The organism is Demequina sp. B12 (genome assembly GCF_028823635.1).
Classification (GTDB): domain Bacteria; phylum Actinomycetota; class Actinomycetes; order Actinomycetales; family Demequinaceae; genus Demequina.
Genome location: NZ_JAPEHU010000003.1, coordinates 56,871 through 114,541, shown reverse-complemented (window position 1 = coordinate 114,541; position 57,671 = coordinate 56,871). Strand labels below are relative to the sequence as shown.

The window sequence follows — 57,671 nt, the reverse complement described above, 5'->3', positions numbered from 1 at the left end:
CGACTGACATCATCGTGGGCTTTCCGGGTGAAACCGAAGAGGACTTCAACGAGACTTTGAGGGTTGTCGAGGAGTCGCGTTTCGCGAGTGCTTTCACCTTCCAGTACTCGCCCCGCCCCGGAACGCCGTCATTCGAGCTGCCGGAACTGCCCAAGGACGTCGTCCAGTCCCGCTTTGAACGTCTGCTCGCACTGCAGAACCGCATCAGCGCGGAAGAGAACAGCGCGCTGGTGGGCCGGACCGTGGAGGTCCTGGTGCTCGACAGCGACAGTAAGGCGGTGGGCGGACGTAAGGATGCGGCACACGACCGTATGTCTGGTCGTAGCCCGGACAACAGGCTCGTGCACTTTGCGCTTCCCGACGGTGTCGACCGGCCCAGGCCTGGAGACCTCGTCACTGTAGCGATCACGCATGCCGCGCCGTACCATCTCATCGCGGACTCCGGGCGCGAAGGCGGCATTTTTGAGGTGCGCACCACTCGGGCGGGGGACGTCTGGGCGCAGGTGAAGGACGGCGGGCACGACCACGATGGTGGTGGTTGCGGCAGCGCATGCGGTACCGGCGAAGCGCCGTCTGGACCGGTGGGTCTGGGGATTCCGAGCATCCGACGTGTCGGTGCTGACGGCGCATAGGTTGACGTCTGATGTCCCCGCCTGACCGCGACCAGGATTCCGCGCGCACCATGAATCGGGGTGACGACGGACCCCCGATCATCGCGATCGTGGGCTCCACCGCTACGGGCAAGTCCGCGGTCTCGCTTGAAGTTGCGCGTGCCTGGGGTGCGGAGATCGTCAATGCCGATTCCATGCAGTTCTACCGTGGCATGGACATCGGCACGGCGAAACTGCCGATGGCGCAGCGGCTCGGAATCCCTCATCACCAGCTCGACACGCTCGACGTGTGGGAAGACGCGTCTGTGGCGCAGTTTCAAGAGAGCGCCCGTGCAGACATCGCCAGAATCCGCGCGCAAGGCAAGCCTGTCGTGGTGGTAGGTGGATCGGGCCTGTACCACCGTGCACTGTTGGATCGCTTCGAGTTTCCTCCCACGGATCCCCAGGTGCGGGCGGCGTTAGAGGAACGAGCAGCGGCCGAGGGGCCGGGCCTGTTGTACCGAGAGTTGGCCTCCGCGGATCCGGTGAGCGCGGCTCGCATCGACGCACGCAATACCAAGCGCATCGTGCGGGCGCTCGAAGTCATCACGCTCACAGGCAAACCCTTCTCTTCTACGTTGCCTACTCACCAATACGAGATCCCCGCGGTTCAGGTGGGCCTTGACCTCGATTACGCGACGCTCGATGCTCGCATCGATTCACGAGTAGCGGAGATGTGGGACCAGGGGCTTGTGGCAGAAGTCGAGCGCTTGGTCGATGCTGGGCTGCGCCGTGCCACGACTGCGCAGAGGGGAGTGGGCTATGCGGAGACGCTGCGGCACTTGGATGGTGAGCTTGACGCTGCACAGACTCGGGCGTTGATTGCGCAGCACACCCGTCGGCTCGCGCGTAAGCAGCGCAAGTGGTTTGGCCCCGATGCTCGGGTGACCTGGGTGAAGGCGCCATCGGACGCGGGCGACGTGGCACGGGTTGCAGAAGACGTGTCCCGCATCGCCGGTAGCCTTGAGGGATGACTGGCGATCTCACCTTTGTTAAGGGGCACGGCACCCGCAACGACTTTGTGCTGTTCCTCGACGAGGACGCCTCCATCGACCTGACTCCTGAGCTCGTTCGTCACCTCGCTGACCGTCGTGGAGGTGTTGGTGGCGATGGCGTGATCCGGGCCGTGAAGGCGGGGCGGATCGCCGCCGGGTCTGAGATTGATCCAGACCTGTGGTTCATGGACTACTGGAACGCCGATGGTACGACGTCCGAGATGTGCGGCAATGGCGCCAGGGTCTTCGGTGCGTTCCTTGAGGCCTATGCGGGCGTCGATCTCTCTGGGGGTGTGGACTTTGGTACGCGTGGGGGCTTGCGCCACGTATCGAAGTCCATCGATGGCCGGTTCGCCATTGGTATGGGTGAGTACACCGTCGGCGGTGGAACGTCCGGATTCGACGCGGAAGTTGAGGCACATGGCTTGTCGGTAGCCCGCCCCGCACTGTCCGTCGACATGGGCAACCCGCACCATGTCGTCGCGTTGGCCTCCACCGAAGAACTTGATGGATTGGACCTGTCTGTTGCCCCGGCAGTCTCCCCAACCCCTCCTCACGGCACCAACGTGGAGTTTGTGGTGGCGCTGGGGGAACGTGACGTTGACGGAGAAGTGCGGGGACGCGTGCGCATGCGAGTCCACGAGCGTGGTTCCGGCGAGACCCAGTCTTGTGGCACGGGAGCATGTGCGGTGGCGTTGGCAGTAGCAACCTGGGCCGGCCCCGGATCGCCTCGCGTCTGGGACGTTGAGGTGCCCGGCGGGGAAGTGACGGTACGAATCACGGGCAGTTCCACCACTTTGGAGGGACCCGCTGTTCTGGTCGCGGAGGGCGTTGCGAAGCTGTCGGCGTGAGGCCCCGTCAGGTGGTCGCGGGACGTGTCACCGTGATCACTCGAAAGCCTTTGGCAGAGCCGAGTTTTGCGACAGCTCCCCACGGTGAACCGTCCGGGCCTGTCTGCTGCGACATCCATGTCATCAGCGAGTCTGCCCCCAGGTTCTTTTGCACCACCAGGTAGGCAGTTCCGCCCGGCGCAAGGCGGGGAAGCCATGTGGCGAGCAGCTCGTGGAGTGCTTTCTTCCCGATGCGAATGGGCGGGTTGGACCAGATCGCGTCAAACTGTTGATCCGCGTCGACGTCGCTCGGTTCCGCGATGGTGATGGAGCCAGCGACACCTAGGCGTGCGGCGTTGCGTCCCAGCAGGTCGAGAGCACGTCGATTGACGTCCACGGCGGTGATGCGTGCCTCCGGGCGCTGTAGCGCTGCGGTGAGTGCGAGCGGTCCCCATCCGCATCCGAGGTCTAACACGGTGTCGGCAGGGGGTGGGAGGTGGCGGAGGAGAACCTGGGTTCCGAGGTCGATGTGGTCAGGGGAGAAGATCCCGCCTGCAGTTTCCACATCGACTTCCCGTCCTGCGATCGCGACGTGGATCAGCCGGCGCTCGTCTGCCGATGCCGGTTCAGCCGTGAAGTAGTGGTCGGGCGTGCTCATTTCCACGAGGGTACATGGCGGGGTGGTGGAAGCGGGGACCCCGGTGAGACAATAGCGGGAGCATGGCAGACCAAGAACTCCAGCCCGCGGGCACAGACGACAACTCCACTGACGCGATCATTGATCGTGTCCTTTCGCGAGCCGGGACGGCCGTTGCCGAGGGCGGTACGGCGCGCACCGACTATGACGGCGACCAGTTCGAGCGTGAAGAACGCGCCGCGCTGCGCCGCATCGACAACCTCTCCACTGAGCTGGACGACATCACCGAGGTGGAGTACCGGCAACTCCGGCTGGAGAAGGTCGTGTTGGTCGGACAGTTCGCGCGCGGGCGCGCTGAAGATGCCGAGGTGGGTTTGCGCGAACTCGCTGCCTTGGCTGAGACTGCTGGCTCGCAAGTACTCGATGGTCTGCTTCAACGTCGCCCCCACCCTGATCCTGCGACGTACATCGGCAAGGGTAAGGCCGAGGAACTGAAAGAGATTGTCGCTGCCGTGGGCGCAGACACCGTCATCGTCAATGACGATCTTGCTCCCAGCCAGCGCCGTGCTTTGGAAGACGTGGTCAAAGTGAAGGTCGTCGACCGCACCGCCTTGATCCTGGACATCTTTGCGCAGCACGCGAAGTCCAAGGAGGGCAAAGCCCAGGTGGAGCTGGCGCAACTGGAGTACCTGTTGCCGCGCCTGCGAGGCTGGGGTGACTCGATGTCGCGTCAGGCGGGTGGCCAGGTCGGTGGTGCCGCCTCCGGCATGGGTTCGCGCGGACCTGGTGAGACGAAGATCGAGCTTGACCGCCGTCGCATCCATACGCGGATGGCGCAACTGCGGCGCCAGATCAAGGCGATGGCGCCCGCGCGTGACGTCCGACGTGACCGGAGACTGGCGCTACCCAACGTCGCCATCGTGGGGTACACGAATGCGGGAAAGTCGTCGATTCTCAATCGCGTGACTGGGGCGGGTGTGCTGGTCGAGAACGCCCTGTTCGCGACGCTGGATCCGACCGTGCGTCGAGCCTCGACGCCCGATGGGCGCGAGTTCACTGTCTCTGACACGGTGGGGTTTGTACGGAACCTGCCGCACCAACTCGTCGCTGCCTTCGCATCGACTCTCGAAGAGGTCGCACACGCGGACCTCATGCTTCACGTTGTCGACGCTTCCCACCCGGACCCCGAAGGACAGATCGCCGCCGTGCGGGAAGTGCTCGCAGATGTCCCTGGGGCTGACCAGGTGAATGAAGTCATCGTGCTGAACAAGGCTGACGTTGCTGACCCCGAAACGCTGATGCGTCTGCGGGCGCGCCGCGAGACCACGATTGAGGTCTCCGCCCTGACCGGTGAGGGAATCGATGCCCTCATGACGCTGATTGCGGAGCAGCTGCCCCGACCGGACGTGCGCGTGGATGTGGTCTTGCCTTACACCAGGGGTGACCTGGTCAACGAAGTTCACCTGCATGGCGAAGTTCTTGAAGAGGACCACACGCACGACGGCACACATGTCGTGGCGTTGGTGAATGAATCCTTGGCGGTGCGTGTGAAGTCGGCGAGCCTGACGGCGTGACAGAGTCCGAAACCGCTCGCGTACTGCTTGAAACTGCCGTTGCAGCACTCGGTGGGGTGCCTCGGGAAGGTCAGAGCGCCATGGCCGATGCTGTGGCAGAGGCGCTTGAGGACGGCCAGCATGTCTTAGTACAGGCGGGCACGGGTACGGGAAAGTCGCTTGGATACCTGGTGCCGGCCGTCGCCCATGCCGCGAGGCAGGAGTCGCGTGTGGTCGTGTCAACGGCGACCTTGGCGCTTCAGCGGCAGGTGTACACGAAGGACCTTCCGCTGGTACTCGACGCACTGGAGCCAGTGCTGGGGATGCGTCCACGAGTCTCGCTGTTCAAGGGGCGTAGCAACTACTTGTGTGTCCACAAGATGGCGGGCGGATATGGCGAACCGGATGACGACATGTTGCCCATCCAGGCGGGGCCAACGAGCGACCTCGGTGCTGAAGTCGCTCGCCTCCATGCGTGGTCCAATGAAACTGATACCGGAGATCGGGATGATCTCGTGCCCGGTGTGTCCCACCGGGCGTGGGCCCAGGTATCGGTGAATGGACGGGAGTGCCTGGAGTCGAAGTGTCCAATGGCTCAGCAGTGTTTCTCGCAACAGGTCCGCGAGGAGGCCGCCCAGGCGCACGTCGTCGTCACGAACCATGCCGTGCTGGGCGTGCAGGCCGCTTCTCACGACATGCTGGGCGAACACGACGCGCTGATCGTTGACGAGGCGCACGAACTGGTCTCACGCATCACTTCTGCTGCCACCCATGAACTCACTGTGAACCGCGTGGATCGTGCGGCGCGTGCGGCGAGGCGCCACGGACACACGACGGAGGATTTGGATCGCGCTGCGCGTTCGCTTGACGCAGCGCTGGGAGACCACGACCCAGGGCGCCTTCGACTGGGGTTGAATGAGCAACTTGCGGAAGCGGTGGAGTTGGTGAGGTCCGCGGCTCGGGCTTTGCTCAGTGCCGTGCAAAAGGCGTCGGCTTCGGGAGCGGAAGTAGGGTCCGCGACCGCGAAGCTTGCCACTGCAGCCTTGCAGGAGGTTCACGACGTTTGTGAAGAACTCCAAGGGGAGCACGGCCGCTACGTGATCTGGCTAGCACCGGCGGACGGCGACTATGAATCGCAGGTCGTTGAACGCATCGTCGCTGCGCCCTTGGATGTGGCGGGACTCATTCGAAGCCGGCTCATCGAGGACAAAAGTGCGGTCTTCACCTCTGCCACGCTGGCGTTGGGCGGCGACTTTGGCGCCATGGGTCGGCACTTGGGGCTCACTGATGCCGTGAGTCTCGACGTGGGTAGCCCCTTCGACTACGCAAAGCAGGGCATTCTCTACGTTGCCTCGCATCTGCCCAAGCCTGGCGCGGGTGGGATTTCCGAGGAGGCCCTTGACGAACTTGAGAGTCTGATCCGTGCGGCTGGCGGCCGCACCCTGGGCCTGTTTTCCTCACATCGGGCAGGCAAGATGGCCGCGGAAGCGATGAGAGAGCGGCTGGACCTCCCGGTGCTCTACCAACTCGACGATCAACTTCCCACCCTCGTGGAGGCGTTCAAAGCCGATCCGCGTGCATGTTTGTTTGGGTCCACGTCGTTGTGGCAGGGAATCGACGTCCCGGGTAGTACCGCACAGCTGGTGGTCATCGACCGGATTCCGTTTCCGCGTCCCGACGAACCGATCTCGCAAGCCCGTTCCGAGGCGGTCGCGCAACGCGGCGGCAACGGTTTCATGGCGGTGTCGGCTACACATGCTGCGTTGCTCATGGCGCAAGGCGCGGGTCGTTTGGTGAGATCGCACGGCGACAAGGGCGTGGTTGCGGTGCTCGACTCACGGCTGGCTACCGCACGCTACGGCGGATTTCTCGCCCGGTCGATGCCGCCGTTGTGGGGGACGAACGATCGGACGACTGTGCTCGCAGCACTGGAAAGGCTCGACGCCGCGGCAGTAGACGACTAGACCTTGCGGAGCACGGAGACGACTTTGCCCATGATGTGAGCGTGGGTTCCGTCGATGGGGGTGTACGTGGGGTTGTGCGGCATGAGCCACACCTGTCCGTCCTTGCGGCGGAAGGTCTTCACGGTGGCCTCATCGTCGAGAAGTGCCGCAACGATGTCGCCGTTGTCTGCGACGTTCTGCCGCCGCACGACGACAAAGTCTCCGTCGCAGATTGCTGCGTCGATCATCGAGTCTCCCCGTACCTTGAGCATGAATAGCTCGCCGTCACCCGTGAGTTGACGGGGGAGTGCCATGACGTCATCGACCGCTTGTTCGGCGAGGATGGGGCCACCGGCCGCAATCTGACCCACAAGGGGAACGTGCGTGGTGGGCGCGTGAGGGGCATCCTCCTGCGTGGGCATGAGAGGCAGGCCCTCTGCGGGCGTGGCTGGCGCCGGCTCGGATGGGAACACCACCTCGATCGCGCGAGGTCGATGCGGGTCGCGCCGAAGGAACCCCTTGGACTCCAAGGCGGCCAGTTGATGCTTGACCGACGAGGTCGAGCTCAAGCCGACGGTCTGCCCGATTTCACGCATCGAAGGCGGATAGCCTCGCGAGTCGACGGACTCCTTGATGCACGCGAGGATCAGCTCTTGCCGCTTGGTGAGGCCCGTTGAAGCGGCATCAGGAAACTCATGGATCGTTGCGCCGTTCTCTGGTGACTTCTCCATGGCTGCCTTTCTTGCGGCTGTCGATGTTGCGTACGGACATAGGTCTCACGGCTGGAGCCGCACGCCGATGTCAGACCCCGGTGATTCGCTGTCACTCATGACGTTAGACCAGGAAGCGCACGGAATCAAACATATGTTCGAGCGTGTCTTGTCAATGTCGCCCGTGAGTGCTACAAATAGAACAAGTGTTCGACGAACATATGTTCGAACGGAGGGTATCGTGACTGCAGTAGCAATGAACCAGGGCCTGGTTGCACCGTATGGTGTGCGCCGTACGCAGCGCTCGACCGTGACGCGGCAGCGTGGATCCGCACATCCCGTCGCTTCTGCGCGCCCCCGTATCCGTGTGATCGACACTCCGCAGATGCGTCGGCGGCGCCGCACCGTGGTGGTACTGCTGCTTGCCGCGGTCGCGGCTGTGGTGGGGCCGCAAGCCTTCGCCGGTGGTGAGTCCGCCGAGCCTGTCGTGTTCGACACCTACACCGTTGCTCAGGGCGAGACACTGTGGGACATCGCGAGTGCCTGTACCGCTGTCGGCGCCGATGTGCGCGACACGCTCGCCGAGATTTCCCAGCTGAACGCGCTGTCATCGTCGGGTCTCGCCGTCGGACAGCAGCTTCGTGTGCCCACCGCTGACTAGGGCGAGGAGTACGTACCGCTCCGCACGGAGTTCTGCGGCAGAGGTGGTTCGTGGGACAGTAGTGCCATGCACTGCCCGTTCTGCAAGAACCCGGACTCTCGTGTCGTCGACTCGCGTACCTCGGACGACGGCTTGTCGATTCGTCGCCGACGTGAGTGCCCCCAGTGCGGGAAGCGATTCTCGACAGTGGAGACCGCGAGCCTGACCGTGATGAAACGGACCGGCGTCGCTGAGCCGTTCTCGCGAGACAAGGTCGTCAGCGGCGTTCGGAAAGCCTGCCAAGGGCGTCCGGTAAGTGACGATGACCTTGCCGTGCTGGCACACAAAGTCGAGGAAGCGATCCGTGGCATGGGAGCAGCCGAGATCGATGCGACTGACATCGGACTCGCGATCCTGCCGCCACTCAAAGACCTCGACGTGATCGCATACCTGCGCTTCGCCAGTGTCTACCGAGGATTCCAAGACCTTGACGACTTCGAAGCCGCCATCAAGGAACTCCGAGACGACAAGAATCTACCTACCGCAGCCCGGCACGAAGCCCCGGAAGTGAACTAGAGCTTCTTCTTCGGGCGCGGCTTGCCACGCCGGCTTGACGTGGTCTTGGCCCGCTGCTTCTTCTTCGCAGACCCTGAGTCTTTCTTCTTGTGCCGCTTCTTGTGCGATGGGTCTGGGGTGCCGGAGGACGGTCTCTTGCGCTCGGGGCTCTCAACCCAGACGTCGTCAGACCCCTTGCGAGATGACCGTTCTGGCATGCGGTCGCGAACTCGATCGTCTCGTCGCGACTGTGACCGTTGACCGGAGGGCCGCGCACCGGCATCGCGGGATCGCTCCACCGAAGCCCGCTTCACACGGTTGTCAGGGCGGCGCTGGTCCTCGCTCGTGCGGGGGCGCCGCCGCTTGTCCTCGGGCCGGACATCACTTGAGCCTGCCGACTGTCGAGTAGGACGAGTCTTCCTACTCCCGCGTGTTCCGTCGTCATCATCTCGTCGCTGGCGCGGGGTGCGTGTGGCAGGTCGCCGTGACCCGTGACCGCTAGGTCGCCGGCTTTCGCGGTCGTCCCGAGGCGCACGTGGTTCTTTGACGGGGGACCCAGTCGGTTCTTGCGCACCCGTCAGTTCGGTCAACGTTCGCAGCGTCTCGTCGGACTCGTCGCGTAGTTTGCGGAACGTCATGTCAACATCTGCATTGTCGACGATGCGGTCCATTGCTTTGCGCTGGTGGGGGAGCACAAGCGTGACGACGAGGCCCTCGCGTCCCGCACGTGCGGTGCGTCCCGCACGGTGCGTGTAGTCCTTGAAGTCAGCGGGAGGGTCGAGCTGCAGCACTAGGTCGACGTGGTCGACATGGATGCCGCGCGCGGCCACGTCCGTGGCCACGAGAACGGGAACTCTGCCAGCACGGAAGCCCGTAATGGCGTTGTTGCGTTCCACCTGAGTTTTGTCGCCGTGGAGCGCCACAGCGGTGACGCCGGCGGCTCTCATCTCAGCGGCAATGCGGTCGCAGGCAAGCTTGGTGCGGACGAACACAATAGTGCGTCCCTTACGTGCCGCGATCCTGTGCGCAAACTGGTACTTCAAGTGCGGCGGCACGTTGAGTGCTACGTGTCGCATTGTGGATGGGGCATCGTCCCCATCAGTGACATCGTGCAGCACTGGGTCATCCATGTAACCCTGCACCAGGCGGTCGACGTCGCCATCCAGAGTGGCCGAGAACAACAGTCGTTGCCCGTCGGTGGGCACGTCGGCGAGGATCTCTTCGATCTCGTCCATGAAGCCCATCTCCGCCATGTGGTCCGCTTCATCCAGCACCACGAGCGTCACCCTGGACATGTCGGCATGACCCCGGCGGACCAAGTCAGCGAGGCGCCCTGGCGTAGCGACCACCAAGTGAACGCCACGTTCGAGCGCCGCAATCTGCTTGGTCATCGACAGTCCACCTGCGACGAGCTTGAGTGACACATCCATCGCATGCGCGAACGGCTCGAGCGCGTCGTTGACCTGCATCGCGAGCTCGCGGGTCGGGACCAGGACGATCGCGTGGGGATAGTGGGCCCGCGGTCGGGGCAGGTCAGCGAGTCTCGTAATCGCGGGGAGCCCGAACCCGAGCGTCTTTCCCGATCCGGTTCGTGCCTTGCCCAGGACGTCCCGTCCTTCCAAGGCGTCCGCGATAGTCGCGGCTTGGATGGGGAAGGGGGCCGAAAGCCCGGCCTTCGTCAACGCTCGAACGAGCGTGTCGGGAAGGCCGAGCTCGGCGAAGGAGGCGGCTGCGGTGGCGTCCGAGGCGGTTATGACAGCACCCGAAGGCGGACAGTGCCGGGCATGGCGCCGAGCGCGGCAACGGCTTCTTCTGTGAGTCCGGCAGCGATGTCCGTGACCACGTATCCGAGGTCGCCGCGTGTCGCGAGCATCTGACCGTCGATGTTGACCTTGTGCTCCGCGAACACGTGGTTGACGGCAGCCAGCACACCCGGAACGTTCTCGTGGAGGTGCGCGATGCGGTGAGTGCCACTGGGCTGTTCCAGCTGCAAGTTGGGCACATTGACGCTCAGCGACGTGGATCCCTTGGCGACATAGTCCCGGAGGCGAGTCGACACAAAAATGCCGATGTCACGCTGTGCTTCCTCGGTGGAACCGCCGACGTGCGGGGTGAGGATGACGTTCGGAATGTTCTGCAGCGGGGTGACGAAGGGATCACCCTTCTTCTTGGGCTCCTCGGGGAACACGTCGACGGCGGCGCCACCGATGGCTCCCGACTCGAGACCTTCACGCAGGGCATCGACATCGACGATGAAGCCCCGCGACAGGTTCAAGAAGTGCGCGCCGTGCTTCATCACGGCGAACTGCTCACGGCCGAAGAAACCCTTGTTGCCGGTGCGGCCGTCGACGTGAAGGGTCACGATGTCGGCTTCGCGCAGCAGCGCGTCGAGTGAGGGCATCCGCGTCGCATTGCCCAGCGCGAGCTTCTCGGCGTTGTCGTAGAAGATGACGTTCATGCCGAGAGCTTCAGCGACGACCGACAGCTGCGAACCGATGTTTCCGTAGCCCACGATGCCGAGTGTGCGCCCACGGATCTCATGTGCGCCGTCGGCGCTCTTGTTCCACACGCCCTCGTGCATCAACTTCTGGTGTACGGGAAGGCGACGGGTGAGCGAGATCATCTCGGACACGGCCATTTCGACCACGGACCGGGTGTTCGAGTAGGGGGCGTTGAATGCCGCGATGCCTTTGCGGGCAGCAGCATCAAGGTCAATCTGGTTGGTGCCAATGGAGAAGGCGCCAACGGCGATGAGCGACGGCGACGCCTCAATCACGCGCTCAGTCAGCATGGTCTTGGACCGGATGCCAAGGATTTCGACGCCCTTGAGGGCCTCGATCAGCTCATCCTCGTCCATAGCGCCGGAGTGATTCTCGACGGCGATGCCAGCGGCCTCGAAGTTCTCGGTGGCCTTGGGGTGAAGGTTTTCAAGTAGAAGTGCGCGCACGTGGCCCATCATGGCGTACCCGGCACGTTCGCACCAACTTGGGGTCAGCATCGGGCACCGTCCCGGCGACGCGCCGCAGCGCGGATTCGCCACTCGAGGGTGCCGCCGTAGCGCCGTCCCGTGGCAGGCTAAGCGCTATGCGTCTGCCTGGTCGACTCGCCATCATTGCCGCCGTCGGTGCGGGTGCCCTCGGTGTGGGCGTGTGGGCATCGGGCGGAACCTGGGAGGACATTCGTCACTGGGGACAGCCACGCAACGTCATGAGTATCGGTGGCCACGACGTGAGGGTTCCGCATTCGACCAGCGCCGGGGCGCGGCTTTCCCCGATCATTGCTGCTTCGACCACCGGCTCCCACACGTTCCTCTTTGAAGAAGCAGGGGAGCCCACACGGTATGACCCCTGTGTGCCGGTGGCGTGGGTTCACAATCCCGCTGGCATGCCCGCGGGAGCGGAGGGCCTCGTTGAAGACGCCGTCGACAACATCGCGCAGTACACGGGCCTGTTTTTTGAGTTCGAGGGCGAGGTCAATGAACCGGTGACCTTCGACCGCGACCTCATCCAGGAACGCTACGGTGAGCGGTTTGCTCCCGTGCTCGTGGGGTGGTCCGATGCGTCAGCCACGCCAGACCTGGGCGGAAGCACTGCCGGATTGGGTGGTTCCTCATCGGTGAGCGGCGCCTACGGAGATCAGCGTTTCCTCGCGGCGGGAGTCGTCATCCTGGACCGCGAAGACTTTGCCGAGCTCCTCGCGACCGAAGCAGGACAAGGTCGTGCCGCGTCCATCGTGCGCCACGAACTGGCTCACGTCGTGGGACTTGGCCACGTCGATGACACCACGGAAGTGATGCACACCGAGAACCTCGCTGCAGTGTCGTGGGGCCCGGGTGACCGGCAGGCCCTCGCCATTGCTGGCGCAGGCCCGTGCCAGTGATCTAGGAGTGCACGGACTCGGCGTCCACAGTGATGCCTCTCGGCAGCGGGGTGTCATAGACGAGTTCAAGACGTTGAGTGGGACGTGTCAAGGCCACATAGAGGTCGCCTGGACGCGTGGCGATATGCGCTGGCTCCACGACCACTGCGACGTCGAACTCCAAGCCCTTGGATTCCCAAGGAGAGCACACCGTGATGTCCGTTCCTGCCACGGCCTCGATGATCGACGCGCGCACAGTGTCCGGTGCGATGATCGCTACCAGGCCACCGTCAGCATCGGCCATAGAGTCGACGTGGCCACGGGCGATGCGCGCCGCAGCCGGCACCAAGCCCTCTTCAGGGGCGTGAGTGACCACCACGGCGTCATCGACGTCACGTGCAGCGCTCAGCTCACTCACTGGCAAGCCCGCCGCGCGGGCGAAGGCCTGAGCGGTCTGCGCGACAGCAGCTGGGATCCGGTAGGAGACCGTCAGTTCACGTAGCTGCCACGACGGACCGAACAGCGGGTCCATTGTTTCGGGCCACCATTGCGTGCCGGCCGCCGCTGACACTTGCGCCACGTCGCCCACGATCGTGAACGAGCGTGTGGGGCAGCGACGGACGAGCATGCGCCAAGCCATCGCTGACAACTCCTGCGCTTCATCGACGACAACGTGGCCATATGTCCATGTGCGATCTGACGCGGCGCGCTCTGCAAGGCTCATGCGGCCGGTGCCGCCTCGCATGCGCTCCGCGAGGTCCTCCGCGGAGACCATGCCGTCGGTGTCGAAAGTCGACAACACTTCTTGTGCGTAGGCGATCTCTTCTTCGCTCGCACCCTGTGCGGCGCGCGGAGCATCGCTGGGCATGTCTCCCAGGAGTTCAGCTGCTTCATCCAGCAGCGGAATGTCGGCATCTGTCAGCGGCGCGGTGGCGGGGCGCAGCAGCAGATCGCGCTCGGCCGCGGACAGCGACCGGGCGGCGTGGTCCAGCAGATGGGGCTTGGACCACAGGTCGCGCAAGAACTGCGACGGGGTGATGGGGAGCCAGCACAAGTTCAGTGCGATCCGGACGGTCTTGGAGTCACGTACATCTCGCTCGAGATCAAGGCGATCCTCGGCATCCAGATGGGTGTCGAGTTGCTCCATCAATTGGGTCGTGAGCTTCGCAATCATCTCTTTGGCGAAGGTGGCGCGAGCCTGGTTGTGAGGCTTGCCTTCGCGGCGTGCCCGCGCTTGAGCATCCTTGATGTCGGCTCGCCGGATGACGACGGTTCGGCCATCGATGCTGATCTCCTGGTCGCGCCGCGGGAGACGCTGGCGCTCGCGGACCGCGTTCATGATGACTCTCGCCATCTGGGTGCGTCCCTTGATGCGTGCCACTTCCGCTGACTCTGTGGCGGAGATGCGAACTCCAGGGACTAGGCCTGCCAACGTGGTGGAGACAGCTCCGGTCTCGCCCAGAGACGGCAGAACATGGTCGATGTAGCGCAGGAACTGCGAGGACGGGCCGATGAGGAGCACGCCGCGTCGTTCGAGGAGCTCGCGGTGGTGGTACAGCAGGTAGGCGGCACGATGGAGCGCTACCGCGGTCTTGCCGGTACCTGGCCCACCCTGCACCACCAGCGCGCCTTCCATGGGGGCGCGGATGACCGCGTCCTGTTCGGCTTGGATGGTGGCGACGATGTCTCCCATGCGTCCGGTGCGGCGTGCGTCCAGCGCCGCCAAGAGCGCGCCCTCGCCGGCGAGACTGTCCTCGAGTCCGGCTTCCCTCAGGGCTTCCACATCAAGGACGTCATCTTCGACCGCGGTGACCTGTCTCATTCGTGTGGTGAGATGCCGTCGGTTCACGACGCCTGCGGGTTGCGCAGCGGTTGCGGAGTAGAAGGCGCGTGCGGCTGGTGCACGCCAATCGGTCAGCAGGGGAGCGTGCTCGGCATCTGACAGGCCGATGCGGCCCACATACAGACGTTCTCCGTCCGCCATATCGAGGCGCCCGAAGCACAGGCGGTCCTCGACGGCGTCGAGTTGCATGATTCGGTCTTCGTAGAGGGTGGCGAAGGCATCGCGCTCGGACCGGTTTTGCGGGGAGCCCGAGGGGCCCGCTCGCCGGATCTCGGTGAGTCGGCGGTCTGTCTCGTCACGTAGTTCGTCGAGTCGGCCGTAGAGCACGTCAATGACGCGCTGCTCTGCATCCAGGCCGTGTGAGGTCCGGGTGCTGTCGTCGTGCATGCGTTCGCCCTTCATCCTTAGCGCCTTCCGCGTCAAGGCAGTCCTCCATTATTCAGGTCTCGGGCGGTCGACGCCACCCTCGCGTCCAGGGAATGCCGTGCGCGGCAGAAGCGTTTCGCGCAAAGCGTGGAAAGGCGGCAAGCGACGTCCTGCATGGGAGAATGGAGGAACTATGAGTTCTGCACTGGTGAACTGGGACCCTGACGGTGTCGAGGAGTGGGAGCGGGTCGCTCCTGCCGACTCCGCTGTACTCATGCACTCGCTGCGCGGCTTCATTGACGCGGGCAAGACCGGGGCGTTGGTAGCAGGACAAGTCGTGGAAGCCTCGGACCCGGTGCGTCTCGCAACATTCGACATCGACCAACTTCTCGATTACCGGTCGCGTCGTCCCGAGATGACGTTCTCGGTCAATGAGTTCACCGACTACGACGAGCCCCATCTCCAGGTGGACATCGTGCGGGATCTTGAGGACACGCCGTTCTTGTTCCTCCATGGATTTGAGCCCGACATTCGCTGGGAGGCGTACATTGCGGCCGTCCGCGAGATCGTTGACCGCACCCACGTGGGACTGACGCTCGGAGCGCATGGAATCCCCATGGCCGCTCCTCATACTCGGCCGCTGGGGGTGACCGTTCACGGTACTCCGCAGGAACTGTTGCCTGACGCGGCATCGTTCTTTGGGACTGCGGCGGTTCCTGCGAGCGCACAGAACTTGCTGGAGTACCGGTTCGGGCAGTGGGGTCTCGCGGCGATTAACGTCGCCGTGCATGTGCCGCACTACTTGGCACAGTCGTCATATCCGCAGGCTGCCAAGAGGGCGATTCGTGCTATCGAGGACATTTCGGGGCTTTTGCTCGACACGGATGGGCTTGAGGATGAGGCCGCTCGCGCTGAGGAAGAGATCGCCCGGCAAAGCGGCGAGTCCGAAGAAGTTCAGGCGTTGGTGACCGCTCTTGAAGAGCAGTACGACGCGTTCATGGAGCGCCGCGAAGACGGGATTGAGTCCGCCGGACCGCTGCCGTCGGCGGAAGAACTGGGTGCCGAGTTTGAAAGATTCCTGCAACAGCAGCGCGGAGACACTCCCCCTGGAGCCTGATCTGTGACATGCTTGTACTGGTTGCAAGAAACGTAGTGTGCAAGAACCGGTCTGTCTGGGCTCGGAACGACAACATTGCGGCGACAGTGCCGGTCAGAGTGTCCGGTACTCCCGCTCGCGGGCAAGATAGACAAAGGAAATACGCATGGCACAGGGTACTGTGAAGTGGTTCAACGCTGAAAAGGGCTTCGGCTTCATTGCTCAGGACGGCGGCACCGACGACGTCTTCGTGCACTACTCGGCAATTCAGTCCGACGGCTACAAGAGCCTCGAAGAGGCCCAGCGCGTCGAGTTCGACGTCACCGACGGCCCCAAGGGCCCCCAGGCGGCAGACGTTCGCCCCCTCTAAGCTTCTGGCTTTACTTCTGAAGGCCGCCACCGGTTTCCGGTGGCGGCCTTCAGTCGTTTCTGGGCTTATCCCTGCCAGGTCGTGGAGACGCCAGTCGGCAGTGGCGCCGATGCTGCGTAGCGTTTGAGCGCGTCTCCATCGATCGTTGCGCCGGCTGCCAGCACAACGTTGCCGCGTCGACGCCCCTTCAGCACGGCGGGTTCGCCGATCGCGACGACTGATCCCCACTCGTTCCAGGCTGCGCGAACATCGTCTCGGTGTGCAGTGTGACCGGGACGCGTTCCCACGTTGGCAATGACGAGTCCACCTGGACGCAACACGCGCCTGGTCTGTGCCCACCACTGTGCCGTCGTGAGCGCAGGGGGAGTGGTGTCGCCGCTGAAAGCGTCTCTCACAATGAGGTCAGCGCTGTCATCGTGGCGAGTGACGAGGCACTCGGCTCCGTCTTGGATCCGGATCCGTAGCCGTGGTGCTTGTGGGAGATCCCACCACTGGCGGGCGAGCGACGGTAGTTCGGGGTCCACGTCCACCGCGATGTGCCGTGAGTCGGGGTATCGGTGGGCAAGGAAGCGGGGCAGAGTGCATACCCCGGCCCCCACATGGAGCGCGAGCATCCGTTCCGGTGGGTTCCACGCAGCAATCGCCGCCGCTTCGTGGCGCATGTACTCGAAGTCCAGCACATCTTTTTCTTCTCGCATCGCGGAACTGGGAACTCCGTTGACCCATACAGTCGTTGAACCATCGGGTTCGTCGACAAGCATGATTTCGCTTCCAGTAGTGGCGATGTTCACGCCGCGTGGGACGCCTGGAGCAATACCAGGGGACTTGCGTGAACGTGTTGCCATCGTTGTCTCCTCGTGGAGTGGGCTAGTGTGTGGGCGCAACCCGAACTAGACTAGGGTCTACGCCACAACCGCCACGTAGGAGGGCATGATGCCGCTGTCAGAGTACGAGCAGCGCGTTCTTGACCAGCTCGAGCACGACCTCGGGCAGGATCAGTCGCTGCATCGCGCCATGAACCGCTCGTCGCGCACCCCCACGCGTGTCATTGTGGGGATTGCCGGTGTGGTTGCGGGACTTGGTGTCGTGATCGCTGGTGTGGCGACGCAGTTGCCGCTGGTCGGCATTGCAGGTTTCGCGCTCATGGCGGGTTTCGCGCTGTGGATTCTGCTCGGTTCGTCGAAGCCCGAAGAGTCTGCGCCGGCGGCTCCACGTACACCTCAGTCCTCGGGTCCTGCGTCAGCCCCCAAAGCCCCGCGCAATAACAAGGACTTCATGCAGCGCTTTGAAGAGCGCTTCGATCGTCGCCGCGACAACAACGAGTTCTAGCGTTCGTCTCCCGAGTGGCTGGGTCCTCGGGTAGCGGTGTCGAGACCGGTTTCCGGCGCTACTTTCACCTTGCTTGCTCGGCGCACCGCCGTCGTGATCGTGTGGCGCCAATGGCGGCACTGGGCCATCGTGGCTGACGATCCCTCAGGTGCGTAGTCGCTCTTCTCCACCGCTGTAGCAAACTGACTCAGACTGGTGTGCGTTGACGCGTCAAGCTCGACCCCACGGTCGCCCGCCACACGTTCGACGTGCGCTACCGCCTCACGGGGAGAAGCCGCACTGCTCCAAGCCCAGGGGGAGGGCAACGCACTTCGAAGCCCTTCCCACTCCTCGTGCGGAGTCCGTGCCTCGAGTTGGTGGGAACGCTTGCGCAGGTGCACCGCCACGAGCGCCAGCACCATGAGCAGCAGCATTCCCACGCCGAGCAGTGTCCACGGCAACAGCGCGGTCGCCGCCGCATCGTCCTCGTGGGACGCTTCCGACGTTGGGCTCGCTGACGGCACGGGCGTCTGTGACGGGCTCGTGGTGGGCGCAGGCGTGGGGGTAGACGAGTCGGTCTCGTCCGCTTCCACTGCAGACTGCAGTGCGGCATCGGTCGAGTATCGCGGTGGGGCGCCTGACTGAACTGACGGGGTGGGCTCAAAGCGCACCCAGCCCACACTGGGGAACCACAGTTCGGGCCAAGCATGTGCGTCCGCACCGCCCACGATGTATGTTCCCGTTCCGCGGGACTCGCCTGGGAGGTATCCGACCGCCAAGCGAGACGGGATGTCGAGAGTGCGCGCCATGGTGATCATGGTGGTCGCGAACTGGACGCAGTACCCGACCCTCGTGTCGAGGAACGTGCTGACAGCGTCCTCGGTGGCGGGCTCAACGTTCACGTCATAGACGAACTCCAGGGGGCTGCGGAGGTACGCCTGCAGTGCGATCGCCTGCTCGTAGCGTGTGCCAGCATCGGCTGTGATGCTCGCTGCGAGCGTGGAAACGCGCTCGACGTCAATCGTTGACGGCACGTTGAGGTATTCGGGACTCGTGGCGTCAAACTCTGTTCCCACGCCGGCCTCGCTCGCGAGGAGCACTTCGGGTGTGACGTAGTCCTGAGCGATCGTGACCGTGTAGGGCTGACCGAGAGTGGTTCCAGATGTCAGCGTTGCTGAGTCCTGCCCCCGGCTGTAGGTGAACGGCGCGGACGTGTCGAGGCGTCGCGGCTCCGTTGGAAGCGCGAAGTTCTCTTCATTGAGCCTGACTGGATCAATCGCGATCTCCGTCACGGACAGGTCGTCCCAGTTGGTGATCGTGGTGCTCCACAACACCTCGCCGGAGCTTGCGGGTGCGGCGTCGGAAGGAGAGGGGCTCTCATCCCACGTCACGCCGTCGAAGTCGGCGAGGCTATGTACCTTGAAAGCAGAGGGTCTGCCCCCGGTTGAGGTGTAGGACATCACAGGTGCCGTGGACTGTTCGTCAAGCGACTGGCGCAGATCAAGTTCCACACTCAAGCGAGTACTTGAGGAACCGCCACGGGATGTCTCATACAACGCAGGCAATGCACCCCAACCAGGCCCCGTGAATGCGAGCGGGGCCGCAAGGAGCCCGATCATCACCGCGGCGGTGGTGGCAGCCAATGCGGGCCCTAACGCGAGGCTCGGCATGCCGACGTGGCTGCGACTGACGAGCGCCAGCACCACCAGCCATGCTGCAACCGCACCGATCAACGGTGCAGCGTGAATGTCGTGTTCGAGGATGATGGGTGCGAGCCACGGGGAGAGCAGAAGAATGCCGCTCGTCGCGGCGAAGCGCCACGCCACCGCGATGTGATCCACGGCGAGGTACAGCAGGACGGCCGCCGTGGTGAGCACTGCGGCTAACTCTGGTGCAACGGCTGCGGGCGGCACCGTCGTTTGGGCATATCTGATGCCGTCGTTGAGGACGGCGCCAAGATCAGCCAGCGCGCTAGGAGTGGGGAGCCATGAGCGGCCGCCGGACTCATGCGGCACGAACGAGGGGACAAGCAGAAGTATCGCGACAATGAAGCCCACCAGCGTGGGAAGAACGCGGCTCCCGCTCAGCGATCGTGTCAGCGCCACGCCCACCGCGGTGATGAGAAGGATCGCTCCACAGGTGCGTATCCACGGGGAGTCAACGATGAAGAGTTGGAGAGCCCACAAGTCAAGGAACACCGCGGTGGCAATGAGCGCGGTCGCGAGCCAGTCGGTTGGGGCCAGGTGTCGCCTTGTCATGCGGCTACCGACGCTCCCACGAGTCGATCCCATGCTGGGGGGAACGGCTGCGATATCGAGGTGACGACGCACGTCCAACCGGCCCGAGTGAGGCGGTCAGCTGCAGCGGCAAGCGCGCTGGGCGTGTCGGCGCTCGTAGCGAGAACGGCCCAGGCGCGCCTGTGTTCCCCCCACGGGCACATTGTGGTCACCATCTCCTGCGTGGGGTCGCAGAGCACGGCGATCGTGACAGCGCCGGCATGGGAGGCTTCGCTGACCCGAGCCGCGCTCGCGGCAAAGCTGCGTGAGTCGGTGGAGTCCTGGGGTGGCTCGATTTCGACGGTGCTGTCAAGCATCGCTCGAGTCGCCTCTGCGCCAGTCTTCTGGCCTGGAACGTGGGCCAGGCCTCCTCCTGAGAGGGTGGCGCTGTGGCCCAGAGAGTGCAGCGTTGCAGTGACCGATGCTGCGGCACTGATGGCCCATTCTGTCGCGGCGGCGTCGGGAGACAATCCCATCACGACAGAGATGGGGCGCTGGTCTTGGCGCTCATTCATCCGGACGACCATGGAGCCACGGCGTGCTGACGAGGCCCAGTGCACTCGACGCAGGTCGTCGCCGTCGCGGTACTCGCGCAGGGAGGCGTCGTCACTCGCGGAGGACTGCGCCCCGGTGGTGTGGTGGTCCGAGCCGCCAAGAAGCGCGCGCAGCGGTGCTGACAGGGCTTGTACCCGAGGATGGACGCTCACAACGTGAGAGGTGCCGATGGCCGCTTCAGTCGCGATCAGATTCCAGGGGTCCGATGAGTGCACCATGATCGGGCCGACGTGCCAGCGGCCGCGCATGGCTGGTTCGACGATGTAACGCAGCCGTACGCCTGCGTTCGTCCGGGCCACGGTGGCGCGGTGGTGGTCGGGGCCTGTGACCTCTGATGCGGCCTGTTCGCTGATGTCGAGGTTGCGGATGACGCCGCGAGCGGTGAGTCGTCCACCCGTTGCTGCGATGAACGCGGTGATGGTTCCTTCACGTCCCACCTGCAACGTGGCGGGGGAGACCGTGCGATCCACGCGTGCCGCCCGACGGGGAATGACGATGCCGGTGATGGTGCCCCACAGTGCAGCCACGAGTGCCGCGGCAAGGACAACGAGGCCAGCAGAGGTGAGAAGCGGCGATGCGAAGCCGATCCCGGTGACGCACAGTGCGGTCGCACCTAGGCCTACGCCCAAGCCGCGTGAGGTAGGCCGCACGCGTGTGCGGGGTGCGAGGTAGGGCGCTGTCATGTTCAGCGCGAAAGGGCTCGTCCGCGGTCGGTTGGCTCGTGGCTGAGCGCCGCGCCGGCTCCAGGTAGTGGGGTGCGTTCGAGGACGTCGGCGATGAGTGCCTCAGACGTGTGTCCTGACACGCGCGCGTCGTTCGTGGGCAGGACGCGGTGAGCGAGTGTGGCGGTGGCGAGTGACTTGATGTCTTCGGGGAGTACGTGGCCGCGCCCGTTCATCGCCGCCGAGGCGCGTGCCACAGCGAGAAGTTGGAGAGCGGCGCGTGGGGAGGCTCCGAGGCGAATCGCGGAGTGCTGACGTGTCGCGCCGACGATGTCCACGATGTAGCGCTTGGCTGCGACCGATGCATGGACTCTGGAGGCAGTTGCGATCGCCGTCGCGATGTCCTCTGTAGTGGCGACCGGTGTGAGCCGGGCGAGGGGGTCGCCGTTGTCGCGCCCGTCGAGCATGGCGACCTCCGCCTCAGGGGTGGGGTATCCCACGGAGACCTGGGTCATGAAACGGTCTCGCTGTGCCTCGGGCAGGGGATAGGTGCCCTCCATGTCGATCGGGTTCTGGGTGGCGACAACGAGGAAGGGATCGGGTAGCTCGCGAGTGGTCCCGTCGACCGTGACGGATCGCTCCTGCATTGCTTCCAATAGTGCTGACTGTGTTTTTGGCGATGCGCGGTTGATTTCGTCTGCGATCACGACATTGGCGAAGACGGGGCCGGGGCGAAACTCGAAGGTGTGGTCGTTCGCGCGGTAGATACTGACGCCGGTCACGTCTGCGGGGAGGAGATCCGGGGTGAACTGGATCCGTCCAACACTGCCGTGAACGCTCGCAGCAAAGGCTCGAGCCAGCGTGGTCTTGCCCACACCAGGGACATCTTCCATGAGCAAGTGACCTTGTGCGAGCACTGTCGCAAGGGTCGCCGTGATCGCGTGATCAAGCCCTGAGACCACCGTGCCCATGGAGGTGCGAACGCGGTGCATGACTTCAGTGGCGCGTTCGAGCTCGTGGGGTGCGGGGACTGGGGCTGTCATCGGGGCTCCTTCGCTGGTGTCTCAGTGAGCCTAGGCGGTTTTCGACCCGCGCAACAGCCCCGCCACGCCGAGTGAAGGTTGTAGGTGTGCTTTTCCCTCCACTGCTCTATAGCGTGATTTACCTGCATAAATAGTCGATTTTGGCTGTGTTTTTCTTGGATTTCCACGATTTGTGGTGAGAAGTGGAGTAAAGTGGGGGCATCTGGCGAGTCGTGACGCTTGGGAGGTGATCGGGTGTCTGAAGCACTGGCACACGGTCTGGGCCCCACTGGGGTCTTCCTTGGCACGTTCACGCCCCGTCTCGATGACAAAGGTCGGCTGATTCTGCCTGCGAAGTTTCGCGGGCGTTTGGCTTCGGGACTGGTCGCTACTCGCGGACTGGACCGATGTGTGTTTCTGTTCCCGCTCGACGAGTTCGCAGTCGTTCACGACCGCCTGCGACGCGCGCCGTTGGAGAACAAGAACGCTCGCGACTACCTGCGTAACTTCCTGGGCCACGCCTCGGACGACATTCCTGACAAGCAGGGTCGAATCCTGCTCAGTGCTCCGCTACGCAAATATGCCGGGCTCGACAGGGACGTTGCCGTGGTGGGGATGGGATCACGCGTCGAGGTATGGGACGCCCAGGCCTGGGAGGAGTACCTCGAACGAGGAGAAGACGAGTACGCCGCAACCGCGGCAGAAGTTTTCGACGCGATGTAAGCACCGTGTCTCGCGGCCTCCACCCGCGCGGCTCTGGCGGACTTCCCCCCGTCAGAGAGCCGGAGGGAGACCGGGGGACACGGTGGCAGAGAGATGAGGAGAGACAGATGTCCGATGCGGCTTCGCGGCACCAGCCCGTGATGCTTCAGCGCTGCGTTGATCTCCTTGCCCCTGCGCTCCAGCATGAGGGTGCCGTCGCGATCGATGGCACTTTGGGGATGGGCGGGCACACTGAGGCGCTCCTGGAGCGATGCCCGAATGCCACTGTCGTCGGCATCGACAGGGACCCACAAGCCATCGCCTTGGCGAGCGAGCGGCTGGCTCGATTTGGCGCACGGTTTATTGCCCACCACGCCGAGTACGACGACATGACGGGAGCCGCGGCGGCAGCTGGGGTTGACAAGGTCGACGGCGTGTTGTTGGACCTGGGAGTGTCTTCCCTCCAGATCGACGAGGCAGATCGCGGCTTCTCCTACGCGCAGGATGCTCCGCTCGATATGCGCATGAACCCCCAGGACCCGGTCACTGCCGCAGACCTACTCCGTGACGCGGATCAGAAGGAACTTGCCCGCATCTTGCGGGTGTACGGGGAAGAACGTTTCGCGGGCCGCATCGCCGAATCCATCGTGAAGCGCCGTGAGAGCGACCCCATCACGCGGTCTGCTCAACTGGTGGATCTGGTGCGGGCCTGCATCCCCGCGGCGACACGCACCGCAGGCGGCAACCCTGCGAAGCGCACGTTCCAGGCGCTTCGCATCGCGGTCAACCGTGAACTCGACATTCTCGAGGAGGCGATTCCTGCTGCGGTCGAGGCCGTGGGAGTCGATGGCCGCGTCGTGGTCATGAGCTATCACTCGCTCGAGGACCGGATCGTCAAGAACATCTTCGCTGACGGTGCCACCAGCCAGGCTCCCCCTGGGCTGCCAGTGGTCCCCGAGCAGGACCAGCCCTACCTCCGTCTCCTGACCCGGGGGGCAGAGAAGGCCTCCGCTGAGGAAGCCGAAGCCAATCCCCGTTCCAAGCCTGTGCGTTTGCGCGCCATTGAACGCGTCCGGCTGACGCCGCCGTCGCGACTGAGGAGGACAGCATGAGTGCCGCACCCGTCCGTCAGGCTCGTCCTGTCCATGCTGCGCAGCCGGTCAAGAAGCGCGGCACCGAGCACGCTTCGCCCCGCCGGCACCTGCACGCCGTCTCAGCTCCTGATCAGGCCCGCTCCCTGGCGCCGTTCGCGATCACGTGCATCGTGGTGGTGCTTGCCGCCATGGCTGCGGTCCTTCTGATCAACACGCAGATGGCTAAGGGAGCGTTCGAGCGTCGCGACATTAAGATCGAAATCGCTCAGCTTCACCAGCAGCAGGCCGCTCTGGTAAGCCAGCTCGAAGGGTTCTCGTCGCCGCAGTACTTGGCCAGCGCCGCAGATGAGTTGGGCATGGTGCCCGCCTCCGCTCTGGGGTTCATCTCGATTGAAGACTCGACAGTTCTGCACCAGGGGGAGTAATGACGGATCGCCGCCACAGTCGGCCGCAGGCGCGTCCGTCGAACTCTCGTGGTGCTGGCGCGCGGAAGCCCGTCACCGCACGTCCGTCGCGACCGGGTCAGAAGCGACCTGGCCAGGGAACATCGCAGCGCGTGGGTAACCCCATGAACCGTCAACGCGGATTGACGCTCGGTTCATTGCTGATTCTTGGTGTGATTGCCTTTCAACTCATCATGATTCAGGGGGTCAACGCGGAGGAGCTGTCGGCGCAAGCGCTTGACAACCGCCTTGCTACTGCCACCTTGGATACCCAGCGGGCGGACATCGTGGACCGCAACGGTGTGGTGTTGGCGACCTCGGCAGAGCGGTATCACGTGTTTGTGGATCAGAACGATCTCAAGGAGTGGACGCGAACGCAGAACCAGGAAGTTGTCGCAGAGGGGCCGCTTGATGCCGCCCGGATTCTTGCCCCGATCTTGGGAGTCAAGGAGTCAGAACTCGCGGCGGACTTGGTGGGCGACGCAAGCTTCAAGTACATCGCGAAGTACGTCACTCCGGAAACCTGGGACTTGGTTCGCGAAGAACGCATCGCCGGGATCGACCGTGAGCCCGTGTCCGAACGCGAGTACCCGAACGGGAACGTCGCCGGCAATGTGGTGGGATTCGTTGGCGGCAAGGCGGACGCGGTCGGTGTGAACTGGGGCCTTGCTGGCGTGGAGAAGTCCTATGAGTCAGTGCTGTTGGGGGAGTCCGGTTCGCTGACGTACGAGCGTGGAGGTCAGGGCACCGCCATTCCGACTGGCGTGCTTGATGAGGATCCCGCGACCCCCGGTCAGGACGTGATGCTCACGATCGACCGCGACATTCAGTATTACGCGCAGCAGCGGCTTGAACAGGCGCTTGCTGAGACCGGAGGTCGCCAGGGCATCGTGACCGTTCAGAGCGTGAAGACCGGTGAGGTTCTGGCGTTGGCGGACTCGGGAACGGTCGATCCCAATGACCCGGGGGCGACCGATGCCAGTTCGCGTGGCGCTGCCTCCGTCGAAGATGTGTTTGAGCCGGGATCGACCGCGAAGGCGATCACGGTTGCCGCGGCGCTCGAGGAAGGCCTGGTGACGCCGACCACGCGGTTTGAGGTTCCTTACCGCTACACGACTGAGAACGGCGAGGAGTTCAAAGACTCGCATGAGCACGAGCTGCAGCAGCTCACTACCTCCGGCATCCTCGTGACGTCCTCGAACACCGGAACCGTGAAGATCGGTGAGCAGCTCACTGAAGAGCAGCGGCACCAGTACCTCACCGCGTTTGGTTTTGGCGAACGCACAGGGGTGGGCATGCCTACCGAATCCCCGGGGATCTTGCGTGAATGGCAAGACTGGGACGGCCGCACCGAGTACGCCGTGCTCTACGGCCAAGGTGTTGCGGTCACCGCATTGCAAACCAGCCAGGTGTATCAGACGCTCGCCAACGGTGGAGTGAAGCTGCAGCCCTCACTAGTCAAGGGCTTTGTCGACGCCGACGGCGTCATCACGGAAGCAGAAACCGCTGAGCCAGTCCAGGTGGTGTCGGAAGAGACTGCAGATCAGGTCATGTTGATGCTGGAGGACGTGACCGAGTCAGGCACCGGCGGTCTGGCACGGATCGACGGCTACCGCGTTGCTGGCAAGACCGGAACCGCCCAGGCGGTGGGCCTCACCGGTGAACTGGATTCGATCGTGGCGTCGTTCGTGGGTGTGGCGCCCGCCGACGACCCGGAAATCGTGGTCTCTGTCATCGTGTTCGACCCCTCCAGTTCCATCTGGGGTGGTGAAGTCGCAGCCCCCGTATTCTCTGATGTAGCGACCTTTGCGTTGCAGGCCTTACGTGTTCCGCCCTCGGGACCGGCCGACGAGTTCTACCCGACAACCTGGGAGTAACAGTGGCAGACATGGTGCTGCGTCCCTCGCGAACGGTGCCATCCACCGTCGCGCAGGTCGCCAACCTACTCGGCGTGGAGATCCCCGCCGCCGGTGCAGAAACCACCCTGACGGGTGCGACCGTCGACTCACGGGACGTGCGCCCGGGAGATCTCTTTGGTGCCTTCCCCGGGTTCACTGTCCACGGCGCTCGCTTTGCTGCCGAGGCCGTCGCAAGCGGCGCATCGGCCATCCTGACGGACGTTGAAGGCCTGCGCGTGGTGCGCGACGCTGGTGTGAATGCGCCCGTGGTGGTGGTGGACGATGCTCGGCGCGCCATGGGGGAGGCGGCTGCCCACATCTATGGCAACCCCAGCGACGACCTCACCTTTGTGGGGGTCACGGGAACCAACGGTAAGACCACCACGAGTTACTTCATCCTCAACGCACTCGAGCAGGTTCACGAGCACACCGGGATCATGGGCACGGTTGAACTCCGCATTGGTGAAGAGACCGTGGAATCGCCGCGGACCACCGTTGAGTCACCGGTCCTGCACGGGTTGCTCGCGCGTATGCGCGAGGACGGCGTGACCGCAGCGGTCACGGAAGTGAGTTCGCACGCCGCTGAACTGGAACGGATCTCCGGCGTGACCTTCTCCGTCGCAGTGTTCACGAACCTCCAGTGGGACCACTTGGATTTTCACGGGACCATGGAGAACTACCTCGAGGCGAAGGCGAAGCTCTTTGCCCCCGGACGTGCCCAGCGCGGGGTGATCAACGTCGATGACGAGTGGGGACGGCGCCTGGCTTCTCACGTGCAGATCCCCTGCGAGACGGTTTCCACTCACGTCGAGGACCCGCATGCGGCAGACTGGACTGTCGTCAGCGCCGACATCGGCCTGGATGGGGTGGGTTCGCGTTTCTCCTTTACTGATCCCGACGGCGCGGAGCATGATGCGTTTTCGCCTTTGCCGGGCCTCGTCAATGTGTCGAACTCCATGGTGGCGATCGTGGCCGCCCATGCGGCAGGCCTGACCCTTGAGCAGGCGATCGAGGGCGTCGCTACCGCGCACGGAGTTCCTGGCCGGATGGAGCGCGTCATTGAGCGTTCCGAAGTAGACCCGCTTGCCATCGTGGACTATGCCCACACACCGGATGCGCTCACCCTTGCGCTCGAAGGAGTGCGGCCGATCACCCCGGGACGGTTGGTGCTGATCTTTGGTTCTGACGGCGACCGTGACCAGGGTAAACGCCCCGTCATGGGGGAGATCGCGGCAAGGCTTGCTGACGTCATTGTGTTGACGGACGAGAACCCGCGCTCTGAGGACCCCGCCGCGGTCAGAGCCGCCATCCGTGCCGGCATCGAGAAAGTGCGACCAGACCTCGCGGATGTGCATGAAGTAGAGCCGCGTGTCCTTGCCGTGGAGACAGGGCTACGCTTGGCCGGTCCGCAGGACACCGTCATCGTGACGGGCAAGGGCCACGAGCCTACGCAAGAGATCGCTGGAGTTTTCCACCGATACAACGATCGCGATGCATACCTGCAGGCACACGCCACAATTGTCGCCGAACGGGAAGGCCGTGCATGAGGAAGCTGACAGCGCAATGGATCGCGAACGCCGTCGGTGGTGAACTTGCGGCGGACGTCGATGCCGAAGTCACCAGCGTGGAGAAAGACTCGCGTCTGGTGACGGCTGGTGCGTTGTATGTGGCGTTCGTAGGGGAGCGGGCGGACGGACACGAGTTCGCGCCGCAAGCCTTTGCAGCTGGCGCGTCACTGGCGTTGGTTTCGCAACCGGTGCCGGGGCCCCACGTGCTGGTCGACGATGTTGTGGCGGCGTTGGGTTCCTTGGCTCAGGCATATGTGGCTCTTCTTCGTACCGAGGGGTCGATCACCGTCATCGGCATCACCGGGTCCAATGGCAAGACGAGCACCAAGGACCTCCTCGCGCAGGTGTTGCCCAACGCGATCGCCCCGCAGGGAAGTTTCAACAATGAGATTGGGCTTCCGCTGACCGTATTGCGTGCGGACCCAGAGACTGAGTTCCTGGTGTTGGAGATGGGTGCTTCCGCGCCTGGTGATCTCGCGTACCTCACCGCGATCGCACCCCTCGATATCGCGGTGGTGCTCACCGTGGGGACGGCACATTTGGGTGGCTATGGCTCGCCCGAGGCACTTGCCGAGGAAAAGGCAACGCTGCTGGATGGCCTGCTGCCCGGAGGCACGGCGGTCTTGAACGGCGACGACCCGCGGGTTGCGGTAATGGCTTCACGCGCGGTGTTGCACGAGGACGCGCGCACGACGGTCACGTTCGGCGTGGGCGGTCAGGGCCGTACGTTGACGGCGCGAGATCTTCGCCTGGACGCAGGCCGCGCGTCGTTCGACGTGCAGGGAGGGCAGGAGCACTCTGGCCGGGTCACGTTGTCTCTCATCGGTGAGCATCACGCCACCAATGCGCTTGCAGCCATCGCGGTCGCCACGGTGTGTGGGCAGACGTTGGCCGATGCCGCTGACGCAGTCGCCGTAGCCATGCCGTTGAGCCCCCACCGGATGGCGCTCACCGTGCGAGGCGACGGAGTGCGGATCCTCGACGATTCCTACAACGCTTCCCCCGAGTCCATGAAGGCGGCGCTGCGTGCCCTCAAGGACGTCGCCGATGCAGGACGTTCCTTCGCGGTCGTGGGCGAGATGCTGGAGATGGGCGACAGCTCCTTGTCCGCTCACGATGAGATCGGCCTCGATGCCGTGCGCTTGCGCATCGATCACCTCCTCGTGGTGGGTGCTGGAGCGCGTGCCGCATATGTCTCGGCCGTTCGTGAAGGATCGTGGGGAGAGGAAGCGGCATTCGTCGCTACCATTGACGAGGCTCGCGAGTTCCTCGCGGGGCGCCTGACCAGCGGGGACACCGTGCTGATCAAGGGGTCCCACGGAACCGGGCTGTGGAAGCTAGCTGACGAACTGGTGGGAGAACCTGCATGAGAGCGGTCATTTTCTCTGGAGGTATCTCTCTAGTTATTGCGCTGCTGGGAACGCCGCTGTTTATTCGCTTCCTCATCAAGCACCACTACGGCCAGTTTGTGCGGCACGACGGCCCGGCTTCGCATCTGGTGAAGCGCGGCACGCCCACCATGGGTGGCGTTGTCATCATCTTCGCGTTGGTGATGGGCTGGCTCGGTGGCAACTTGCTGACCGGACGTACCCCCTATGCCTCATCAATGCTGGTGGTCTTCCTCATCGTTGGCCTGGGCCTGGTGGGTTTCCTCGATGACTTCATCAAGATCCGTCGCGAACGCTCGTTGGGCCTGCGTGCGCGGTACAAGATTCTTGGCCAAGCCGTGGTGGGGATCTCCTTCGGAGTCATGGCGTTGCAGTTCCCCAACGATGGTGGTGTGACGCCGGCATCGACGGCAGTGTCCTTCTTGCGTGACACCGCCGTTGACCTCGCGTTCTGGGGACCGGCCGTCGGCATCATCCTGTTCATCGTCTGGTCCAACTTCCTTATCACCGCTTGGTCAAATGCAGTGAACCTGACGGACGGACTCGACGGGCTTGCCACGGGTGCCTCCTTGATCTTCTTTGGCGCCTACACGCTCATCACTATCTGGCAGTACAACCAGTGGTGCGGGTTCGCCTCTGCGAGTTCCCAGTGCTACGAGGTCCGCGACCCCCGCGACCTCGCGATTCTCGCCGCGGCGATTGCCGGTGCGTGCTTTGGCTTCCTATGGTGGAATGCCAGCCCCGCCAAGATCTTCATGGGGGACACCGGCTCGCTCGCCCTTGGTGGCGCGATCGCGGGTCTGACCATCATGTCGCGCACAGAACTCTTGGGCGTCATCATTGGCGGACTGTTCGTCATCATCGTCGCGTCGTCGGTGATTCAGATCGGCTGGTTCAAGATCTCGGGCGGTAAACGCGTGTTCAAGATGGCACCGCTGCATCATCACTTCGAGCTCTTGGGTTGGGGTGAAGTGACGATCGTGATTCGTTTCTGGATCGTCGCCGCGTTGTGCGCCGCTGCCGGCGGAGCGTTGTTCTACGCAGAGTGGATCGCCACTTTGCCGTCAGGTCAGTAGCGCCGTGGCGCAGGTGAACGGCCTGGAGGGCCGTCGCGTTCTTGTGCTGGGGCATGGCGTCGCGGGAGCGTCGGCGCTGCAAGCGTGTCGTGACTTAGGGGTGGCCGCGGAATGCGTTGACCCCAGCGGGAGTGCTGACCACGTCAGTCTCGACACCGTCGATCTGTCCGCGGTGGATGTGTGCATGTCGTCGCCAGGCTTCGCGCCGCATCACCCGTGGGTGACCGCAGTGCAGGAGGCGGGTATCGAGGTCGTGTCGGAGATGGAGTTCGCGTGGCGGGTTCGCGACCCCAAAGCCGCGTGGGTACTCGTCACCGGCACGAACGGCAAGACGACCACGACGCAGATGACAGGCGCGATTCTTGGCGCCGGCGGGATTGATGTTGCGGTCTGCGGCAACATGGGGATCCCGGTGATTGCCGCCGCCCGCGAATCGCATGACGTGCTCGCCGTGGAGATCGCGAGCCTGCAGTTGCACTTCACGTCCACGCTGTCTCCCCATGCCGCCGTGTGCCTCAACGCGGATGAAGACCACCTGGATTGGCACGGATCGGTCGAGGCGTATCGCGCGGACAAAGCGAAGGTGTACGAGCGCGTTCAGGTCGCCTGCGTCTATGGGGCACACGACTCGTTGGTGGAGTCGATGGTTGCCGAGGCAGACGTGGTGGAGGGCTGCCGTGCCGTGGGTGTCACCGTCGGCTCGCCTGCCGTGTCACAGCTGGGCATCGTTGACGATGTGCTGGTTGACCGGGCCTTTCACGATGCGCGTCGTCGCGAGGCCGTAGAACTGGGAGCCGTTGACGATCTTTCCCACCTGGTCGCAGGGACGGTGCCGCCCTATCTCGCCTTCAACGCACTGTGCGCTGCTGCGCTCGCTCGCGCCGTGGGCGCAGCGCCTGAGGCAGTGCGTGACGGACTGCGAGGCTTCTCGCTTGACGCGCATCGGACCGCCTTCGTGGCCCGCGTAGGAGACGTGGACTGGGTTGACGACTCCAAGGCAACGAACGCTCATGCAGCGATCGCAGCGTTCGGCGGCCGCGCGCCTCAATCCGTGGTGTGGATTGCGGGAGGCCTTGCGAAGGGCCAGGAGTTCGACGACCTTGTGCAACGTGTCCACCCGCGGGTTCGGGCTGTTGTCCTCATCGGGGAAGACCCAGAGCCGCTGGCGACAGCGCTCCAGGGACACGCGCCGGATATCCCCGTGACTCGCATTGAGCCGGGAGACACTGTGATGGCGCGGGCCGTGCAAGCGGCCCAAGCGGCGGCGATGCCCGGTGACACTGTGTTGTTGTCACCCGCGTGTGCATCGTTCGACCAGTTCCGCAGTTACGCGGACCGAGGAGAAGCCTTCGCTACCGCGGTGGCCTCGCTAGAGGGATAGGAGGGCGCGATGACGGCAACTGCCTCACGACGCGCCGCCTCCGACACCAACCCTCCTGGTTCGCCGGTCACCACGTACTACTTGCTGGCAGTTGCGACCACGTTGCTGGTGCTGATTGGGCTCGCGGTCGTGTTGTCCGCGAGTTCGGTGACGGCGCTGAAGTTCGACAGCGCGGGTTCGCCCTTCCGGTTGTTTACGAGTCAGGCGATCGCGTTGGGGCTGGGGTTGACGGCCCTGGTCGTCGGTTCACGCGTTTCGGTCGCGCTCTGGAAGCGTGCAGCGCCGTTGGTCTTGTACGCCTCGATGGTGCTGCTTGTCCTCGTGGTTTTTATTGGTGAGGCAGTCGGCGGTAACCAGAACTGGATCATGATTGGTCCGATGAGTTTCCAGCCCTCGGAGCTGGCGAAGCTGGGACTTGCGCTGTACTTGGGTGTGGTGTTGTCGAAGTTCCGCAAGGAGCTCACGACGTTGAAGGGCATCTTGGTGCCCGGTGGGATCATGGCCGCTGCAGTCATCGCGTTGGTGATGCTCGGCCATGATTTGGGTACCACGTTGGTGATGGGACTCATGGTGGCCGCATCGTTCTGGGTTGCGGGTGCTCCCAAGCGTTTCTTTCTGGTGGCGGCTATCGCCGGAGTCGTGCTGGTTGCTTCCGCATTGACGGTGGGTGACAGTCGCGGTGCGCGTATTGACGCGTGGTTGAACCCTGACACCGCTGACCCGGCTGGCGTGGGTATGCAGGCTCTCCATGCACGGTGGGCACTGGCTTCCGGAGGTCTGTGGGGGCTGGGTCCGGGGATGAGTCGGGAGAAGTGGGGCTACCTGCCCGTGGCCGATTCCGACTTTGCTTTTGCGATCATCGGTGAGGAGTACGGACTGATTGGTGCTCTGATGGTGCTGATCGCGTTCGGCATCCTTGCCGTGGCCGTGAACCGTTTGGTGCAGCGCCATCACGACCCGTTTGTGCAAATCGCGTCTGCCGGCATCGGCGCATGGCTCGTGGGGCAGGCTTGCATCAATATTGCGGTGGTCGTGGGTCTGCTTCCGGTGACTGGTGTCCCGCTGCCGTTTATCTCGTCGGGAGGCTCGTCATTGATTGTCTCCCTGGCCGCCATCGGAGTGCTGATGGCGTTTGCCAGACATGAACCTGGTGCGGAGGCGGCGTTTGCTGCCCGTCCCAGCATGTTGCGTCGTTCCATTGCTGTCGTATCGAAGGGTCGCCGTCGTGGCTAGCATCCTCCTGGCTGGCGGCGGTTCCGCTGGTCACGTTAACCCCATGCTCGCAACTGGGCTTGAACTGCGTGAGCGCGGGCACCGTATTGCCGCTGTTGGTACTGAAGAGGGCCTTGAGGCTGATCTTGTGCCGCGTGCCGGCGTGGAGATGCATGTGGTGCCGCGCGTGCCGATGCCCCGTCGCCCTAGTGGAGACTTGGTGCGCCTGCCCGGCAACCTGAATGCCGCAGTCAAGGCTGCGCGGGCTGCCATCGATCAAGTGGGGGCCGATGCCGTCGTTGGCTTTGGTGGCTTTGTGTCGACCCCTGCGTATCTGGCGGCCAAGAAGGCTGGCATCCCGATCGTCGTCCACGAAGCGAACGCTCGCCCGGGTTTGGCGAACAAGGTGGGTGCGCGGTGGGCTGCACGGGTTGGCGCCACTTTGCCGGGTACGCCGTTGAAGGGCGCGCAGGTGACTGGCATGCCGTTGTTGCCGCATGTGCGTGAGTTGGCCGAGGCACTGGGTGACGACCGGGTGGCGTCAGCGTTGCGTGCGGCTGCCCGCGAGGAACTGGGATGGCCCGCGGACGCGCCGGTGCTGGTGGTGACTGGGGGTTCTCAGGGGGCGGCGAGCCTGAACGCGGCTACCGCTGCGGCTGCCGCGACGTTGGTGGACCATGGCGTGTACGTCTGGCACATCACTGGGCGTGGCAAGTCTGCGGAGGCGGACCGTGCCAAGGGCGACTTGGCGGCGGACAAACGAGACATGTACCGCGTTGACGAGTACTGCCACGACATGTCTGCGGTCTACTCCGCGGCCGGTGCGGTGGTGTGTCGGGCAGGTGCAGGCATGGTGGCTGAGGTCACGGCGATGCGCCTTCCGGCCATGTACGTGCCGTTGCCTCACGGTAATGGCGAGCAGGCGTTGAACGCGGTCCCTGCGGTGGAAGCCGGGGCAGGGTCCATGGTGGATGACGCGAAGTTGTCCCCTGTGGTGCTGGAGCTTGGCGCTGAACGCATGCTGCTGGAAGGTAAGGACGGCCAGCAGATGCGGGAGGCGGCTGCTGCGTTCGGGATCGTTGACGGTGCCGCTCGGGTGGCTGATCTGGTGGAGGAGACGCTGTGAGCCGAGTTCATTTCATTGGTGTGGGCGGCTCAGGTATGTCTGCCGTGGCGCGGCTGACGGCTGCTGCAGGTCATGAGGTGAGTGGCAGCGACCAGCGCGCGAGCCACTATTTTGAGGCGCTTCGTGATGCCGGTATGAACGTCACGATTGGTCATGACGCGGCAAATGTCGAGGGTGTGGACCAGGTCGTGATCTCGACCGCGGTCCGTGAGACCAACCCTGAACTGGCGCGTGCGCGTGAACTGGGTGTGGAGATTGTGCACCGGTCTGAGGCGTTGGCCCGTGCGATCGATGACCAGCGCCTGGTGGCGGTTGCGGGCTCGCATGGCAAGACCACGACCTCCGCGATGGTGGCGCATGTGCTGCACGGGAGCGGGATTGATGCGTCCTTCGCGGTGGGGGCACGGGTGTTCGGCATCGAGGGTGCGGTGGCTGGCGGCTATGCCGGCGCATCGGGCATTGCCGTCGTGGAGGCGGACGAGTCTGACGGCTCCTTCTTGCGCTACCACCCGGAGGTCGCGATCCTCCTGAATGTGGAGCCTGACCATCTCGACTACTACGGCACGGTCGAGAAACTGCATGAGGCGTTTACCGCGTTCGCCTCGGACTGCCGGGTGTTGGTGGTGTGTGCTGAGGATGACACTGCCATGGAGATTGCTGGGCGTGCGCAACGCGAGGGCGTGGAGGTCGTGACGTACGGCAGGGGTGACGCCGATGTGGTCGTGACGGAGACAGGGGTATCTCGCGACGGTGTGGACTACCCAGTCGAGGTTCCCGTTCCAGGCGAGCACATGCGGCTTAATGCTGCGGCAGCCTGGGCGGCGGCGACAGCGATGGGCGCCGATGCTGGCGATGCGGCTTCTGCGGTGGCGACGTTTGGTGGCACTGGCCGTCGTTACCAGTGGCGTGGTGAGGCCGCAGGAGTCACGGTCATTGATGACTATGCACACCACCCCACCGAGGTGGCTGCACTGTTAGCGGCCGCCCGTGCTTCCGGCGCGGGTCGCCTCGTGGTGTTGTTCCAGCCCGCATTGTTCTCTCGCACCCAGTTGCACGCCGCAAACTTTGCTCGGGCGCTGAGTGCGGATAACGCGCGCGTGGTGATTGCTGGCGTGCATGGGGACCGCGAGGATCCCATTCCCGGTGTGACGTCACAGTCGATTCTTGACGCCATGGCGGTGCCTGCGGGGTCGGCGGCGGAAGTCGTGGAAGCCCTCGAAGACGCGGCGGCACGCGTCGCGCAGATCGCTCAGCCGGGAGATGTGGTGCTCACGGTGGGATCGGGCCCGGTGACGTATGCCGCGGACTGGATTTTGGATGCACTGCGTGAGCGCGACGGCGGTGGTGAGGGGCAGCCGGTTGAGTAGCGGCCGGCGACCCACTGCTCCGGGCAAGCCCACACGGCCAGCCCGGCCGGCGTCGCCGCGGGCGAGTGAGTCCGCGTCTCAGCCCACCTCGTCTCGGCAAGGTGGAGAGAAGTCGAGCTCCCGGTCGGCGCCACGAACATCGCAGACGCGGTCCTCGTCGGCCCCTGTGGTACGCGACCGGCCCTCCACGTCGGCATCGGTGCGTAAGAAGCCTCAAGCATCGGCGCGTCCGGCTGCGTCGGCACAACCCGGCACCGGCGCGGCTCCGTCATCGCAGCGTGCTGGTGTGCCGCCGACGCCTTGGGCTCGGGTGAGTACACGGCTGTCTCCGTCGGTGGTCACGCACCGCATGGAGGAGCGCTTGCATGAGCGCCGGTCGGTGGAGCGACGGGTGGGCTTCATTAAGTGGGGTAGACGCTTGGGTGTGGTGGCCGGTATTGGGGCCGCCTTGTGGCTGGTGCTGATGTCGCCGTTCCTTGAGTTTGACCCTGCTGATGTCGAGGCGAGCGGGTTCGGGACCGTGGTGGATGAGGCCGCCGTTGAAGCGATTCTGGAGACTCACGACGGGACCGCGCTGGCGATGCTCAATACCTCGCATGTGGAGTCCCAGATTGGTGAGCTCGTGGGTGTGAGTGCCGTGCAGGTGGAGCGGGTGTGGCCGACTGGCTTGCGTGTGGCGATTACACCGTCTGAGCCAGTCGCTGCGATTCCTGCTGCCGAGGGTTTCGCGTTGGTCACTGAGACAGGTGAGCAGGTGAACGCTAGCGACGACGCTCCAACCGATTTGCCCGTCGTCGACGTTCCTGTGGGTGAGGACAACGAGCGCATTCTTTCCGGTGTGCTGGGGGTGTTGGAGCGGACTCCAGCGGATTTGCGGGGGCGCATCGAGAACGTGCAGGCGGAGACCGAGGACTCGATTCACTTTGTGCTGCGGGACGGACCACGCGTGGAGTGGGGGAGTGTGGATCAGACGCCTTTGAAGGCTGAGGTGTTGCAGACACTGTTGGACTCAGACGCTGCGGAGGGTGCGACCGTGATTGATGTGTCCGCGCCAACGTTGCCGACTGTCGTCAAGGATTGAGGCGGGTGGGCTTGCTGGCCCGGTAGGTATCGACGACGCCGGCGATCGTGGTCCCCACGAGTCCGATGAGTCCGAGCGCTATCAACGTGGCTGCGTCGATGCCGAACGCGGAGGCTGTGGCCGCTCCCATGATCATGCTGACCCACAAGGAGCTCCAGACCATCAGGCGCGTGCCAGCGTTGTACACACGCTGCGCGTTACCGGTTGTGACTGCCGTGGGGTAGTTGAACCAGTCCGGGCGTCGCGCCAAGAGCAGGAGGCCTGTAGTCAACAGCGCCCAAGTGCCCAGGAGGACGAGCAGCATCCAGGAAGGTCCCCAGCCGTCGGCTTGGCCAGCTGCGTTCCAGTGGATCGTAATGCGCGATGGCACCTGGTCGAAGAACGCTAGCCCGAGGATGACTCCGACTGCGGTTGCCGTGATGGAGACGGTAGCCGCGGTGGTGGTGAGGGGGCCGAGTTGTGGGGCGAGCCGGGGTCGTGCGGGCGTGTTCATAGGGAGCGAGTATGCCGTGGACGGATGGTTGTCGACAGTTGAACGTACGACACGCGCGCGGCGGTCCAAGAGTTATGGGGGCGTGGGCCGTACCGTCGTGCGTGGAAAGTAGTTGACATAACTATAACCCTCAAGTGGAGGGTTAAGGTTAGGAGAGGGCTCATGGCCGCACCGCAGAATTACATCACCGCCATCAAGGTCGTCGGCGTGGGCGGCGGCGGCGTGAACGCCGTCAACCGCATGATCGACGTAGGCCTCAAAGGGGCCGAGTTCATTGCCATCAACACCGACGCTCAGGCGCTGTTGATGTCCGACGCCGACGTCAAGCTCGACATTGGTCGCGAACTGACTCGAGGGCTGGGCGCCGGCGCAGACCCCGAGGTGGGACGCCAAGCCGCCGAAGACCACGATGACGAGATCGCGGAAGCGCTCAAGGGCGCCGACATGGTGTTCGTGACTGCAGGAGAGGGCGGCGGCACTGGAACGGGTGGCGCACCCGTGGTCGCCAAGATCGCGCGCTCGCTCGGCGCACTCACCGTGGGCGTCGTGACTCGTCCGTTCGGGTTCGAAGGTCGTCGCCGCGCTGACCAGGCCGATGCTGGCATCCAGCGTCTGCGCGAAGAAGTCGACACCCTCATCGTTATTCCGAACGATCGCCTGCTCGACATCTCTGACGCGGAACTCAGCATCTTGGGCGCGTTCGCTGCGGCGGACCAGGTTCTCCAGGGCGGTGTTCAGGGCATTACGGATCTCATCACCACACCCGGCCTGATCAACGTGGACTTCAACGACGTAAAGTCGGTCATGAAGGACGCCGGCACCGCTCTCATGGGGGTTTCGTCCTCGCGCGGTGAGAACCGCGCCCTCGCCGCCGCAGAAGGTGCCATCGCCTCACCGCTGCTGGAAGCCTCGATTGAGGGTGCCCACGGTGTGCTGCTGTCGATTGCCGGTGGCACCAACCTCGGTATCAAGGAAGTGGAGACCGCGGCACGCCTGGTGCGTGAAGCCGCCCACCCCGAGGCCAACATCATCTTCGGAACCGTCATCGACGACTCGCTGGGCGACGAACTGCGTATCACCGTGATCGCCGCTGGTTTTGATGGTGGAATGCCCACCGTGCGCAAGCACGAGGGTGCGCTCGGTGGCATCGAGGGCGCGACACCGGCCCCGGCTGCAGCGATCGTCGAACCCGTGGACGCACCGGTCGAGCAGTCGACCGTTCCGGAGCCGTTGGACGCTGAGGAACCAGCCCCCGTCACGGACGCCATTGACGTCAGCAAGGCCCGCGTACGCGAGGCCGATGCTCTCGACATCCCCGACTTCCTCCGGTAGAGAGTGATAGACGCGGGTCTGCCGGTCCGCGCCTTCTTCACCACGCGCACCGGCGGCGTATCTGACAAGCCATACGACAGCCTCAACGTGGCTACCCATGTGGGTGACGACCCCGAGGCCGTCGCTGCCAATCGGCAGCGGGTCAGTGACGCCGCCGGTGCGCGTGTGTCATTTCTGAATGCAGAGCACGGCATTCGGGTGGCGTGGGTGACAGAGCCTGGACAGCAACCTCCGCCGGCAGACGTGCTCATCACCACGACCCCTGGGGTGGCGTTGGGCACCATCGCCGCCGACTGCGTCCCGGTACTCCTGCATGATCAAGCCTCGGGTGCGGTCCTCGCGATCCACGCGGGCCGACCGGGGGTCTATGCCGGCGCGATCGATGCTGCGATGGCGACGCTGATCGACCTGCGCGGCCGCGGGACCGCTCGCGACGTGGTGAGTGCGGCGATTGGGCCTGCAGTGTGTGGCCGATGCTACGAAGTTCCTGAACAGATGCGTGCAGAGGTCTCGGAACGACACCGGTCCGCATTCTCCACCACCTCATGGCGCACCCCGGCGCTCGACCTGCCGCGGGCCATTGAGGCTCGCCTGGGCGAGCTGGGTGTCCGCACGATTGTGCGAGTACCAGCGTGTACTCGGGAGGATCCACGGTTCTTTTCTCACCGACGTGACGGACTTACGGGCCGTTTCGCAGGGGTAATCGTGCATCCCTAACGAAGTTTCGGCGTGACGTTGTGGGATTCCTCACTAGCGCGTTGCGCTCCGACCCCTCAGACACGCGGCGTGTCGCTCCCGATTCCGGTTCCGTCAGCGCCGTACCGTGGGGGTAACAACCTGGCAATTCAGTTAAGGAGCGGTCACATGAGCGCCATGCGCAAGGCGATCCAGTACCTGGGCTTCGACACGTCGCAGCACGAAGACTACGACTACCAAGACGAGGAACTGGCCCCCGTGACGCACCTTCACGATGTGTCCGAGGTCCGCGAGAAGTCTGAAGCCCGCGCCGTCCGTGCTGAGCGCCCCGAAGGTCGGCGTGCCGGCTCCTCGGTGTCGGCCCAGGACCTCCGCCGTATCCAGACGGTCAAGCCGCGCACGTACAACGATGCGCGCCTGATCGGTGAAGCGTTCCGTCAGGGTGTGCCCGTGATTATGAACCTCACCGAGATGTCGGACGCGGACGCCAAGCGTTTGGTCGATTTCGCCGCCGGACTGTCGTTTGGACTCCACGGTTCGATCGAGCGTGTGACCACGGCGGTCTTCCTCTTGTCGCCCGCACACGTAGAGATCGGGATCGACGAGGAGCCCCCGGCTCGTGTCGAGAGCGAGTTCTTCAACGAGCACTAGGGTCAGTTAGGCTCACTGCGTGGTTCTTGTTCTTGGCGCGCTTCGATTCGCGGTCTATCTTTTTCTCCTTGCGTTGCTTGCACGCATGATCATCAGTTGGGTCATGGTGTTTTCGCGTGACTGGAGGCCCCGTGGTGCGATGCTGGTCGTGGTGGAGTCCGTCTTCACCGTGACAGATCCACCTCTTAAAGCTCTGCGTAGCCTCGTTCCTCCGCTGCGTTTGGGCGGGGTACAACTTGACTTGGCGTTCATGCTGCTCTTCCTTGGCTGCCTCATCGTGGACGGTGTCATCGCCGCGATGATTGTCGCCTTGGGCTAACTCATGTTCTTGCCGATACGTATATAGAGTGAAGTACAAGCAGTTCGAACCTGACCCTTGCGGTTCGAGCGTGATTCAAGGTGGTCGACTATGGCTCTGCTGACTGCAGAGGACGTTCTCAACAAGGCGTTCTCGAAGACGAAGTACCGTGAAGGATTTGATCAGGACGAGGTCGACGACTTCCTCGATGAGGTCGCACAGACCATCTCCTCGCTGATTGCTGAGCGCGATGACCTGGCACAGCGCCTTGCGCAGGCGCAGGCTGGCCAGCCCGCGGCGGCTCCCGCTGCCGTTTCCGCTCCCGTCGTGGACGAGCCCGTCCGCGAGAACACGAACCTGCTCCAGGCGGCGACCGACCCGACGCCTCCCACGGCAACTGGCATGCTCGCCATGGCGCAGAAGCTCCACGATGAGTACGTTGCTGCAGGCGAGACCGAGCGTGACCGCATCATTGATGAAGCCAAGGTCAAGGCTGAGTCGATCGTGGGCCAGGCCGAAACCGATGCCAAGGCGCGGCTCGACGAACTCTCCGCTGAGCGCACCGATCTTGAGTCGAAGATCGACGACCTCCGTCGCTTCGAACGTGACTACCGTTCGCGTCTCAAGGGCTACCTCGAGAACCTGCTGGGCGACCTCGAGCACGGTGCAACCGGCGCATCGGCCGCCCCTGTGGGTGGCGATGTTGCTCCCGGCGCCTCGTTCAACGAAGCTCCCGTGGCAAGTGCGCCTGCCGCACCCGCGCGTGCTTCCTTTGGTGCGGCAGTGAGCGCAGGACAGCCGTCCTTCGGTTCTGCCGCTACTGACTCGTCCGTCGCATCGGCGGTCTCGGCGCAGTCTGCAGTGACCGACGAAGGCGACGCACCCGCACCCAGCCCGTGGGCGCAGGTACGTCCGCAGAGTGCGCCGAGCGCAGAAGCGGAAGAGACCACCACGCCCTGGGGTGCTTCGCAGTACACGCCCCGCGTAGAGCCGCGCGACCCGAACGCCTAAGAGGTTGAGGCGCTAGTCGACACACCACGACGCCGCTACAGATTCTGGGAATCTGTAGCGGCGTCGGTGCGTTGAGGGGCGTGGCGCTTTGCGCCGCGGCAAGAACCGGACTAGTCTCGCGTCACTAACCGAAACGGGGATGGAATGACCAGCACAGATTTCACGGTCGTGGTGATCGATCCGGCCGAGCTCAAGGCGGCCGACGCCAAGAAGCTCGCTGTTCGCGACGGAGACGAACCGTGGAAGCTCGCGGAACTGCGAGAGCTTGTCGCGACACTGAACGATGACGCTCAGCGGTTGGCAGCGGAGTACGAGGGTGTGGAGCACGATCTCGACGACCTCCTCCACACCTCGGAAGGTGCTGGTGACGACCAAGCCGACATCGGCTCGAGCGCGCTGGAGCGCGAGCACGAGATGTCGATCGTGAACAACACTCGCGACATGCTTGAGCAGACGTCCGATGCTTTGCGCCGTGTGCGCAAGGGCACCTACGGCACCTGCGCCAGCTGTGGCGAAGGTATCGGGAAGGCCCGTTTGCAGGCCTTCCCGCGTGCGACCCACTGCGTCACGTGTAAGCAGCGCGAGGAGCGTCGTTGACCTGGCGACCCGCATTCTGGCTCGTCGCTTTTGTCGTCGTACTGATTGACCAAGCCACTAAGCAGTGGACGCTCAACAACCTGGTTCCAGGGGAGCGCCATGAGGTCTTGGGTGACTTCTTGTCGATCCAACTAGTGTTCAACTCGGGCGCGGCATTCTCGCTTGGAGATAACTTCACGTGGGTGCTGACCATTGTCGCGCTAGCCATCACGGTGGGAATCATCGTGTATGCGCGGCGCGCGCAGACCTCACTTGCGGTGTGGTTGTTCGGTATTGGCTTGGGTGGTGCGATCGGCAACCTGATCGATCGACTCTTCCGCGACCCCGGGTTTGGCCAGGGACACGTCGTCGACATGATCAACTACAACGGTTGGTTTGTGGGCAACGTTGCGGATATCGCGATCGTCGGAGTGGCCGTGGCCTTCCTCGTGATGAGCCTGATGGGCAAGCAGATCCTGAGCACACCCGCCGTCGATTCGTCAGACGACGGTGCGACCCCTCAGAATGAGGAACGTGGCTGATACGCGATACCTCCCCGTTCCGGATGCTGTGGTAGGGGACAGGGCTGATGCTGCGCTTGCGCGCATGCTGGGTTTGAGCCGCACTAAGGCAGCCCAGCTACTTGAAGAAGGGGCCGTCTCCATGGATGGCCGTGCCCTAGCAAAATCCGACCGTGTGGCCGATGGCATCGTCGTGGTGGATTTGCCGGATGAGCGCGAAGCAACTCCGGAGCCGGAGATCCCCGGGGGCCTGGCGATCGCTTACGAGGACGACGACGTCGTGATCGTGGACAAGCCTGTGGGGGTGGCTGCACATCCGTCACCGGGCTGGAGCGGTCCCACTGTCGTGGGCGGCTTGGTGTCCGCTGGCGTCCGTGTGTCGGAACTTGGCCCACCTGAACGTCAGGGGATTGTGCATCGACTCGATGTCGGAACCTCCGGCCTGATGGTGGTCGCGAAGTCAGATATCGCGTACTCGACGTTGAAGCGTGCCTTCAAGGAACGCACGGTCGAGAAGATCTACCACGCCGTGGCTCAGGGCCATCTGGACCCCACCGAGGGCACCATCGATGCGCCCATTGGACGTCACCCCAAGTCGGACTGGAAGTTTGCAGTCCGCCAAGACGGCAAAGCGTCGATCACACACTATGAAGTGATCGAGATGTTCCCCGCGGCGTCGCTCCTTGAGATTCATTTGGAGACTGGCCGCACGCACCAGATCCGTGTCCACATGTCTGCGATGCGGCATCCGCTCGCGGGCGACATCACCTACGGCGCAGACCCCACGCTTGCGGCTCGCCTGGAGCTGACACGCCAGTGGCTTCATGCACGTGAGCTGGCCTTTGCGCATCCGGCACACGGTGAGGAGGTCCGGGTGACGTCGCCCTATCCGGCCGATCTGGACGCCGCTCTGGTGGTGCTGAGGGGGTAGCGCATGCGCATCGATGTGGTGACGTCCGAGCGTCAGTTTGAGGATGCGCTCAAGGTACGGTTCGCCGTCTTCGTCGATGAACAGGGCGTGTCCGCCGAGGGCGAGCGCGACGCTTTGGACGACGATCCCCGAACAACTCACTTTGTCGCCTACAGCGAGACTGGCACACCGTTGGGCGCTGCACGTTTGCTCGCGCCCGGCACGGACTCCGTTCACGGTGCGGGCACCGGCCACGGGGCCATGGATCCTGCCCATCCGCACATCGGTCGCCTTGCAGTGACGGCCGATGCGCGTGGCACGGGGGCAGGGAAGGCACTCATGGCAGCGGTGGAATCGCAAGCGTGGCAGCAGTTCGCAGTCGAGGGGCGAGTGCGCATTGAACTGTCAGCGCAGGAACACGCGATTCCGTTCTATGAGCGACTGGGGTACGCGGTCTACGGCGAACGCTATCTGGATGAGGGAATCTGGCATCGGGACGCCTACAAGGACGTCACGGGCTGACGCTCTGAACGAACTCGACGGTCAGTGCACTGATCTCTGCCCGGGCGTCATCGTGGCTGATCGCGGGGGTGCCGTCCCGCTGCTGAGTGCCGTAGTCGCCAAAGTACGCATGGGTCGCGCCCTCGATTTCGACGAATGCGGCGTCCGCGGGAAGATTCGCGCGGGACGTCTCAATATCCGCGGGAGTAGTGAGGCCGTCTTCCGAACCCGAGAGCGACAGCACTGGCACGGCGAGCGTGTCGCTTTGATCGCCAGCGGGGTAGGAGCCGTAGAGGAAGAGTCCAGCCGCGGCAGGGGTCTCACCGTCGATGCTGGTGTCATCGCTGTCGGCTTCGATGGATGCGACGACTCCGCCAAGGGAGTGCCCACCGAGCACCCATTGGTCGATCTGCTCGTGGTTGCGGACGGCGAGATCAAAGGCACCGAGGGAGAGGAAAGCAATCCCCGCGGGCTGCTTCTGGATGACGACAGTGTGGCCAGCTTCCGCGAGGGGGCGCAGCACCGCAGCGTAGGCGCGGGCATCAACGAGGGCGCCGGGTTGGAAGAACACACCCGTTGCTGCGGCCTCGCCCGTGGGCGTCATGGTGATGGCGGTGGCGCCTTCGTCCACTGTGACGGCGGAGTCGGAAGCCATCGCAGTGAGCGCAGGCTCGTCTGCGCCCATGGGGCGCAACCATGCCAGCACGGCGACCCATGCGATGGCGACCGCGAGAACCACCACACGCATGATGATCCGCCACAGTGCACGCTCCTTCACGGACCGGAAGGTTCGCCACACGGTGAGGCCGGCGAACACTACTGTCACGGCCAGCGCAATGGGATAGAGCGGGTGTGCGTGCCACACGGCTCCCCATGCGGTCACCAGCACGAACGCGACCACGGCAAGAGCGGTCAGGGCCACAAGGCGCGCAGCGATGTCGTGCCAGGGGCGTGACGCGGGTGCGGTGGTGGGCTGGTCGTCGGTCACGACAACTCCTTCATGATGCGTTTCGCGGACACGGGCTCGGCCGTTCCGAGTTGCTGGGCAAACAGGGACACTCGTAGTTCCTCGAGTAGCCACCGCGCACGGTCCAATCCGGCGGCCTTCGCGGGGTCCGGGCGGCCGCTCTCAAGGGCGCGACGACTCTGGGCGATGGCATCGGCGACATCGCGGACTTGGCCCGCGAGCACCGCGTCGCGGTGGGGGTCGCGCGCCGCCTTGTCGAGCCTGTGCTGTGCCGCAGTCAAGTAGCGGGCCAGGTGGCCCAGGCGGTCCGGGGCCGTGTCAGCGATGAAGCCGTCGTAGATCAGCGTCCCTACCGCTTCACGGATGTCGGTTGCGGTGGCGAGCAGCGCGAAGGATGACGATGCCGAGATTCGCGATTCAAGTTCCCTGTAGGCCGCCAGCGCGGACGCGACGGTCCGTGCGATCTCGAGAACGGAATCCTCCAGTGCGCCCTTCACTCGGTCGCGAATCAAGGAATAGCTGGATTGATCGCGGACCTGGCTGAGGTCGTCGTGTGCGGTGAGTGTCGCGATCGCGGCACGCTGCAGGTCTTGGACGAGAGCATCGGTAGACCTGTAGGGGGAGGCCGCCATGTTCATGGCCTCGGACGCGTTCCAGCGGGTTGTGACGCGCTTGGTTGCGAGGCCGACCTCAGCGAGGATCAGTGCACGTATGCCGGCCGTGTGGGTGGAAGCCACGGTTTCACGGTGCGCGAGCACACGTAGCGCGACACCGTGCGTGCCTTCATCGACCAAGGCTGGGTAGCCCGTCACAGTCGCACCCGGGCCTGCCGCTCCGGTCACTTCCACAGTGATGTGCTCGGGGAGTGTGCCATTAGCCGCGACATCAGCTGGCCACGAGGACAGCGCAGTGCGTTCGAGCGAACCGTGCAGCATCGTGCTGTCCGCCACAGGTCGAGACGGGTGAATGCTCTCAGCGTCCGTCGGCGGTGCCTCCGAGCCGCGAGCGGCTCCTCGGCGCGCCACGCCTGCAGGTGTACCGATGGCGGCGCTCACTGCGGACTGTGCCTCGGGAGCCAATCTGCGCTGCAATGCCAGGAGCGATGTTGACTCGCCCAAGACGCCGGCACCGGATTCGACACGGAACTGGACCCGCAGATGCGCGGGTAGCCGCTCCTCAACATCGGCCCAGGCCTCCGCCGGAATCTCAACGTCACGAATCGCGCGCACGGCACGTGTGAAGGCATCTCGGTAGGACTCGGCCCTATCTCCGGCGCGTGCCGCATCGGCCCACGCGGGTGTCTCGCGCTCAAGCCACGCCACCACGGCTCGTGCGGTGTCCGGTGCGGGCACCAGGAGCCGACGCACGCTCTTAGGGAGCGCGCGAATCGTTCCCGTCGCTAGGTCATCTGCCAGGCCCGGAACGAGCCAATCGAAGCCATCGGGCACCACGCGAGGCAACAACTCCACAGGAATGTGGACCGTCACTCCGTCGGAATCAGAACCGGGATCGTGGGTGTAACTCAGGCTGAGCGCAAGGTCACCCTGCGGCCACACCTCGGGAAACGCAGCAAGATCCAGCTCTTCGTGTTCGGGAGCGACATCGCCCAACGTGAAGGTCAAGAGCGAAGCATCCCTGCGCCGTGCCTCCTTCCACCACCGATCAAAGTGGCGTTGAGACACGACTGACTCGGGGATACGTTCGTCGTAGAAATCGAACAGCACATCCTCGTCGACAACGAGGCCCCGTGACCGGGTGCGGGCCTCCAGCTCTTGAGCCTCGTCGAGGACGCGCTGATTGTCGCGCCAGAAACGATGGTGTGTGCGCCACTCGCCCTCAACAAGAGCTTGTCGGATGAACATGTCACGAGCCTCGTGCGGACGGATCCGTCCCCACAAGATGGTGCGGTCCGTCACGATGGGAACGCCGTAGAGCAGCACCTTCTCCGTGGCGACGGCAGCACCTCGTTTCGCAGACCACACCGGATCCGAGTACGTCTTCTTGCCAAGGTCGCCCGCGAGCGTCTCGGCCCATTCGGGCTTGATGGCTGCCACGTCACGCGCCCACAATCGGGAGGTCTCCACCAGTTCTGCCGCCATGACGAACTCCGGCGGCTTCTTAGACAGGGGAGAGCCCGGGAAGATCGCGAACTTTGCGCCTCGCGACCCCAGATACTCATTGCGTGCTGCCTTCTTGGCACGGCGCATCGCGGCTTCTTTCGCACCGCCACGCAAGTGTGCAAAGTCGGAAGCCTTGGGCTCCGCGGTGACCTGCATGCCGATCTGGCTCAGCAAGCCAGCCAACACCGACCGGTGAATGGCCTCGTCATTCCAGACGTACCGCACGTGGCTGCTGCTGCCCTGATCGTCAGGCTCGCCAGCATCGGCCCTGCTGGGCTGTCTGCGCTCCATCGTGAGACCCAGGGGCTTTGCGGTCTGGCGAATTTGGGTGACGACGTCTTGCCACTCGCGGATACGCAAGTAGTTCAGGTGTTCGGCTCTGACCTCTTTCCGGAACGCGTTTCCCGACAAGTCAGCACGCCGCGACCGCAAGTGTTCCCACAGGTTGAGATAGCTGAGGAGATCAGATCGCGGGTCGGCAAAACGCCGGTGAAGTTGATCGGCGGCTTCACGCTGTTCAGCGGGCCGCTCGCGCGGATCCTGAATGCTCAGCGCCGCTGCGATGATCGCCACCTCATGCGCGACACCGTGCTTGTCCGCCTCGACGATCATCCGTGCGGCACGGGGGTCCATCGGCAGGCGCGCCAGCGTTCGTCCTGTCGAGGTGAGGCGGGTAGTGCCATCACGCAGTTCGATCGCACCCAACTCGGTCAACAGCGTCACGCCATCACGAATCGCGCGGGTGTCTGGCGGCTCAACAAAGGGGAAGGCGGCCACATCGTCCGGTGAGGACACCACCCCCACGGAGATCATCTGCAGCAGCACGCTGGCCAATGAAGTACGCAAGATTTCCGGCTCGGTGAAGGCGTCCCTGCCCTCAAAGTCCTCGTGCGAGTACAGGCGGATCGCAATGCCGTCGGCCAAACGTCCCGCACGGCCTGAACGCTGGTTCGCGCTGGCCTGGGAGATGGGCTCGATCGGTAGCCGTTGAACCTTCGTCGCCTTCGAGTAGCGAGAGATACGGGCCGTTCCGGGGTCCACCACATAGTGAATCCCGGGGACGGTAAGCGACGTCTCCGCAACGTTCGTGGACAGCACAATGCGCCGTGCACTGTGGCGCTCGAACACCCGATGCTGCTCCGCCGCACTCAACCGGCTATACAGGGGCAGAATCTCGACGCGGTTGGGGTGCTTCGTGTCGCGCGCTCGCGGGCCCAGGTGCGCTTCGAGCGCATCGGCTGCATCACGGATCTCACGCTCACCGGACAAGAAGACCAAAATGTCGCCTGGGCCCTCAGCCATCAGCTCGTCGCAGGCCGCGACGATGCCTGCCGTCTGGTCGAGCTCCTCGCCACGGGTTTCTCCCGCGAGCGGTCGGTAGCGGATCTCCACGGGGTAGGTCCGGCCGGTGACCTCGACCACGGGCGCTGTCTTCCCCTGGCCGTAGAAACTCGGCGGGGAACCCGCCCCGTTTGCGCCCTGGCCGTCAGATTCCGGCGACTTGGATGCGGGCAGTGCCCCGGCATCGGCCTCATCCAAGAGCGGAAGGGGCCCGCCGGGCGCAAAATGACGCGCGAAACGCTCCGAGTCGATGGTCGCGGACGTGATGATGATTTTGAGGTCGGGGCGCCGCGGCAAGAGATTAGTGAGATAGCCCAGGAGGAAGTCAATGTTGAGGCTGCGTTCGTGGGCCTCGTCAATGATGAGAGTGTCATAGGCCAACAGATCCGGATCGCGTTGAATCTGAGCCAGCAAGATGCCGTCTGTCATCACCCTGACCAGCGTGCGGTCGCTCGACTCGTCGGTGAATCGCACCTGGTATCCCACAATGTCACCGAGCGTGGTGGTGAGCTCTTCTGCGATTCTCTCCGCGACCGAGCGTGCGGCAATACGGCGTGGCTGAGTATGGCCAATCTGTCCGGCGCGCCCACGCCCCAAATCTAGGCAGATCTTTGGCAACTGCGTGGTCTTTCCGGAGCCCGTTTCGCCCGCCACAATGACCACTTGGTGGTCACGAATAGCAGCGGCGATGTCTTCGCGGCGGGCGCTCACGGGGAGCTCGGCAGGATACGAGATGGGGGGCACAGTGACAGCGCTACGGGCCGATGCCGCGGCCGCCAACTCCTTGCGGCTTACCGTCGAAGAGTGGTGGGGCTTGCGGCGCCGAGGGGCGGAACGGCCCTGCTTCGAGGGGGAGGACTGATCGCGCACAGGCGACATTGTCTCAGGCTTGGGGGAGCGCCGGGCGCGTGGCTACCTGATGTCTGTGGTCGGTCCTAGAATCGGGTGCCATGTCCGGCAGTGATTTTGTGCACCTCCATGTCCACACCGAATACTCGATGCTGGACGGTGCAGCGCGGCTCGACGACCTCTTCACCCACGCCAAGGAACTGGGGCAGACTGCGCTCGCCACCACTGACCACGGCTACATCTTTGGTGCCTACGACTTCTGGGCCAAGGGCCAGGCGCATGGCGTCAAACCCATCATTGGTGTCGAGGCTTACCTCACCCCGGGAACAGCACGTCAGGACAAGACCCGCGTCCGGTGGGGTGAGCGTGGCCAGGAACGTGACGATGTCTCGGCCGGTGGCGCCTACACCCACATGACGATGTGGGCGCAGAACACCGCGGGGATGCACAACTTGTTCCGCATGTCGTCCTACGCATCGCTCGAAGGTCAGTTCCACAAACCGCGTATGGACCGCGACCTGTTGCAGCGGTTCTCCAAGGGCATCATCGCCACGACGGGTTGCCCGTCCGGGGAAGTACAAACCCGCCTACGCCTAGGCCAGTATGACGAGGCCCTTCGCGCCGCAGGCGAGTTCCAAGACATCTTTGGCGCGGAGAACTTCTACGTCGAACTGATGGACCACGACCTCCACCTGGAAAAGCGTGTCCGCGAAGACCTCCTGCGACTCGCCCACCAGATTGGCGCGCCACTGGTGGCGACCAATGACTCGCACTACGTACGCAAAGAAGACTCCGTTGCGCATGAGGCGCTGCTGTGCGTGCAGTCCGGGTCAAACCTCAACGAACCCACGTATGAGCAGGGCGGAAAGCGCTTTGCCTTCAACGGCAACGGCTACTACCTGAAGTCCGCAGCCGAGATGCGTGATCTGTGGAAGGAACTGCCGGAGGCATGTGACTCCACTCTCGAGATTGCAGAGAAGTGCGAGGTCGAGTTCGACACCAAGGCCGACTACATGCCGGTCTACGACGTTCCCGAAGGCGAAGATGAGCATTCGTGGTTCGTGAAGGAAGTCCAAAAGGGCCTGCACGAGCGGTTCGGTGAGACCATTCCGGCCGAGGTGCAAGAGCGCGCCAACTTCGAGATCGAAGTCATCGCCGGCAAGGGATACCCGGGCTACTTCCTGGTGGTCGCCGACTTCATCCAGTGGGCAAAAGACAACAACATCCGCGTGGGACCTGGCCGTGGTTCCGGTGCCGGTTCGATGGCCGCCTACGCGATGAAAATCACGGACATCGACCCCATCGTTCACCAGCTGTACTTCGAGCGATTCCTTAACCCCGAGCGCGAGTCCAAGCCTGACTTCGATATCGACTTCGATGAGCGCCGGCGCGCAGAGGTCATTCGCTATGTGAGTGACAAGTACGGCGAGGAAAAGGTCGCGATGATCGCGACGTACGGGACCATCAAGGCCAAGCAGGCGCTGAAAGACGCGGCCCGCGTGCTCGGCAAGCCCTTCGCGGTGGGGGAGCAGCTAACCAAGGCCTACCCCGAGGCGATCATGGGCAAGGACATGCCGCTCGTGGGTATCACCGACTCCAAGCATGCTCGGCACCACGAAGGCCAAGACTTCCGTGCCCTGTTGGAAGCCGATCCCGAGGCGCAGCAGGTGTTTGAACTCGCACAGGGACTTGAGGGGCTGAAACGGCAATGGGGTGTTCACGCTGCCGGCGTGATCATGTCCAGCCACCCGCTGATTGACATCATCCCGATCATGCGCCGCGAGCAAGACGGCGCCGTCATTACGCAGTTCGACTACCCCACATGTGAAGGCCTGGGGTTGGTCAAGATGGACTTCTTGGGCCTGCGTAACCTCACGATCCTGGACGATGCGCTCTACAACATTGAGCACAACGGCAAGGACCCCTTGGTGCTCGAGGATCTCCCGCTGGAGGACCAGACCACCTTTGAACTCCTGGGGCGCGGTGACACCCTGGGAGTGTTCCAGCTCGATGGAACCGCGATGCGTCAGTTGCTTCGCCAAATGAAGCCGGACTCCTTTGAGGACATTTCCGCAGTTCTAGCTTTGTACCGCCCGGGGCCCATGGGAATGGAGTCCCACACCAAGTACGCGGAGCGCAAGAACGGTCGCCAGCAGATCGAGCCCATCCACCCGGAACTGGACGAGCCGCTCAAGGAAGTGCTCGGGATCACGTATGGCCTGATCGTGTACCAAGAGCAGGTGCAACGCATCGCGCAGATCGTCGCCGGTTACACCCTGGGTGCGGCAGACCTTCTGCGCCGTGCCATGGGTAAGAAAAAGAAGGAGATTCTCGACAAGGAGTTCGAGCCCTTCGAAGCTGGCATGAAGGCCAACGGGTACTCCGATGCCGCGATTAAGGCGCTGTGGGACACGCTGCTGCCCTTCGCCGACTACGCGTTTAACAAGGCGCACACCGCCGCCTATGGAGTGCTGTCGTTCTGGACGGCCTACCTCAAGGCTCACTATCCGACCGAGTTCATGGCCGCCCTGCTCACCTCAGTGGGAACGGATAAGGACAAGTCCGCACTGTACTTGGCGGAGTGCCGACGCATGGGCATCACGGTCTTGCCGCCAGACGTCAACGAGTCCATCGCATTCTTCTCCGCAGTCGGTAAGGACGTGCGCTTTGGGTTGTCGGCAGTGCGCAATGTGGGCACCAACGTGGTCGAGGGAATCATCAAGGCGCGCACAGAGAAGGGTGCCTTTACTTCGTTCCAGGACTTCTTGGACAAGGTCCCCGCAACCGTGTGTAACAAGCGCACCATCGACTCACTGATCAAAGCTGGGGCATTCGACTCGCTGGGGCACACCCGCCGCTCGCTGAACGCCGTACACGAGCAGGCCATCGACTCTGTCGTGGGCGTCAAACGTCAGGAAGCCACCGGGCAGTTTGACCTGTTTGGGGGTGACGAAGATCTGGGCGGAGGTGTCACGGTCACTGTTCCTGACCTCGAAGAGTGGGACAAGAAGACCAAACTCAACCTTGAGCGCGACATGTTGGGCCTGTACGTGTCCGACCATCCGCTGTCGGGCCTCGACCATGTCATCCGTTCAGAGGCTTCGCACCAGATCCTGAATGCCACACCCTCCAATGGCTTGTCCGACGGTGGCCAGGCGTCCTTCGCAGGTCTGGTGACCCGAGTGGACCGTCGAGTCGCGAAGTCCGGCAACGCCTACGCCATCGTGACCCTCGAGGACATGTCAGGCGAGACGGAAATCTCGTTCTTTGGAAAGACCTACGAGACCTATGCGCGCGATCTCACCGATGACTCCGTCTTGGCTATCAAAGTCCGTGCTCGAGAACGTGGCGATGGCGGCTTGCAGTTCTCTGCCGTCGAGGTTCGCGTTCCGAACCTGCAGGTCCAGGACACGTCACCGGTCGTGATCACCCTGCCCGCGGCACGCGTGAACCCGGCATTGGTGGGGGAGTTGAAGAACATCCTTGCCGCGCATCCAGGGAACTTGGAGGTCCGCATGGTGTTGACCGGCCCAGGTGACTCGTTGACGATGCGCCTGGGAGACGAGTTCCGAGTGTCGCGTTCTTCTGCGCTGTACGGGGACTTGAAAGCTGCGTTCGGTCCTAGCTGCCTCGCGACCTAGTACCCCTCCCGCCTGGCCGTGAATACACGGCGGGATCTGAGCGCCCACACGCTCCTGGCCGTCGGAACTCAGCGACGCCTCCGCCGAGGGGGACGCACGCGCGGCACTAGTACAGGCTGAGCCCGCCATCTGATTTCAGTACCTGCCCTACCATCCAGGTGCCCTCGTCGGACACGAGCCACGCGATGAGGTTCGCGGGATCTGCGGGTTCACCGAAGCGTCCAAACGGTGTGCGCTGTCGCCACTCATCGATAGGGCCCAGGTCGCGGTCAGTCGAGTCGGAGTCGAGGTAGCCGGTGTTGACGGGTCCGGGATTGATGGTGTTGAGGATGATGCCCAACTCGAGGAGCTCAGCCGCGACGGTGGCTGTCACGCCGGACAGTGCCGCCTTGGACGCCGCGTAAGCCACCTCCCCGGGCATGGCTCCGTCCCCTTGGCCAGACGTCATCCAGATCACGCGTCCCGTCGGACCCGGCAGGGGGCCGCGCTTGCCACGGTCTCCCGGCCGAGCGCTTCCCGGTTGCCCACCGTGCAGAGTCGCGAATGCACTGGTCATCAGCAAGGTGGCGCGCGTGTTGGTCTCCCACATGGCGCTGAGCCGTTCCGCGGTCATGTCATGGATAGAGCCGTCGTCGCCGCTCTTGGCCTGGTTGCACACCAGAATCTCAAGCGACCCCGTCGCGCTCGCGGCTTCGGTGACGAGCCGTGCGGGCGCGTCTCCGTCGCGCAGGTCCACGCCAATGTCGTGGACGGTCGCACCGGCCGTGCGAAGATCGCTCAACTCGGAGACAAGGGCGTCGATGTCGTCGCCACCCCACGGTTGGGCGGTGTCGTGGGCTCGGTGGTGCTGGATGACAACTGATGCGCCGTCACGGAGAAGTCGCGACGCTACAGCGAACCCAATGCCGCGACGCCGCGAGACACCTGTGACGAGAGCGGTCTGTCCGGCGAGAGGTAGGCGAGGCATCGGTCTCCTAGGCGAGCGGTAGGCGCTGGCAGGCACGCCAGCGGACGGACCCACACTATCCGCCCACCCTGCCCTCCGCCTGGCCGTACATACGCGGCGGGATTTGAGCGTCCACGCTCTCCTGGCCGTTAGTTTTCGGCGTGGGGAGGGCCGATGCTCGGGTCGCGCCATCACATGCGCTGCCCCTAGTCTCAGGTCATGAATCCCGTGGGGTGGCAACGTGTCGAGGCGGCGGCAGGGGCGGTGGTCGCGTTGGGCGCGGCATTCGTGCTCGACGGCTGGTGGTGGCCGCTTGCACTATTCCTGGTCTTTGATCTGAGCGCGATTGGCTATGCCGTAAACCCGCGGGTGGGCGCGACGCTGTACAACGCGGGTCACTCACTGATTGGTCCCGCCGCTGCAGGTGCGTGGGCGCTCGCGAGTTGGGGATTCGGGGTGCCCGGCGGCCGGGTCGCAGCGTTGATCGCGGTGTCGTGGCTGTTCCACGTTGGAGTGGACCGCGCGCTCGGCTACGGGTTCAAAGAGTCGGACGACTTCAAGCACACGCACCTGGGGTGGATTGGTGGCGCGCGAGCCGCGCACACCACCAAGGACTGACGGCCACGACGCCCGGGGTCCCAAGAACCCGCCGTGTATGTGCGGCCAGGGGGGGGGAAGTGGGAGCGGGCCACTAGACTCGCGAGTGTGTTGAGCCAAATCGATCTGCGTGACCAGAACTTGAGCGCTCGTGAACTGCGCAGCATCGTCCCCCGTGGCGATGTCGACGTGACTGAAGCCCTCAAAGTCGTTGAGCCCATTCTCGAGGACGTGCGTACGCGAGGGACGGAAGCCCTCGTGGAGTATGCGGCCCGCTTCGACGGTGTCGAACTCGATCATGTGCGCGTTCCTGCCGCCCACATCGAGGCCGCGCTCGCGACCCAGGACACAGAGGTGTTGGAGGCGCTGACCGAGGCGATCACGCGAGTGAGGGCCTTCCACGAAGCCACTGTTCCGCCTGCTACGGAAATTGAGGTTGCGCCCGGAGCCAGGCTCGCGCAGCGCTGGGTCCCCGTCGGTCGCGTGGGTCTGTACGTCCCTGGCGGGCTTGCCGTGTATCCCAGCTCCGTCGTGATGAATGTGGTGGCTGCGCAGGCTGCTGGTGTGCAGGAGATTGCCGTGACGACTCCGCCGCAAAAGGAGTTCGGAGGTCAGCCACACCCCACGATCTTGGCCGCATGTGCACTCCTGGGGGTGACCGAGGTGTACGCCGCCGGCGGCGCGCAATCCATCGGCATGCTTGCGTACGGCGTGGATGGGCTGTGCGATCCGGTCGACATCATCACTGGTCCCGGCAACGTGTATGTCGCCGCCTCTAAGCGAGCGGTCAACGGTGTGGTGGGTATCGATGCTGAGGCGGGGCCAACAGAGATCGCGATCATCGCGGACTCGTCGGCGAACGCTGAGTTCATCGCGGCGGACCTGTTGAGCCAGGCGGAACACGACCCCATGGCGGGCTCTGTGCTCATTACAGACGACCCTGACTTGGCTGAACGAGTGGAAGTGGCGCTACTGCGCCGGATGGATGCCACCAAGCACCTGGCCCGCACCAAAGAGGCACTTTCCGGGAAGCAGAGTGCCGTGATCCTGACCTCGAACATCGAGCAGTCGGTGGCGGTTGCCGATGCGTATGGCGCGGAGCACCTGGAGATTCACACTCGGGAAGCCGATGCCGTGGCGGCGCGGATCACCAGTGCCGGGGCGGTCTTCATCGGTGAGCACAGTCCGGTCCCGTTGGGCGACTACTTGGCGGGCTCCAATCACGTCTTGCCAACCGGCGGAACCGCGCGTTTTGCGAGTGGGTTGAACACCACCAGCTTCCTGAAGGCCATCCAGTACATCCGTTATGACGCCGATGCCTTGGCATCGGTGGGGGACAAGGTCGTCACCTTGGCGAATGCGGAGAACCTTCCTGCGCATGGCGAAGCGATCCAGGCTCGGCTGGACGGTCCTTCTTGAGCGGTGAGCGTTAGCGCACCCCAAGGACAAACGGCCGCACCTCGGTGGCGCCTGCCTGAGTCAGGAGTCGCGCGGCCACGGTGAGGGTCCACCCGGAGTCGGTGTAGTCATCAACGAGGAGGACGGCGCGTCCGTCGACCTGCGTCGCTGCGTCCTGGTCTGCCACCAGACGGTGCGCCACCCCAGCGAGACGTTGGGCTGAGTTCACGTCGTGTCGTGCTGGTTCGTGCAGTTCTGGGCGCGGAGTGATCCACCCGGAGAACGGCAGTTGGAGGTAGCGTGCCAGGCCTGGTGCCAGGTGCTGCAACAGTTGGGGACGGGTGGTCGACACTACTCCCACCACTGCATCGACTGCGAGGGTTCGCGTGAGCCCTTGGGAGCCCCACAGGTCGTCCCACTCGTCCAGCACGCGGGTCGCGGCGCCGCGTAGCGGCAGAGGGGTCTCGCCGTCGATGTAGCGGCCGTCGGCGTCGCGTGACTCGAACAACTCACGTAGCGCACCTGACCATCCCAAGCCGTCGAGTCGGGCGACTGCTCGTCCAGGCTTGGCCTGATCGGCTGCGGGTATCCGGCCTTTGAGTGAGACGCCTAGACGGTCCACTCCGGTGGGCCACTGCCTGCGCGGCACGATCTCGACACCCACCCGGTCGAGTTCGTCGCGAGTAGCGGTGACGGCCTCAGAGGCAGGTGCAGGGGGAAGCGTGAGCCCGTTGCAGTTGTCGCAGCGACCACATGCCCACTGGGCGGTGAGTTCAGGGTCGTCAAGTTCTTGGCGTAGGAAGGCCATGCGGCACGTCGTGAGGGACTGGTAGTCGAGCATCGTCTGTTGCTCGTCGGCACGTGCGCGTGCGACCCGCGCATACCGCTCCGTGTCGTAGTGCCAGGCCTTGCCTGTCGCGATCCATCCTCCGGTGACCCGGCGGACCACTCCGTCGACGTCCAGCACCTTCAGCATCGCTTCTAGCCGCCCGCGACGCAGGTCCACGGCTGTCTCGAGTGCGGCCACGGAGGTGGGCCGGTCTGTGGCGAGCGCGTTGAGGGTTGTCCGCACTTGGTCCTCGGGTGGGAAGGCCTGGCTGCCAAACCAGTCCCAGATTGCTTGGTCTTCGGTGCCTGGTAGGAGTGCGACGACTGCGCGGTCGACGCCGCGTCCGGCACGTCCCACTTGTTGGTAGTAGGCGATCGGCGATGACGGCGCGCCTACGTGGACCACGAAGGCGAGGTCGGGTTTGTCGAAACCCATGCCGAGGGCCGAGGTCGCGATGAGCGCGGTCACGCGGTTGTGTTTGAGGTCGTCCTCAAGCGCTTCCCGTTCGGTGGGATCGGTCTTGCCCGTGTAGGCAGCCACCTTGAGTCCTGCTCTTCTTAGCTGTGCCGCGACTTCCTCGGCTTGCGACACGGTGAGGCAGTAAACGATTCCAGAGCCGCCTAACTGCGGGAGGGAGCTCGCCAACCATGCGACCCGTGCAGCAGGGTCGGGCAGCGACAGCACGCCCAGGTGGAGCGACTCGCGATCGAGTTCGCCCCGCAAAACCAACACCTCGCTGGGACCGTCGGCAGTTCCTGATCCGGCCGGATGGCGGGACACGCTCAGTTGCTCGGCGACGTCTGCGGTGACCCTGGAGTTAGCGGTAGCGGTCGTGGCCAAGACGGGGATACCAGCAGGCAGGTCTTCCAGCAGGGTGCGAATGCGCCGGTAGTCCGGACGGAAGTCGTGCCCCCAGTCGGAAATGCAATGTGCTTCGTCCACGACGACCAGGCCCGCATCGGCCGCCAACTTTGGAAGCACATCGTCGCGGAAGCTGGGATTATTGAGCCGCTCGGGAGAGCACAACAGCACATCGATCTCGCCGCGAGCGATGGCCGCGTGGACCTCGTCCCATTCCGTGACGTTTGCGGAGTTCACCGTTGCGGCTCGCACTCCGGCTCTCGTGGCCGCGGCGATCTGATCTCGCATCAGCGCTAGGAGTGGGGAGATGATGACGGTCGGCCCTGATCCTCGAGCCCTGAGGAGTGCGGTTGCGACAAAGTAGACCGCCGACTTTCCCCAGCCGGTCCGCTGCACCACGAGAGCCCGCGAGTGGCGCACCACCAGCGCCTCAATGGCACGCCACTGGTCGTCACGTAGCTGCGCATCGTCCCGTCCCACGAGCCTCCGGAGCGCACCCTCAGCCTCCGCACGCAAGGTGGCCGATGCTGCGGCGGCAGTCCCGAGGTCAGATGAGGTCTCTGTCATGGCCACCACCGTAGGCGCTAGCTCCGACACGGCCCACTAGACTTCCAGCCATGACCTTGCCCTTGCGCCCCGATCTTGCGGGACTCGAGCCCTATGGCGCGCCACAACTCACCGTGGCAGCCCGGCTGAACGTCAACGAGAACCCATACTCGCCGCCCCCGGTGGTGGTCGACGCCATCAGTCAGGCTGTGCGCAAAGCGGCGGAAGGGCTCAACCGATACCCCGACCGCGACTTCACCCTGTTGCGTCAAGACCTCGCAACGTACCTGGCGGCGGAAAGCCACGTTGACTTCGTCGAGCCGCGGAACATCTGGGCAGCGAACGGGTCCAATGAAGTCATGCTGCACTTGCACCAGGCCTT

At 64.1% G+C, this 57,671-nt stretch carries 50 protein-coding genes (2 of these 50 cut by a window edge); 36 read left to right on the top strand and 14 right to left on the bottom strand.

Annotated elements, in window-relative coordinates:
- The 3 genes in view from miaB to dapF are tightly spaced (at most 11 nt apart) and all read left to right on the top strand, a layout consistent with a single transcriptional unit that may run on beyond the window.
- Nucleotides 1-632: the final stretch of a tRNA (N6-isopentenyl adenosine(37)-C2)-methylthiotransferase MiaB gene (gene miaB, locus ON058_RS08015; protein ID WP_274668528.1), read on the top strand. It extends 916 nt beyond the left edge of the window; only the last 632 of its 1,548 coding nucleotides appear in the window; its start codon lies beyond the left edge, outside the window; it ends in the stop codon at nt 630-632.
- 11 nt (nt 633-643) lie between these two features.
- The gene (gene miaA / locus ON058_RS08010) at nt 644-1,624 is read left to right on the top strand and encodes a tRNA (adenosine(37)-N6)-dimethylallyltransferase MiaA (protein WP_274668527.1); all 981 of its coding nucleotides are present in this window, start codon (nt 644-646) and stop codon (nt 1,622-1,624) included.
- Nucleotides 1,621-2,496 (top strand): diaminopimelate epimerase, encoded by an 876-nt coding sequence (dapF, locus tag ON058_RS08005; RefSeq protein WP_274668526.1) that lies wholly within the window; start codon nt 1,621-1,623, stop codon nt 2,494-2,496. Before miaA ends, dapF begins: the two co-directional genes overlap by 4 nt.
- Nucleotides 2,497-2,503: 7 nt before the next feature.
- Here dapF and ON058_RS08000 read toward each other — a convergent pair whose 3' ends face one another.
- Nucleotides 2,504-3,133: a class I SAM-dependent methyltransferase gene (locus ON058_RS08000; protein WP_274668525.1), complete on the bottom strand. Its 630-nt coding sequence runs from the start codon at nt 3,131-3,133 to the stop codon at nt 2,504-2,506.
- A 62-nt stretch (nt 3,134-3,195) separates the two neighbouring features.
- Between ON058_RS08000 and hflX the strand changes: the two genes are divergently transcribed.
- The gene (hflX, locus tag ON058_RS07995) at nt 3,196-4,686 is read left to right on the top strand and encodes a GTPase HflX (protein WP_274668524.1); all 1,491 of its coding nucleotides are present in this window, start codon (nt 3,196-3,198) and stop codon (nt 4,684-4,686) included.
- Nucleotides 4,683-6,629 carry an ATP-dependent DNA helicase gene (locus ON058_RS07990; protein ID WP_274668523.1) on the top strand — a complete coding sequence of 649 codons (1,947 nt, stop codon included), beginning with the start codon at nt 4,683-4,685 and terminating at the stop codon, nt 6,627-6,629. Before hflX ends, ON058_RS07990 begins: the two co-directional genes overlap by 4 nt.
- Here the strand turns inward: ON058_RS07990 and lexA are convergent.
- Nucleotides 6,626-7,339 (bottom strand): transcriptional repressor LexA, encoded by a 714-nt coding sequence (gene lexA, locus ON058_RS07985; RefSeq protein WP_274668522.1) that lies wholly within the window; start codon nt 7,337-7,339, stop codon nt 6,626-6,628. The genes ON058_RS07990 and lexA overlap by 4 nt on opposite strands.
- Before the next feature lie 220 nt (nt 7,340-7,559).
- Between lexA and ON058_RS07980 the strand changes: the two genes are divergently transcribed.
- Complete coding sequence (locus ON058_RS07980; RefSeq protein ID WP_274668521.1) at nt 7,560-7,979, top strand: LysM peptidoglycan-binding domain-containing protein; 420 nt, start codon at nt 7,560-7,562, stop codon at nt 7,977-7,979.
- Nucleotides 7,980-8,045: 66 nt separating this feature from the next.
- Nucleotides 8,046-8,534, top strand: coding sequence for a transcriptional regulator NrdR (nrdR, locus tag ON058_RS07975; protein ID WP_274668520.1), 489 nt, complete (start codon nt 8,046-8,048; stop codon nt 8,532-8,534).
- On the opposite strand, the gene ON058_RS07970 is transcribed toward nrdR, so the two are convergent.
- Both ON058_RS07970 and serA read right to left on the bottom strand, forming a co-directional pair.
- Nucleotides 8,531-10,195: a DEAD/DEAH box helicase gene (locus tag ON058_RS07970; protein ID WP_274668519.1), complete on the bottom strand. Its 1,665-nt coding sequence runs from the start codon at nt 10,193-10,195 to the stop codon at nt 8,531-8,533. The genes nrdR and ON058_RS07970 overlap by 4 nt on opposite strands.
- 68 nt (nt 10,196-10,263) lie before the next feature.
- Complete coding sequence (gene serA / locus ON058_RS07965; RefSeq protein ID WP_274668785.1) at nt 10,264-11,469, bottom strand: phosphoglycerate dehydrogenase; 1,206 nt, start codon at nt 11,467-11,469, stop codon at nt 10,264-10,266.
- Nucleotides 11,470-11,597: 128 nt separating this feature from the next.
- Here serA and ON058_RS07960 point away from each other — a divergent pair, with 128 nt between their 5' ends.
- Nucleotides 11,598-12,392 (top strand): hypothetical protein, encoded by a 795-nt coding sequence (locus ON058_RS07960; RefSeq protein ID WP_274668518.1) that lies wholly within the window; start codon nt 11,598-11,600, stop codon nt 12,390-12,392.
- 1 nt (nt 12,393) lies between these two features.
- Here the strand turns inward: ON058_RS07960 and ON058_RS07955 are convergent, their stop codons facing one another.
- Nucleotides 12,394-14,616: an AAA family ATPase gene (locus ON058_RS07955; RefSeq protein ID WP_274668517.1), complete on the bottom strand. Its 2,223-nt coding sequence runs from the start codon at nt 14,614-14,616 to the stop codon at nt 12,394-12,396.
- A 157-nt stretch (nt 14,617-14,773) separates the two neighbouring features.
- Between ON058_RS07955 and ON058_RS07950 the strand changes: the two genes are divergently transcribed.
- Both ON058_RS07950 and ON058_RS07945 read left to right on the top strand, forming a co-directional pair.
- Complete coding sequence (locus ON058_RS07950) at nt 14,774-15,697, top strand: PAC2 family protein (protein ID WP_274668516.1); 924 nt, start codon at nt 14,774-14,776, stop codon at nt 15,695-15,697.
- Between the two features lie 145 nt (nt 15,698-15,842).
- Nucleotides 15,843-16,046 (top strand): cold-shock protein, encoded by a 204-nt coding sequence (locus ON058_RS07945; RefSeq protein ID WP_274668515.1) that lies wholly within the window; start codon nt 15,843-15,845, stop codon nt 16,044-16,046.
- 65 nt (nt 16,047-16,111) lie between these two features.
- On the opposite strand, the gene ON058_RS07940 is transcribed toward ON058_RS07945, so the two are convergent.
- Nucleotides 16,112-16,891 carry a spermidine synthase gene (locus ON058_RS07940; protein ID WP_274668514.1) on the bottom strand — a complete coding sequence of 260 codons (780 nt, stop codon included), beginning with the start codon at nt 16,889-16,891 and terminating at the stop codon, nt 16,112-16,114.
- An 85-nt stretch (nt 16,892-16,976) separates the two neighbouring features.
- Here ON058_RS07940 and ON058_RS07935 point away from each other — a divergent pair, with 85 nt between their 5' ends.
- The gene (locus tag ON058_RS07935; RefSeq protein WP_274668513.1) at nt 16,977-17,375 is read left to right on the top strand and encodes a DUF3040 domain-containing protein; all 399 of its coding nucleotides are present in this window, start codon (nt 16,977-16,979) and stop codon (nt 17,373-17,375) included.
- On the opposite strand, the gene ON058_RS07930 is transcribed toward ON058_RS07935, so the two are convergent.
- The 3 genes from ON058_RS07930 to ON058_RS07920 are packed head-to-tail and all read right to left on the bottom strand — an operon-like array spanning nt 17,372 to nt 21,890.
- Complete coding sequence (locus ON058_RS07930; protein WP_274668512.1) at nt 17,372-19,612, bottom strand: DUF3488 and transglutaminase-like domain-containing protein; 2,241 nt, start codon at nt 19,610-19,612, stop codon at nt 17,372-17,374. The genes ON058_RS07935 and ON058_RS07930 overlap by 4 nt on opposite strands.
- Complete coding sequence (locus ON058_RS07925; protein ID WP_274668511.1) at nt 19,609-20,868, bottom strand: DUF58 domain-containing protein; 1,260 nt, start codon at nt 20,866-20,868, stop codon at nt 19,609-19,611. The genes ON058_RS07930 and ON058_RS07925 overlap by 4 nt, the downstream gene beginning before the upstream one ends.
- A 2-nt stretch (nt 20,869-20,870) precedes the next feature.
- On the bottom strand, nt 20,871-21,890 hold the full coding sequence (locus tag ON058_RS07920; protein WP_274668510.1) for a MoxR family ATPase: 1,020 nt from the start codon (nt 21,888-21,890) through the stop codon (nt 20,871-20,873).
- 234 nt (nt 21,891-22,124) lie between these two features.
- On the opposite strand from ON058_RS07920, the gene mraZ reads away from it, so the two are divergent.
- The 12 genes from mraZ (at nt 22,125) to ON058_RS07860 (ending at nt 36,205) form a co-directional block, all read left to right on the top strand.
- The gene (mraZ, locus tag ON058_RS07915; RefSeq protein ID WP_274668509.1) at nt 22,125-22,592 is read left to right on the top strand and encodes a division/cell wall cluster transcriptional repressor MraZ; all 468 of its coding nucleotides are present in this window, start codon (nt 22,125-22,127) and stop codon (nt 22,590-22,592) included.
- 107 nt (nt 22,593-22,699) lie between these two features.
- Nucleotides 22,700-23,683, top strand: a complete 984-nt coding sequence (gene rsmH / locus ON058_RS07910) for a 16S rRNA (cytosine(1402)-N(4))-methyltransferase RsmH (RefSeq protein ID WP_274668508.1) — start codon at nt 22,700-22,702, stop codon at nt 23,681-23,683.
- Complete coding sequence (locus ON058_RS07905; protein WP_274668507.1) at nt 23,680-24,090, top strand: hypothetical protein; 411 nt, start codon at nt 23,680-23,682, stop codon at nt 24,088-24,090. The genes rsmH and ON058_RS07905 overlap by 4 nt, the downstream gene beginning before the upstream one ends.
- A complete protein-coding gene (locus ON058_RS07900; RefSeq protein WP_274668506.1) occupies nt 24,090-25,985 on the top strand; it encodes a penicillin-binding protein 2 in 1,896 nt (631 codons plus the stop codon). The genes ON058_RS07905 and ON058_RS07900 overlap by 1 nt, the downstream gene beginning before the upstream one ends.
- Before the next feature lie 11 nt (nt 25,986-25,996).
- A complete protein-coding gene (locus tag ON058_RS07895) occupies nt 25,997-27,553 on the top strand; it encodes a UDP-N-acetylmuramoyl-L-alanyl-D-glutamate--2,6-diaminopimelate ligase (protein ID WP_274668505.1) in 1,557 nt (518 codons plus the stop codon).
- Nucleotides 27,550-28,944, top strand: coding sequence for a UDP-N-acetylmuramoyl-tripeptide--D-alanyl-D-alanine ligase (murF, locus tag ON058_RS07890; RefSeq protein ID WP_274668504.1), 1,395 nt, complete (start codon nt 27,550-27,552; stop codon nt 28,942-28,944). Before ON058_RS07895 ends, murF begins: the two co-directional genes overlap by 4 nt.
- The gene (gene mraY / locus ON058_RS07885) at nt 28,941-30,038 is read left to right on the top strand and encodes a phospho-N-acetylmuramoyl-pentapeptide-transferase (RefSeq protein WP_274668503.1); all 1,098 of its coding nucleotides are present in this window, start codon (nt 28,941-28,943) and stop codon (nt 30,036-30,038) included. The genes murF and mraY overlap by 4 nt, the downstream gene beginning before the upstream one ends.
- A gap of 4 nt (nt 30,039-30,042) precedes the next feature.
- Entirely contained in the window at nt 30,043-31,419 is a 1,377-nt protein-coding gene (gene murD / locus ON058_RS07880) for a UDP-N-acetylmuramoyl-L-alanine--D-glutamate ligase (protein ID WP_274668502.1), read from the top strand.
- A gap of 9 nt (nt 31,420-31,428) precedes the next feature.
- Nucleotides 31,429-32,652, top strand: a complete 1,224-nt coding sequence (gene ftsW, locus ON058_RS07875) for a putative lipid II flippase FtsW (protein ID WP_274668501.1) — start codon at nt 31,429-31,431, stop codon at nt 32,650-32,652.
- Entirely contained in the window at nt 32,645-33,757 is a 1,113-nt protein-coding gene (locus ON058_RS07870) for a glycosyltransferase (RefSeq protein WP_274668500.1), read from the top strand. The genes ftsW and ON058_RS07870 overlap by 8 nt, the downstream gene beginning before the upstream one ends.
- Complete coding sequence (murC, locus tag ON058_RS07865) at nt 33,754-35,124, top strand: UDP-N-acetylmuramate--L-alanine ligase (protein ID WP_274668499.1); 1,371 nt, start codon at nt 33,754-33,756, stop codon at nt 35,122-35,124. Before ON058_RS07870 ends, murC begins: the two co-directional genes overlap by 4 nt.
- Nucleotides 35,125-35,485: 361 nt before the next feature.
- On the top strand, nt 35,486-36,205 hold the full coding sequence (locus tag ON058_RS07860; RefSeq protein ID WP_274668498.1) for a cell division protein FtsQ/DivIB: 720 nt from the start codon (nt 35,486-35,488) through the stop codon (nt 36,203-36,205).
- On the opposite strand, the gene ON058_RS07855 is transcribed toward ON058_RS07860, so the two are convergent.
- Entirely contained in the window at nt 36,195-36,698 is a 504-nt protein-coding gene (locus ON058_RS07855) for a DUF1648 domain-containing protein (protein WP_274668497.1), read from the bottom strand. The genes ON058_RS07860 and ON058_RS07855 overlap by 11 nt on opposite strands.
- A gap of 162 nt (nt 36,699-36,860) precedes the next feature.
- Between ON058_RS07855 and ftsZ the strand changes: the two genes are divergently transcribed.
- From ftsZ to ON058_RS07810, 9 genes are all read left to right on the top strand, one after another.
- Nucleotides 36,861-38,030: a cell division protein FtsZ gene (ftsZ, locus tag ON058_RS07850; RefSeq protein WP_274668496.1), complete on the top strand. Its 1,170-nt coding sequence runs from the start codon at nt 36,861-36,863 to the stop codon at nt 38,028-38,030.
- A 3-nt stretch (nt 38,031-38,033) separates the two neighbouring features.
- The gene (gene pgeF, locus ON058_RS07845) at nt 38,034-38,747 is read left to right on the top strand and encodes a peptidoglycan editing factor PgeF (RefSeq protein ID WP_274668495.1); all 714 of its coding nucleotides are present in this window, start codon (nt 38,034-38,036) and stop codon (nt 38,745-38,747) included.
- Nucleotides 38,748-38,894: 147 nt separating this feature from the next.
- Nucleotides 38,895-39,377 (top strand): cell division protein SepF, encoded by a 483-nt coding sequence (locus ON058_RS07840; protein ID WP_274668494.1) that lies wholly within the window; start codon nt 38,895-38,897, stop codon nt 39,375-39,377.
- 19 nt (nt 39,378-39,396) lie between these two features.
- Nucleotides 39,397-39,696, top strand: a complete 300-nt coding sequence (locus ON058_RS07835; RefSeq protein ID WP_274668493.1) for a YggT family protein — start codon at nt 39,397-39,399, stop codon at nt 39,694-39,696.
- A 90-nt stretch (nt 39,697-39,786) separates the two neighbouring features.
- Complete coding sequence (locus ON058_RS11120; protein ID WP_342453017.1) at nt 39,787-40,686, top strand: DivIVA domain-containing protein; 900 nt, start codon at nt 39,787-39,789, stop codon at nt 40,684-40,686.
- Nucleotides 40,687-40,830: 144 nt separating this feature from the next.
- On the top strand, nt 40,831-41,283 hold the full coding sequence (locus ON058_RS07825; RefSeq protein ID WP_274668492.1) for a TraR/DksA family transcriptional regulator: 453 nt from the start codon (nt 40,831-40,833) through the stop codon (nt 41,281-41,283).
- Nucleotides 41,280-41,804, top strand: a complete 525-nt coding sequence (gene lspA / locus ON058_RS07820) for a signal peptidase II (protein ID WP_274668491.1) — start codon at nt 41,280-41,282, stop codon at nt 41,802-41,804. The genes ON058_RS07825 and lspA overlap by 4 nt, the downstream gene beginning before the upstream one ends.
- On the top strand, nt 41,788-42,714 hold the full coding sequence (locus ON058_RS07815) for an RluA family pseudouridine synthase (protein WP_274668490.1): 927 nt from the start codon (nt 41,788-41,790) through the stop codon (nt 42,712-42,714). The genes lspA and ON058_RS07815 overlap by 17 nt, the downstream gene beginning before the upstream one ends.
- 3 nt (nt 42,715-42,717) lie before the next feature.
- Nucleotides 42,718-43,215 carry a GNAT family N-acetyltransferase gene (locus ON058_RS07810; protein ID WP_274668489.1) on the top strand — a complete coding sequence of 166 codons (498 nt, stop codon included), beginning with the start codon at nt 42,718-42,720 and terminating at the stop codon, nt 43,213-43,215.
- Here the strand turns inward: ON058_RS07810 and ON058_RS07805 are convergent.
- Nucleotides 43,205-44,182, bottom strand: a complete 978-nt coding sequence (locus ON058_RS07805; RefSeq protein ID WP_274668488.1) for an alpha/beta hydrolase — start codon at nt 44,180-44,182, stop codon at nt 43,205-43,207. The two genes, ON058_RS07810 and ON058_RS07805, sit on opposite strands and share 11 nt — an antisense overlap.
- A complete protein-coding gene (locus ON058_RS07800) occupies nt 44,179-48,501 on the bottom strand; it encodes a DUF3418 domain-containing protein (RefSeq protein ID WP_274668487.1) in 4,323 nt (1,440 codons plus the stop codon). Before ON058_RS07800 ends, ON058_RS07805 begins: the two co-directional genes overlap by 4 nt.
- 71 nt (nt 48,502-48,572) lie before the next feature.
- On the opposite strand from ON058_RS07800, the gene dnaE reads away from it, so the two are divergent.
- Nucleotides 48,573-52,112 carry a DNA polymerase III subunit alpha gene (dnaE, locus tag ON058_RS07795; protein WP_274668486.1) on the top strand — a complete coding sequence of 1,180 codons (3,540 nt, stop codon included), beginning with the start codon at nt 48,573-48,575 and terminating at the stop codon, nt 52,110-52,112.
- Between the two features lie 106 nt (nt 52,113-52,218).
- Here dnaE and ON058_RS07790 read toward each other — a convergent pair whose 3' ends face one another.
- Entirely contained in the window at nt 52,219-53,079 is an 861-nt protein-coding gene (locus ON058_RS07790; RefSeq protein WP_274668485.1) for an SDR family oxidoreductase, read from the bottom strand.
- A 198-nt stretch (nt 53,080-53,277) separates the two neighbouring features.
- Here ON058_RS07790 and ON058_RS07785 point away from each other — a divergent pair, with 198 nt between their 5' ends.
- Both ON058_RS07785 and hisD read left to right on the top strand, forming a co-directional pair.
- Nucleotides 53,278-53,676 carry a DUF4260 family protein gene (locus ON058_RS07785; protein WP_274668484.1) on the top strand — a complete coding sequence of 133 codons (399 nt, stop codon included), beginning with the start codon at nt 53,278-53,280 and terminating at the stop codon, nt 53,674-53,676.
- An 87-nt stretch (nt 53,677-53,763) separates the two neighbouring features.
- Nucleotides 53,764-55,074, top strand: coding sequence for a histidinol dehydrogenase (hisD, locus tag ON058_RS07780; protein ID WP_274668483.1), 1,311 nt, complete (start codon nt 53,764-53,766; stop codon nt 55,072-55,074).
- Nucleotides 55,075-55,084: 10 nt separating this feature from the next.
- On the opposite strand, the gene ON058_RS07775 is transcribed toward hisD, so the two are convergent.
- Nucleotides 55,085-57,310 carry a RecQ family ATP-dependent DNA helicase gene (locus ON058_RS07775; RefSeq protein WP_274668482.1) on the bottom strand — a complete coding sequence of 742 codons (2,226 nt, stop codon included), beginning with the start codon at nt 57,308-57,310 and terminating at the stop codon, nt 55,085-55,087.
- 50 nt (nt 57,311-57,360) lie between these two features.
- Between ON058_RS07775 and ON058_RS07770 the strand changes: the two genes are divergently transcribed.
- Nucleotides 57,361-57,671: the beginning of a histidinol-phosphate transaminase gene (locus ON058_RS07770; RefSeq protein ID WP_274668481.1), read on the top strand. 784 nt of this gene lie beyond the right edge of the window; only the first 311 of its 1,095 coding nucleotides appear in the window; the start codon lies at nt 57,361-57,363; the stop codon falls past the right edge of the window.

Excerpts from the sequence above, each read along its gene's own strand:
- miaA (WP_274668527.1), top strand. The coding sequence starts at position 644 with ATGTCCCCGCCTGACCGCGACCAGGATTCCGCGCGCACCATGAATCGG.
- dapF (WP_274668526.1), top strand. The coding sequence starts at position 1,621 with ATGACTGGCGATCTCACCTTTGTTAAGGGGCACGGCACCCGCAACGAC.
- ON058_RS08000 (WP_274668525.1), bottom strand. The coding sequence starts at position 3,133 with ATGAGCACGCCCGACCACTACTTCACGGCTGAACCGGCATCGGCAGAC.
- hflX (WP_274668524.1), top strand. The coding sequence starts at position 3,196 with ATGGCAGACCAAGAACTCCAGCCCGCGGGCACAGACGACAACTCCACT.
- lexA (WP_274668522.1), bottom strand. The coding sequence starts at position 7,339 with ATGGAGAAGTCACCAGAGAACGGCGCAACGATCCATGAGTTTCCTGAT.
- nrdR (WP_274668520.1), top strand. The coding sequence starts at position 8,046 with ATGCACTGCCCGTTCTGCAAGAACCCGGACTCTCGTGTCGTCGACTCG.
- serA (WP_274668785.1), bottom strand. The coding sequence starts at position 11,469 with ATGGGCCACGTGCGCGCACTTCTACTTGAAAACCTTCACCCCAAGGCC.
- ON058_RS07960 (WP_274668518.1), top strand. The coding sequence starts at position 11,598 with ATGCGTCTGCCTGGTCGACTCGCCATCATTGCCGCCGTCGGTGCGGGT.
- ON058_RS07955 (WP_274668517.1), bottom strand. The coding sequence starts at position 14,616 with ATGAAGGGCGAACGCATGCACGACGACAGCACCCGGACCTCACACGGC.
- ON058_RS07950 (WP_274668516.1), top strand. The coding sequence starts at position 14,774 with ATGAGTTCTGCACTGGTGAACTGGGACCCTGACGGTGTCGAGGAGTGG.
- ON058_RS07945 (WP_274668515.1), top strand. The coding sequence starts at position 15,843 with ATGGCACAGGGTACTGTGAAGTGGTTCAACGCTGAAAAGGGCTTCGGC.
- ON058_RS07940 (WP_274668514.1), bottom strand. The coding sequence starts at position 16,891 with ATGGCAACACGTTCACGCAAGTCCCCTGGTATTGCTCCAGGCGTCCCA.
- ON058_RS07935 (WP_274668513.1), top strand. The coding sequence starts at position 16,977 with ATGATGCCGCTGTCAGAGTACGAGCAGCGCGTTCTTGACCAGCTCGAG.
- ON058_RS07930 (WP_274668512.1), bottom strand. The coding sequence starts at position 19,612 with ATGACAAGGCGACACCTGGCCCCAACCGACTGGCTCGCGACCGCGCTC.
- ON058_RS07925 (WP_274668511.1), bottom strand. The coding sequence starts at position 20,868 with ATGACAGCGCCCTACCTCGCACCCCGCACACGCGTGCGGCCTACCTCA.
- ON058_RS07920 (WP_274668510.1), bottom strand. The coding sequence starts at position 21,890 with ATGACAGCCCCAGTCCCCGCACCCCACGAGCTCGAACGCGCCACTGAA.
- rsmH (WP_274668508.1), top strand. The coding sequence starts at position 22,700 with ATGTCCGATGCGGCTTCGCGGCACCAGCCCGTGATGCTTCAGCGCTGC.
- ON058_RS07905 (WP_274668507.1), top strand. The coding sequence starts at position 23,680 with ATGAGTGCCGCACCCGTCCGTCAGGCTCGTCCTGTCCATGCTGCGCAG.
- ON058_RS07900 (WP_274668506.1), top strand. The coding sequence starts at position 24,090 with ATGACGGATCGCCGCCACAGTCGGCCGCAGGCGCGTCCGTCGAACTCT.
- ON058_RS07895 (WP_274668505.1), top strand. The coding sequence starts at position 25,997 with ATGGTGCTGCGTCCCTCGCGAACGGTGCCATCCACCGTCGCGCAGGTC.
- murF (WP_274668504.1), top strand. The coding sequence starts at position 27,550 with ATGAGGAAGCTGACAGCGCAATGGATCGCGAACGCCGTCGGTGGTGAA.
- mraY (WP_274668503.1), top strand. The coding sequence starts at position 28,941 with ATGAGAGCGGTCATTTTCTCTGGAGGTATCTCTCTAGTTATTGCGCTG.
- ftsW (WP_274668501.1), top strand. The coding sequence starts at position 31,429 with ATGACGGCAACTGCCTCACGACGCGCCGCCTCCGACACCAACCCTCCT.
- ON058_RS07855 (WP_274668497.1), bottom strand. The coding sequence starts at position 36,698 with ATGAACACGCCCGCACGACCCCGGCTCGCCCCACAACTCGGCCCCCTC.
- ftsZ (WP_274668496.1), top strand. The coding sequence starts at position 36,861 with ATGGCCGCACCGCAGAATTACATCACCGCCATCAAGGTCGTCGGCGTG.
- ON058_RS07840 (WP_274668494.1), top strand. The coding sequence starts at position 38,895 with ATGAGCGCCATGCGCAAGGCGATCCAGTACCTGGGCTTCGACACGTCG.
- ON058_RS11120 (WP_342453017.1), top strand. The coding sequence starts at position 39,787 with ATGGCTCTGCTGACTGCAGAGGACGTTCTCAACAAGGCGTTCTCGAAG.
- ON058_RS07825 (WP_274668492.1), top strand. The coding sequence starts at position 40,831 with ATGACCAGCACAGATTTCACGGTCGTGGTGATCGATCCGGCCGAGCTC.
- ON058_RS07815 (WP_274668490.1), top strand. The coding sequence starts at position 41,788 with ATGAGGAACGTGGCTGATACGCGATACCTCCCCGTTCCGGATGCTGTG.
- ON058_RS07810 (WP_274668489.1), top strand. The coding sequence starts at position 42,718 with ATGCGCATCGATGTGGTGACGTCCGAGCGTCAGTTTGAGGATGCGCTC.
- ON058_RS07800 (WP_274668487.1), bottom strand. The coding sequence starts at position 48,501 with ATGTCGCCTGTGCGCGATCAGTCCTCCCCCTCGAAGCAGGGCCGTTCC.
- dnaE (WP_274668486.1), top strand. The coding sequence starts at position 48,573 with ATGTCCGGCAGTGATTTTGTGCACCTCCATGTCCACACCGAATACTCG.
- ON058_RS07790 (WP_274668485.1), bottom strand. The coding sequence starts at position 53,079 with ATGCCTCGCCTACCTCTCGCCGGACAGACCGCTCTCGTCACAGGTGTC.
- ON058_RS07785 (WP_274668484.1), top strand. The coding sequence starts at position 53,278 with ATGAATCCCGTGGGGTGGCAACGTGTCGAGGCGGCGGCAGGGGCGGTG.
- ON058_RS07775 (WP_274668482.1), bottom strand. The coding sequence starts at position 57,310 with ATGACAGAGACCTCATCTGACCTCGGGACTGCCGCCGCAGCATCGGCC.